At 61.2% G+C, this 57671-nt stretch carries 46 protein-coding genes (2 of these 46 running past the window's edge); 25 read left to right on the top strand and 21 right to left on the bottom strand.

Annotated elements, in window-relative coordinates; all coding sequences use genetic code 11:
* The 5 genes from EI293_RS05615 to EI293_RS05595 form a co-directional block, all read right to left on the bottom strand.
* Positions 1–82, bottom strand: partial view of a RagB/SusD family nutrient uptake outer membrane protein gene (locus EI293_RS05615; protein ID WP_125436134.1) — the 5' portion only. It extends 1451 nt beyond the left edge of the window; only the first 82 of its 1533 coding nucleotides appear in the window; its start codon is at positions 80–82; its stop codon lies off the left edge, out of view.
* Between the two features lie 25 nt (positions 83–107).
* Positions 108–3230 carry a SusC/RagA family TonB-linked outer membrane protein gene (locus EI293_RS05610; RefSeq protein ID WP_125436133.1) on the bottom strand — a complete coding sequence of 1041 codons (3123 nt, stop codon included), beginning with the start codon at positions 3228–3230 and terminating at the stop codon, positions 108–110.
* 756 nt (positions 3231–3986) lie between these two features.
* On the bottom strand, positions 3987–5993 hold the full coding sequence (locus EI293_RS05605) for a 7TM diverse intracellular signaling domain-containing protein (protein WP_125436132.1): 2007 nt from the start codon (positions 5991–5993) through the stop codon (positions 3987–3989).
* Between the two features lie 43 nt (positions 5994–6036).
* The gene (locus EI293_RS05600) at positions 6037–7839 is read right to left on the bottom strand and encodes a cellulase family glycosylhydrolase (protein WP_170170256.1); all 1803 of its coding nucleotides are present in this window, start codon (positions 7837–7839) and stop codon (positions 6037–6039) included.
* A 258-nt stretch (positions 7840–8097) separates the two neighbouring features.
* Entirely contained in the window at positions 8098–12108 is a 4011-nt protein-coding gene (locus tag EI293_RS05595) for a galactose-binding domain-containing protein (protein WP_125436130.1), read from the bottom strand.
* A 484-nt stretch (positions 12109–12592) separates the two neighbouring features.
* Between EI293_RS05595 and crtD the strand changes: the two genes are divergently transcribed.
* The 3 genes from crtD (at position 12593) to EI293_RS05580 (ending at position 15556) form a co-directional block, all read left to right on the top strand.
* Positions 12593–14086, top strand: a complete 1494-nt coding sequence (gene crtD, locus EI293_RS05590) for a 1-hydroxycarotenoid 3,4-desaturase CrtD (protein WP_125436129.1) — start codon at positions 12593–12595, stop codon at positions 14084–14086.
* Positions 14087–14189: 103 nt separating this feature from the next.
* Positions 14190–14873, top strand: a complete 684-nt coding sequence (locus EI293_RS05585) for a carotenoid biosynthesis protein (RefSeq protein WP_125436128.1) — start codon at positions 14190–14192, stop codon at positions 14871–14873.
* Positions 14874–14944: 71 nt separating this feature from the next.
* Positions 14945–15556: a TetR/AcrR family transcriptional regulator gene (locus EI293_RS05580; RefSeq protein ID WP_125436127.1), complete on the top strand. Its 612-nt coding sequence runs from the start codon at positions 14945–14947 to the stop codon at positions 15554–15556.
* 96 nt (positions 15557–15652) lie between these two features.
* Here the strand turns inward: EI293_RS05580 and rpiB are convergent, their stop codons facing one another.
* The 3 genes from rpiB to EI293_RS05565 all read right to left on the bottom strand — a co-directional run bounded on the left by rpiB (position 15653) and on the right by EI293_RS05565 (position 18467).
* Positions 15653–16081 carry a ribose 5-phosphate isomerase B gene (gene rpiB, locus EI293_RS05575; protein ID WP_125436126.1) on the bottom strand — a complete coding sequence of 143 codons (429 nt, stop codon included), beginning with the start codon at positions 16079–16081 and terminating at the stop codon, positions 15653–15655.
* A gap of 102 nt (positions 16082–16183) precedes the next feature.
* Positions 16184–17002, bottom strand: a complete 819-nt coding sequence (gene tatC / locus EI293_RS05570; RefSeq protein ID WP_246010537.1) for a twin-arginine translocase subunit TatC — start codon at positions 17000–17002, stop codon at positions 16184–16186.
* Positions 17003–17177: 175 nt separating this feature from the next.
* A complete protein-coding gene (locus EI293_RS05565) occupies positions 17178–18467 on the bottom strand; it encodes a serine hydroxymethyltransferase (RefSeq protein WP_125436125.1) in 1290 nt (429 codons plus the stop codon).
* Positions 18468–18847: 380 nt separating this feature from the next.
* Between EI293_RS05565 and EI293_RS05560 the strand changes: the two genes are divergently transcribed.
* From EI293_RS05560 to EI293_RS05550, 3 genes are all read left to right on the top strand, one after another.
* The gene (locus tag EI293_RS05560; protein ID WP_125436124.1) at positions 18848–21079 is read left to right on the top strand and encodes a beta-1,3-glucanase family protein; all 2232 of its coding nucleotides are present in this window, start codon (positions 18848–18850) and stop codon (positions 21077–21079) included.
* A 124-nt stretch (positions 21080–21203) separates the two neighbouring features.
* Positions 21204–21716, top strand: coding sequence for a hypothetical protein (locus EI293_RS05555; RefSeq protein ID WP_125436123.1), 513 nt, complete (start codon positions 21204–21206; stop codon positions 21714–21716).
* Between the two features lie 109 nt (positions 21717–21825).
* Positions 21826–22632 carry a hypothetical protein gene (locus EI293_RS05550; protein ID WP_125436122.1) on the top strand — a complete coding sequence of 269 codons (807 nt, stop codon included), beginning with the start codon at positions 21826–21828 and terminating at the stop codon, positions 22630–22632.
* Positions 22633–22714: 82 nt separating this feature from the next.
* Here EI293_RS05550 and EI293_RS05545 read toward each other — a convergent pair whose 3' ends face one another.
* Complete coding sequence (locus tag EI293_RS05545; RefSeq protein ID WP_125436121.1) at positions 22715–23413, bottom strand: metallophosphoesterase family protein; 699 nt, start codon at positions 23411–23413, stop codon at positions 22715–22717.
* 109 nt (positions 23414–23522) lie between these two features.
* Positions 23523–24023 (bottom strand): hypothetical protein, encoded by a 501-nt coding sequence (locus EI293_RS05540; RefSeq protein ID WP_125436120.1) that lies wholly within the window; start codon positions 24021–24023, stop codon positions 23523–23525.
* Positions 24024–24144: 121 nt separating this feature from the next.
* Here EI293_RS05540 and EI293_RS05535 point away from each other — a divergent pair, with 121 nt between their 5' ends.
* From EI293_RS05535 to EI293_RS05500, 8 genes are all read left to right on the top strand, one after another.
* A complete protein-coding gene (locus EI293_RS05535) occupies positions 24145–24702 on the top strand; it encodes an NADAR family protein (RefSeq protein WP_125436119.1) in 558 nt (185 codons plus the stop codon).
* A gap of 32 nt (positions 24703–24734) precedes the next feature.
* Complete coding sequence (locus EI293_RS05530; RefSeq protein WP_125436118.1) at positions 24735–24983, top strand: 4a-hydroxytetrahydrobiopterin dehydratase; 249 nt, start codon at positions 24735–24737, stop codon at positions 24981–24983.
* A 100-nt stretch (positions 24984–25083) separates the two neighbouring features.
* Positions 25084–25824: a 16S rRNA (cytidine(1402)-2'-O)-methyltransferase gene (rsmI, locus tag EI293_RS05525; RefSeq protein ID WP_125436117.1), complete on the top strand. Its 741-nt coding sequence runs from the start codon at positions 25084–25086 to the stop codon at positions 25822–25824.
* The gene (gene lnt / locus EI293_RS05520) at positions 25799–27511 is read left to right on the top strand and encodes an apolipoprotein N-acyltransferase (protein WP_246010536.1); all 1713 of its coding nucleotides are present in this window, start codon (positions 25799–25801) and stop codon (positions 27509–27511) included. The genes rsmI and lnt overlap by 26 nt, the downstream gene beginning before the upstream one ends.
* A 2-nt stretch (positions 27512–27513) precedes the next feature.
* Positions 27514–27858, top strand: a complete 345-nt coding sequence (locus EI293_RS05515; RefSeq protein ID WP_125436116.1) for a hypothetical protein — start codon at positions 27514–27516, stop codon at positions 27856–27858.
* A gap of 45 nt (positions 27859–27903) precedes the next feature.
* Positions 27904–28698, top strand: coding sequence for an inositol monophosphatase family protein (locus EI293_RS05510; RefSeq protein ID WP_125436115.1), 795 nt, complete (start codon positions 27904–27906; stop codon positions 28696–28698).
* Positions 28699–28946: 248 nt separating this feature from the next.
* Positions 28947–29147, top strand: coding sequence for a FeoB-associated Cys-rich membrane protein (locus EI293_RS22235; protein WP_211339472.1), 201 nt, complete (start codon positions 28947–28949; stop codon positions 29145–29147).
* A 132-nt stretch (positions 29148–29279) separates the two neighbouring features.
* Positions 29280–29624, top strand: a complete 345-nt coding sequence (locus EI293_RS05500) for a hypothetical protein (protein WP_125436114.1) — start codon at positions 29280–29282, stop codon at positions 29622–29624.
* Between the two features lie 94 nt (positions 29625–29718).
* On the opposite strand, the gene EI293_RS05495 is transcribed toward EI293_RS05500, so the two are convergent.
* The 5 genes from EI293_RS05495 to radA all read right to left on the bottom strand — a co-directional run bounded on the left by EI293_RS05495 (position 29719) and on the right by radA (position 35913).
* Entirely contained in the window at positions 29719–30693 is a 975-nt protein-coding gene (locus tag EI293_RS05495) for a hypothetical protein (RefSeq protein ID WP_125436113.1), read from the bottom strand.
* Positions 30694–30828: 135 nt separating this feature from the next.
* Complete coding sequence (locus EI293_RS05490) at positions 30829–31443, bottom strand: helix-turn-helix domain-containing protein (protein ID WP_125436112.1); 615 nt, start codon at positions 31441–31443, stop codon at positions 30829–30831.
* A 143-nt stretch (positions 31444–31586) separates the two neighbouring features.
* A complete protein-coding gene (locus tag EI293_RS05485; RefSeq protein WP_125436111.1) occupies positions 31587–32609 on the bottom strand; it encodes an SPASM domain-containing protein in 1023 nt (340 codons plus the stop codon).
* Positions 32610–32779: 170 nt separating this feature from the next.
* A complete protein-coding gene (locus EI293_RS05480; RefSeq protein ID WP_125436110.1) occupies positions 32780–34234 on the bottom strand; it encodes a TlpA family protein disulfide reductase in 1455 nt (484 codons plus the stop codon).
* 290 nt (positions 34235–34524) lie between these two features.
* Entirely contained in the window at positions 34525–35913 is a 1389-nt protein-coding gene (gene radA / locus EI293_RS05475) for a DNA repair protein RadA (protein WP_125436109.1), read from the bottom strand.
* 503 nt (positions 35914–36416) lie between these two features.
* Between radA and EI293_RS05470 the strand changes: the two genes are divergently transcribed.
* The 7 genes from EI293_RS05470 (at position 36417) to EI293_RS05440 (ending at position 45083) form a co-directional block, all read left to right on the top strand.
* On the top strand, positions 36417–38573 hold the full coding sequence (locus EI293_RS05470) for a lectin-like domain-containing protein (protein ID WP_170170255.1): 2157 nt from the start codon (positions 36417–36419) through the stop codon (positions 38571–38573).
* A 138-nt stretch (positions 38574–38711) separates the two neighbouring features.
* A complete protein-coding gene (locus tag EI293_RS05465) occupies positions 38712–40091 on the top strand; it encodes a sensor histidine kinase (RefSeq protein WP_125436107.1) in 1380 nt (459 codons plus the stop codon).
* A gap of 132 nt (positions 40092–40223) precedes the next feature.
* Positions 40224–41879: an FAD-dependent oxidoreductase gene (locus EI293_RS05460; protein ID WP_125436106.1), complete on the top strand. Its 1656-nt coding sequence runs from the start codon at positions 40224–40226 to the stop codon at positions 41877–41879.
* Between the two features lie 251 nt (positions 41880–42130).
* Complete coding sequence (locus EI293_RS05455; RefSeq protein ID WP_125436105.1) at positions 42131–42958, top strand: metallophosphoesterase family protein; 828 nt, start codon at positions 42131–42133, stop codon at positions 42956–42958.
* A 5-nt stretch (positions 42959–42963) separates the two neighbouring features.
* Positions 42964–43620, top strand: a complete 657-nt coding sequence (locus tag EI293_RS05450; protein ID WP_125436104.1) for a hypothetical protein — start codon at positions 42964–42966, stop codon at positions 43618–43620.
* Positions 43621–43723: 103 nt separating this feature from the next.
* The gene (locus EI293_RS05445; protein ID WP_246010535.1) at positions 43724–44506 is read left to right on the top strand and encodes a metallophosphoesterase family protein; all 783 of its coding nucleotides are present in this window, start codon (positions 43724–43726) and stop codon (positions 44504–44506) included.
* 4 nt (positions 44507–44510) lie between these two features.
* Positions 44511–45083, top strand: coding sequence for a hypothetical protein (locus EI293_RS05440; protein WP_170170254.1), 573 nt, complete (start codon positions 44511–44513; stop codon positions 45081–45083).
* A 58-nt stretch (positions 45084–45141) separates the two neighbouring features.
* Here EI293_RS05440 and EI293_RS05435 read toward each other — a convergent pair whose 3' ends face one another.
* Positions 45142–46512 carry a lysophospholipid acyltransferase family protein gene (locus EI293_RS05435; protein WP_170170253.1) on the bottom strand — a complete coding sequence of 457 codons (1371 nt, stop codon included), beginning with the start codon at positions 46510–46512 and terminating at the stop codon, positions 45142–45144.
* 177 nt (positions 46513–46689) lie between these two features.
* Between EI293_RS05435 and EI293_RS05430 the strand changes: the two genes are divergently transcribed.
* Positions 46690–47484 (top strand): tetratricopeptide repeat protein, encoded by a 795-nt coding sequence (locus EI293_RS05430; RefSeq protein WP_170170252.1) that lies wholly within the window; start codon positions 46690–46692, stop codon positions 47482–47484.
* A 251-nt stretch (positions 47485–47735) separates the two neighbouring features.
* Here EI293_RS05430 and EI293_RS05425 read toward each other — a convergent pair whose 3' ends face one another.
* The 4 genes from EI293_RS05425 to EI293_RS05410 all read right to left on the bottom strand — a co-directional run bounded on the left by EI293_RS05425 (position 47736) and on the right by EI293_RS05410 (position 52173).
* Entirely contained in the window at positions 47736–48833 is a 1098-nt protein-coding gene (locus tag EI293_RS05425) for a chorismate mutase (RefSeq protein WP_125436099.1), read from the bottom strand.
* 257 nt (positions 48834–49090) lie between these two features.
* Entirely contained in the window at positions 49091–49936 is an 846-nt protein-coding gene (locus EI293_RS05420) for a prephenate dehydrogenase (protein ID WP_125436098.1), read from the bottom strand.
* Between the two features lie 151 nt (positions 49937–50087).
* Positions 50088–51251 (bottom strand): pyridoxal phosphate-dependent aminotransferase, encoded by a 1164-nt coding sequence (locus tag EI293_RS05415; protein WP_125436097.1) that lies wholly within the window; start codon positions 51249–51251, stop codon positions 50088–50090.
* A gap of 94 nt (positions 51252–51345) precedes the next feature.
* Positions 51346–52173: a prephenate dehydratase gene (locus tag EI293_RS05410; RefSeq protein WP_125436096.1), complete on the bottom strand. Its 828-nt coding sequence runs from the start codon at positions 52171–52173 to the stop codon at positions 51346–51348.
* 721 nt (positions 52174–52894) lie between these two features.
* Between EI293_RS05410 and EI293_RS05405 the strand changes: the two genes are divergently transcribed.
* Positions 52895–53674 carry a porin family protein gene (locus tag EI293_RS05405; RefSeq protein ID WP_125436095.1) on the top strand — a complete coding sequence of 260 codons (780 nt, stop codon included), beginning with the start codon at positions 52895–52897 and terminating at the stop codon, positions 53672–53674.
* 330 nt (positions 53675–54004) lie between these two features.
* On the opposite strand, the gene EI293_RS05400 is transcribed toward EI293_RS05405, so the two are convergent.
* On the bottom strand, positions 54005–55999 hold the full coding sequence (locus tag EI293_RS05400; protein WP_125436094.1) for a vWA domain-containing protein: 1995 nt from the start codon (positions 55997–55999) through the stop codon (positions 54005–54007).
* A gap of 207 nt (positions 56000–56206) precedes the next feature.
* On the opposite strand from EI293_RS05400, the gene EI293_RS05395 reads away from it, so the two are divergent.
* Positions 56207–56824, top strand: a complete 618-nt coding sequence (locus EI293_RS05395; protein WP_125436093.1) for an RNA polymerase sigma factor — start codon at positions 56207–56209, stop codon at positions 56822–56824.
* Positions 56811–57671, top strand: the 5' portion of a protein-coding gene (locus EI293_RS05390; RefSeq protein ID WP_125436092.1) for a TonB family protein. 540 nt of this gene lie beyond the right edge of the window; 861 of the gene's 1401 nt are visible here — the first part of the coding sequence; its start codon is at positions 56811–56813; the stop codon falls past the right edge of the window. The genes EI293_RS05395 and EI293_RS05390 overlap by 14 nt, the downstream gene beginning before the upstream one ends.

Genomic DNA, 57671 nt, shown 5'->3' with positions numbered 1-57671 from the left:
CTTCTAGGAACTTCTCGGTGCAGCCAACCAGCAAGCCTAATGACAGCAGGAAAGCACTGCAGGTGAGTTTTGAAATAGTCATGATGAGGGGGTGGGAAGTAAAAGGATTAGAACCCAATGTTCAGGCCGCCCATGAACACGCGCGCCTGTGGGTAGATACCCAGGTCAACACCGCTGGCACTCACCTCCGGGTCATAGCCGGTGTATTTGGTGAGCGTCGCCAGGTTCTGGGCCGTGAAGTACACGCGTAGCTGCGAGGCCGAAATACGGCTCATAATGCTTTTGGGCAGCGTGTAGCCGAAGGTCAGGTTTTTGAGACGCACATACGAGCCATCCTCAATGAAGTGCGTGGATACCCGCAGGTTGCGGTTGGGGTCGCCATTGATGGCACGCGGCACGTCGTTGCTGGTACCTTCGCCGGTCCAGCGGTTCAGGATGCGGGTCGTGCCATTGGTGGTGCTATACAGCGCGCTTTCCGTGATGTAGCGGTTGAGGTTGTACACATCATTGCCCTGTACGCCCTGAATGAAGAAGCTCAGATCAAAGTTCCTGAAATTCAAAGTATTGGTGATGCCGAACGAGAAGTTGGGGTTCGGATTGCCGATGAACGTGCGGTCGAGGTCGGTAATTACACCGTCGCCGTTGGTGTCCCGGAAGCGAATGTCGCCGGGGGCTGTGCCGGTTTCCTGCTTGGGCGCGGCGTCTACTTCTGCCTGGGTCTGGAACAGGCCATCGGCCTGGAAGCCGTAGAATGAGCCAAACGCCTGGTTTACATCATAGCGCACAATGGTGCCGCTCAGGGAGCCCTGCCCGTTGTAGGGTAAACCGGCACCCAGGTCTTCCAGCTTGGTTTTGAAGGCCGACACGTTCAGGGTAGTACTCCAGTTCAGGTCCTGACCGCTGCCAGTGAAGTTGTGCGAGGTCAGGCTCACGTCGATACCCCGGTTGTAGGCGGAGGCGGCGTTGCCCGGCACCGATTCGTAGGTGCCCGAAACCAAGGAGGGAGGAATGTTGGCAATCAGGTTGGGCGAGTTCCGGTTGTAGAGGTCAATAGTGGCCTCAAAGCGGTTATCCAGCAAGCCCAGGTCGATACCGAAGTTCGCCTGATCGTTGTATTCCCAGCGTAGATTCGGGTTGGCCAGGCGGGTAGGAGCTCCCCCAATGTTGATGGCTCCATCGGGACCGAGCGGGTAGTTGGCTCCGAAGCGGATAGCGTACAGATACGCGAACCGGTCGGCGTTCAGTTCATTGCCCACGCGGCCGTAGCCGGCACGTACCTTCAGGTTGCTGATGAGGCTGTTGCCCTTGAGGAAGTCTTCCTCCGAGATGCGCCAGCCCACCGAAGCGCCGGGGAAAAACCCGAATTTCTCCCCGGTCTGAAAGCGGGAGGAACCGTCGCGGCGGACAGTAGCCTGGAAGATATACTTCCCGGCAAACTCGTAGTTGACGCGGCCGAAGAGGCTGGCCAGTCGCCGGCGGGTATCAATGGTGCCGCCGTTGTTGAGCAGCGTGTTGATTGGGCCCGCGTTAATTGTCTGCAGGTCGTTGCGCAGATAGAGGGAACGGTATGCCTGTACGTTGCTGAAATTGAACTCCTGGGCTGATTGGCCCAGCAGCAGCGTGAACTGGTGCTTATCGGCAAACAGATGGTCGTAGGTAGCCGTGTTTTCAATCAGGTACGTGGGCGCGTAGCTGGAAGTAGCCGATGCGCCGGCCGTGATGTAGCGCTGAGTGTAGCCAGCCAGTTCCGGGCCTTTGGGGGCAAAGCTGTTGAAGTTGTCGAAGATCAGGTCGGCACCCACGTTGGTGCGGAAGCGTAGGCCTTTGATGGGCTCCAGCTCGGCAAAGAAGGTGGTAATGGCCCGGTTACGGGTAAAATTCTGATTCACGCGCTGCGAAGTAGCCAGCGGGTTTTCCTCTGTAAAGTTGTCGTCAACGCTGTTGGGCTGGTACCAGTAGCCATCGGGGCGGTAGGGCTGCACCGTGGGCGGAATGCGCAGCAGCTGCTGCACCGCGCCGTATTCGCCATTGTTGCTCGTTACCTGCCGGTCGCTCAGGTGCGTCAGCGAGATGCTGTTACCCACCTTAAGCATACGGCCTACCTGCACGTCGCCATTGGCCCGCAGCGTAAACCGCTCGAAGTTGGTGCCCAGGATGATACCGTCCTGCTGGAAATACGTGCCCGACAAGGCGTAGCGGGACTTTTCGCTGCCGCCGGTGGCGGAAAGGGAGTAGTTCTGGATTTTGGCCCGGCGGAACAGCAGGTCCTGCCAGTCGGTGCCTTCGCCCAAAGCCGAAGGGTTGCGCAGCTTGTCCAGAGCAATCGGCTTGCCAGCTGCCAGCAACGACTCATTGTTGATGGTGGCGTATTCCTCGGCGTTGAGCAGGTCCAGCTTGCGGGCTACCGTCTGCACGCCCCGGTACACGTCTAGGTTAAAGGTAGACTGCCCGGCCTTACCGCGCTTGGTGGTGATGATAACCACCCCGTTGGCGGCCCGAACCCCGTAAATAGCCGTAGCCGAGGCGTCTTTCAGGATGTCAATCGACTCAATATCATTAGAGCTGATGGCATTGAGCTGGTTGTCGCCGCCATCGGGCAGCGGAAACCCGTCCACTACGTAGAGCGGGTTGTTGTTGCCGGCGGAGGTAATACCACGTACCCGCACGGCGGTACCGGCGGCTCCGCCCGGAGCTCCACCGTTGGAGGTGATGGTTACGCCGGCCACTTTGCCCTGGATTGCCTGCGTCACATCGGGCACCGGCTGGCGCACAATGTCAGCGGCCCCAACAGACGAAATGGCGCCTGTTACGCTGCCGCGCTCCTGGGTGCCGTAGCCCACTACCACCACTTCGCTCAGGGCGCGGGCGTCTTCCGCCAGCGTTACGTTAACGGACGTAGAAGCCCCGGTTACCGGCACCTCACGACGGGTGAAACCAACGTAGCTGATAACCAGCGTGGAGTTTTCCGGTGCGTTCAGGCTAAAGCGGCCGTCCGCATCGGTAGTGGCCCCGATGGTAGTTCCCTTAACAATAACGGTCACGCCCGGTAGCGGGTCCCCGTTGCTCTGAGTCACGCGACCCGAAACAGGAACATCGGCCAGCGTGGCGAAGCGGGTGGCGGCTTCCGGCGCGCCAATGGGAGTGGCTGCCAGCGACGGCAGGGTTGGCAAACCGCAGGCCGCCAGCCACAATGCCCGGCGGAACGCCTGAGTGTAGAGGTGTTGGTTCATTGATGTGTGGGAATTGAGGGAAGTAAAAGCAGGTAAAAAAACCGGTGATAGTGGGCCTGATCCTGGGAAGATGCGGCTACCGGAGAAATCGAAAAAACGGCCGCATCCGCGTCACTGGTTTTGGGCAGTAGACTGGGATTGGCACTCAGAGGAGCAGTATACTCGGGCTGGATACTTACTTAAGGCAGGTGCTGATTGGGTACCGAAAGCAGCCTCTCAGAACCGGAGCAGTCAATGTATTCAGGGCCGCACAGCTGATAACGGCAGGAAGCTGTCCGGTAAATGGGAAGCCATGACCCAAATATATCCGACCTTGTTTTGGAAAAGCAATAGTGAAAAATGCCTATACGCGCTGAAAATGCGGTTTTTGAGCCTAAGTCACAACTGTGTTATACACTTACAACACACGTAAAAGCAACAATTATTGGGCTTGTAAGGCACCGTCGGGCTTTCCGACAGAGCAAATGCAGCACGTAAAAAACAATCAAAAAAACACCGGTTTTCGTCAATTATTTTTGCACTTACATGCACCTAAGTGTCCACTTACATACCAAATGTCACTCACCCCAAAAATGCGGGTCGTAGCGGAATAATGGAAATAAATATGTGGCGAGCACAGCTAGGCTGGCCAGCAACTGAAACAGTCGGTGGCTGGTCGGCTGTGCAACTCGGACAAAGCACATCAGAGGCGAATTTCGAGTTGGTGCTGTTCTTGCCGGGGCTTGCTTCACTGGCTGGTCAGCCAGTGGAGAATACCTATGCCTGTGCCGCTGATTCTTCAGCTACTGCTTCTTCTGCCTCCGTGGTAGTGGCATCCAGCAGTACGTGCGTCCAGCCTTCGTTCTCGTCGAAATCGGGACCGTGGCGACGGCGGCGCATGGCTTCCAATACCTTCTGGCTGAAGCTCCAGCAGGTGCCTTGGCGCAGGTCAAGTACGCGGGAAAGCTCCTGGGATGAGTAGTTTCCCTTGTGGGTATAGATCAGAAAAACCGCGTAGAAGGCCTTGATAATGGAGAACTTACACTTCTGGAGTAGTGTGTAGGCGGTGGCCGATTCCACGTAGCGGCACTTGGTGCAGCGGCGGGAATGAGGTTCGCGCCCGTCGCAGTATTTCTCGTGGCCGCACTTGCGGCAATGGTAGCCCTCGGCCCATTTCAGATTAGCCAGATAAGCCAGGCAGGAATCCTTATCGGGGTAAATCTGGCTGAATTCCCCGAAGTCCACCTCTTTTGAGAGTACCCGAGCTGTTTTCACATCCTGCAGGTCCTGCTGCAACTCAGTATTCAGCTTCTCAATGGCTGCTGATTGCAGGGCCAGCAACCCGTTGGCCTGTACCAACTCCCGGTTCTGAGCGGTAATGGTGTCACTCTGGCGGCGAAGCTCCTCAGTGCGCTGCGCTACCAAGCCTTCCAGCTCTGTATTTAATTGGTCCTTGAGTGTTTGGTTGTGGTGGAGCTGCTCTACCAGCTGCTCCTGCACCTGGTGTTTTTTGCGCAGCTGCTTCACCAATTTGTCCTGAGCCCGGATAGTGGCATCCTTAATGGCCTTGATCTTTTCGCCCAGCGCGTACGACAGTACCACCACCTCAATGACGAAAGCCACGTTCATACTGTACACCGTGGCCGTACTGGTGAAGGTGCTGATACCCAGCTTGCGCAGGATTAGGAAGCCTACGCTGATGGCGACCAGCGCGTGGGCCAGTAGAAAGTAGCGGGCTGGGCGCTGGCCCCGTTGCCATACCCGTACGGCGGCATAGTATATGAGCCCGTAGGGCAGCAGATAAAACCAGAAACCCCAGCCCAAATGCAGCCACACAGCATCAATAACGAGGCCGCCCACGCTCAGCAGTACCACCCCCCGCACCCACTGGTCGAAATGAGGTAGCCGCAGGGGCATATCGAGGAACTGGCGGGCGTAGTAGCTGAACGTAAGCAGTAGTATAATGGGGGAGCCGGCCACAATCAGCTCATTCAGGGCCGGATAATCGGGCCAGAGGTACTGAAATCCCAAGCCATCTTCTGATAGGAACACGAGGCTGCAACTGAGCACGTACAGCACGTAACGCAGGTACGTCTGCTCGCCGATGAAGAGGTAGAGGCACAGATTGTAGACCACCATAATCAGCAAAACCCCGTAAAAAGCCCCCAGCAGCCCGTATTCCGTCTGAAAATGGACGGCCAGGGGCTGCTCGGTGCGCAGGCGGCTGAGGAAGGTGGTTTTGGAGTTGGAGTTCAGCCGCAGGTAGTACGTCTGCGTCTGGTTGGGCTGCAAAGGCAGGCGGAAGAGGAAGTTCTTGTAGGGAAACTTGCGGGTAGAGAGGGGAAAGGCGGAGCCGGTGTAAGTGGGAGCCGCTCCGTCGGCCGGAAAAAAATCCACGCTATTAAGGTGGGAGTCGAACATTTCCAGGTACCAGTGCTGGCTGAGCTTACCCTCGGCCCGGACCACCAGCCGCAGCCAGTACGCCGAGCCCGGGTGCTCCATGGTGGTGGTAGGCAGCAGGTTGCCCGCCTGAAACTGGCGGGCCCGGGCGGGTTCGCGCACCTCCGCCAGCGTGAGCTGACCGGAAGGGTCTTCCAGTACGCTGTAGCAGGTAGGGTCAACGAACAGTTCTTCCAGCACTGGTGTTACCCGCAGGGTATCGGCGGGGCGGGCACTGGCTGACTGAGGGGAGCAGAGAAAAGTCAGCAGCCACAGGCTGCTTAGCGTCAGGAGAGAAAACCAAGTAGCCCGACGCGGTGGGAGGTGGGAGGATACGAGCTTCATGGTGACTTGAAGATACACAAAACCCGGGTACGTACTCACTTACTCACTGACCACCGGCGCTGCCGCTGCTGGCGGCCGGCACAAAGCGCAGCCAACCCAGCTGGCTCACGGGCTGCTCAATCATTAGCCGCAAGGTATGCTGGCCAGCCGGTAATGCCGGGGTAGTAAGGGAAACGGTGGTCCACTCGGTGCCGGGCGTAACGGTGGCGGTGCCCACCGGCAGCTTCCCCAGCTGCAAGGCCAGCTGCCCGGGCGTGCTGCCCGGCTGTACGCGCAGTTCGGCTTTGTAAGAGCCTGGTTTGGAGATTTTTACCGTGTAAGTGAGCCACTCGCCGGCGGCCAGCTTCTGCACGGCAAACCCGTTGGCCATTTCGGGGCAGGCGGTAATATCCACACCGTCGTTGCGGTAGGCACCGCCCTGGTTGTGCGGGGTCAGGTCGCGGTAGTCGGTGCGGGTTGAGTAATCGTCGTGATAAGCCACGCCGTCGCGGCCCAGGTCGTAGTCGGTAGCCGCAATGGTGCCCGGAATCGTAAGTTGGGCAAATGGCGCCCGGAAGTCGGCGGGTTGCGTGAGGGAGGCTACCACGTCGCGGTTGATCTGGCAGTTAGCAAACTGCACGTTGCGCAGCAGGGCCGTGCGACCGGCCGGTGTGAGGAGGCTACCGTAGGGAGCTACCCGCAGCAGGCCCGCTCCGGAATCTACGCGTTTGATGTTCCAGTGGCACCACCCGATGCCCTGCGCGTTCAGCCCCTGCACGGCCGCTGCAAACCACTCATTGGAGTTTTCGCCGGTTTCGCCGACCCATACAGGTACCTGCCACCTGTCGCGGAAAGCCGCCAGATTGGTAAGCAGGTTCACCTGATTGGAATTGGGGTCGGTGGTCTCAGCAGTGTTTGGACACCAGTAGCGGTGGGCATTGTACACCAGGTTGGCGGTGCTTTTTACCTTCAGCTTGTCCGGCGTAAGGTTGGTGTACTCGTTGCCGTAGCCGTTGCCTTCCAGCATCAGCAGGTGCTGGTCGTTGCGGCCCCGCACGGCATCAATAAGCCGGGAATACAGGGTGTTGAGCTCCTGGTTATCGGCTGATAGCCCGTTTGCTGCGTTCAGGTTGTGCGGCTCATTGATGAAGTCATACATGGCAATGGTGGGCTCCTGGCGGTACTGGTCGGCCAGCTTTTCCCAGAGCCGCACGGTCATGTCCTGATAAATCAGGCGGCCCTGGGCATCCTGGCGTTTCCACAAGTCGAGGGGCCGGAAGTTGTCGTTGATGTTATGGTCGGTTCCCTGGCCGCCGGGGGCCGCGTGCAGGTCCAGCACCACATACATGCGGTTGGCGGCGCACCATTTCACCACGTCGTCAATAAATCGGAAGCCATCCAGCTGTTGCGTTTTGGTGAAGAGCTGGCCGGCATCGTACCACTGGCTGAGTTGCTGCACGTAAGCGGTCAGCTTCTGCTCGTTCTGCGGGTCACGGATGACCTCGGTGCGGGCGTGGCGCTGCTCGGGCGTCAGAAACAAATCATAATGCAGCGGGAGCCGGACGCAGTTGAAGCCCTGTTGGGCCAGAAAATCGATATCGGCTTTGGTGATGAACTTCTGACGATACTGGCGGTAGAACTTTTCCATCTGCGCCTCCGGCATGGTCCGGAGCAGGCCCTGTTGGATGCGCCACTGGCTGTTAAGCGAATCGGTGCCTAGAATGTAGCTTTCCTGGAGCAGCCAGCCGCCCACGTTGTAGCCGCGCAATACCACTTCCTGGTCCGCCTCGTTCAGCATTCTGGTTCCGACGGAGTGCAGGAGACTGAGCTTCTGGGCCTCGGCCGGGTTGCCGGCAGTCACCAGCACACTGCTTAGCAGCAGCCCCAGACAGCCGGAAAAAAAAGACGCCTTGCGTTGGCCCGTTACCGGCCTGTTTCGGCAAATCATACTAGCAAAAAATTAAAAAGGGGAAGAAGCGCAGGGAGGGGGGAAAGAGAAAAAAACAGGGCGGAGATACTCCGCCCCGTTTCCGCTTTTTCTCACTCATTGAGGTGCTTTGCTCCAATTGGGCAGGACCAGGGCAACAGCTCCTTGCAGGGAGCCGTTGCTTACTGCACCGCGGAGTTATTCTTTGATGAACTGCTGCACCGTGGCGGCGCCAGTAGCGCCGCGCAGGGTGAGGAAATACAGCCCGGGCCGCAGGCTATGCACGTCAACTACCGAATGGGGCTGGCTGGCGGCCACTTTCTGCGTGTGAACCAGACGGCCCAGCGCATCGGTAATGGAGAGGGTAGTGGCACCGTTGGCAGGAACCGTGAGCTGGGTGCTGGCCGGGTTGGGGTAGAGGCGCGCTTCCGGCGCTACGGCAGTGGCGGAAGCCAGGGCCGTGCGGCTGCCGGTGCAGGTGGTGCCGACCGTGTAGCTGTGCGGAGTGGCGCTGGAGTTACGCTCGGCGGTGGTAGTACCCACGCGGTAGGTGAAGTAGAACGACAGCGCCGCGCCGCTGGCCTGGGCCTGGGCGAAGGTGAAGTTGCTGCCCGCGGCCGTCATGTTATAGCCGGCATAGCCGCCGGTACCCACTTTCACATACAATAGGGCCATGCTGCTGCCCGCAATGGGGCTGAGCGGAACGAACTTCCAGCTCACAGTGCCGTTGCTGGTCGATACCTCATAGCTGTAGTCGCCGTTGGCTACGGTGCCGGTGCAGGCGGTGCTGCCGGTTCCGCCGCCGCTGGCCGCCGCGCCGTACACTTCCAGCTCATACAGGGAGTAGCCGTAGCTGGCCCCGTTGATCACGGCGCGGGCCGTGCCGTACATCCGCACGTAGCGGCCGGTGCCGCTGAGGCCGGTGTGGTCGTTGGTGAGGGTACTGTTGCCGGTTACGGTTTTGAGGGTGGTCCAGTTGGTGGCATCCGAGGATACCTGCACCAGGTAGTCACGGCCGTAGGCGGCTTCCCAGGTCAGCTTCACGCGATTCACGTTGTAGCTGGCCCCCAGGTCCACGTAAATCCACTGCGGATCGGCGAAGGTGCTGGCCCAGCGGGTGCTGGTGGTGTTGCCATCCACGGCAGCCGAGCCGGGCGTGCCGCTGTTTTCGGTGGATGAGGTGAAGGTGGGCTTATTCAGGGCCAGGTTGGTAGCCGTTGGCGGGGGCCCTACGGTTACGCTCACGGCCCCGGAGGTGGTTACGGCCCCGACGTTGTCGGTGGCGCGGGCCGTGAGGCTATAAGTACCGGCCGTCACGCCCGTCCAAGAGTAGCTGTAGGGGCTGCTGGTGTCGGTGCCGAGCAGCGTAGCGCCCTGGTAAAACTCTACTTTGCTGATGTTGCCATCCGCGTCGGCGGCGGTGGCCGTGAGGGTGAGGCTGGCCGGAGCCGTGAAGGTGGCCCCGTTGGTCGGCGAGGTCAGGCTGACGGTGGGCGCGACGTTCGAGGGGGCCGTGCTGGCGGTGAGGCTGCGTAGGTTGTCGAGGTAGAATACCGTGCCGGTGGTCGAGTTCGGAGCAAACAGCAGCACCACATTGTCCACTTCCGAATCGGGCGTGCCGGCGTCGGGCGAGTTGGCGTAGGTGAAGGTGAGCGTATGCCAAGCGTTGCTCTGCTTCACCACGGCCTGGTAGATGCTGTGGCGGCCCGTGGGGTAGTTGTTGGGGTTAGAGGAGGTGCTGCTCTCCAGCTGCCACGATACTACCGTGCCGGCCGGCGCCGAGGTGTACACGTCCAGGGCAAATACCTTCTGGCCCGCCACGTAGGCACTGCCGTCCTTGATCTGGGTGCTGGCCAGCGCCAGGGCATCGTACTGCGAAGCCGCATTACGGGTGTACTGGCCCACTTTCGCCGAAGTATTGATACCCGTAGCCGAAGGGTTATTGGCCGCCGCTACGTACGTGCCGTTGGCGTTCCGCAGCGGCAGGTTGCGCACCGCGTCGTAGTTCTCGAAAGTGGTGCCGGCCGAGTAGGTCGGGGTAGCCTTCTTGGCAATCCGGATGTTGTCGATATAGTACGTTTCGCCGGTGAAGGCGCCGCTGTTGAACAGCACGGCCAGTTGGTCGATGGCCACGTTGGCGGTGCCGGCGTCAGGGGCGGTGTTGAAGGCAAACGTGAGGGTTTCCCACTGGTTCTGTTTGCTGGTATTGGCCAGGTAGGTACTGTTGCGGCCTGCCGGGAATGAGCCCGTAGGCGCCGCCGCCGTTTTGTTCTGCAGCGTGATATTGATGGGCGTGCCCACCGGGGCCGAGGTGTACACATCCACCTGCAGCTGGTAGGTCTGGTTCTTGAACAGGCCCGCGTCCTGAATAACGGTGCCCGGTGCGCCGGCATCGAAAAACAGCACGTCGTACTGCTGAGTAGAGTTGCGCACGTACCGAGCCACGTTGGCCGTGGTGTTCACACCAGCAGCCGAGGGGTTGGCCGTGGGGGCGGTGTACGCGCCGTTGGTGCTGGCCGCGTTGAAGGTGAGCTTAGCCGTGCCGTCGTAGTTCTGGAGCACTTCGGTGGCGACTACCGGGGCTTCGGGCTGCTTCTTGGTCAGCAGGTTATCGAGGTAGAAGGTGGCCCCGGAGTTGGTGGCCGGCTGCAGCAGGAAGGCGACGTTGTCGATGGAGTAGATGTTGGTGCCCGCGTCGAGGCTCTTCTCAAACTCAAATTCCAGCGTTTCCCAGGCGTTCTGGCGGGTGGTGTAGGCGCGGTAGGCACTGTGCCGGCCCGCCGGGAAGTTGATGGCCGTGGTAACCTGGCTGTTCTCAAACTGCATGGTCACCTTGCTGCCTACCGGAGCCGTGGAATACACATCGATGAACACCTTGCGCCGGCCCGCCACGTAGTCGTTGGCGTTGCCGATGCCTAGGTTGCGTACGTACAACACATCATACTGCTCGGAGGCATTGCGCACGTACTGGCCCACTTTGGCGGAGGTGTTGATAACCGCCGAAGGGTTGTTCACGGCCTGTGTGAGCGTCCCTGTAACGGTGCCGTACATAATGACGCGGTTGCTTTCGTAGTCTTCGTACACGCGGTCCAGTTGCAGCGCGGGCGTTACCGTCAGGGCTTTGGAGTAGGTGGCCGTCGCGCAGCCACTCACGGCCACGGAGGCCGTTACGTTGCCGCTGGCCGCTGTGCTGCTGAAGTTTACCCGAATGGCGTTGGTGCCCTGCCCGCTCACGATGGTGGCTCCGCTGGGTACCGACCACGTGTAGGTGCCGCCGGTAATGGCATCCATCCGGAAGGTTTTGTTCTGGTCGCCCTGGTGGACCTGGTCTACGCCCAGCACGGCGTAGTTGTAGGTGCCTTTGTACACTCGTACGTAGTCGACCTGGGTAGTCACCGGGAAGTCGGTGGGGGTGGGCTGCTGGAAGCCGGTGTAGGCCGTGCCGGGGCCGCCTACGGCCGTGTTCAGGATGATGTAGAAGTTGCCATCATTGAAAGGCCAGCCGCCCGCAAAAGTAGTTTTGGGCGAAGCCGTGTGGAACAGGGTGCCATCCACAAACCACTTGATCTGGTCGGGGCCCCACTCCACGGCGTACACGTGAAAATCCTGGGATAAATCTACCGATGAGACGTAGTCGCGCCCGGTGAAGTGCCAGCCGCCCGCGTCGTAGTGAATGGTGCCGCCCACCGACTTGGGGTTCTTGTGTTTGGCCTCCATAATGTCGATTTCCCCGGTGTAGGGCCAGTTGCCGGGGTCGGCCAGCATCCAGAACGCGGGCCAAGCCCCTTGGGCCGAGGGCAGTTTCATGCGAGCCTCAATGCGGCCGTAGCGGAAGGTCTGCAGGCCCCCGGTAGCGGGTACCTTCGACTGGAGCTTGGCGGAGGTGTAATTGTAAGTGCGCCCGCCTTCCACCGAGTTTTCGTAGCGGGTGGCAATGTTCAGGAAGCCGCCCGTAACGGTGGCGTTGGCGGGGCGGTACACCTGCAGCTCGGCATTGCCGAAATTACAGTTGCCCACGTTGCAGCCGTCGCCGTTGTACACCTGCCACTTGGCAAAGTCGCCGGCAGTGTTGAACTCATCGGCCCAGACGAGCTGGTTGCATTGCGCTTCGGCAGCGGTGGGCTGCAGGGCCCAGCCCAGGCCGGCAGCCAGGGCCAGACGCGCCCAGCGCCCGAGCCGTTGGCCCGGGATTGGTAAAGTTGTTTCCATGAACTGTGTGGGTGTTTTGGTAGGTAGGGCAAGGACCGCGCATTTCCTGGGGAGAAATGACACGGCAAACACGAAGGCGCAAAAACCAGGAGCAGCGTATAAATACAGAAGTGCCAAGGCTGTTGCGTCTGACCAAATGTAACGGTGTGTGATTTAGAAAATCAAGTGTTAAACCGTTGCTGCAAAGCTTAAAACGAGGTTTTTGCTTTACGCCACACGTTGCGCTATACGCTTACGGCACACGCGAAATGCCCGCATGGTCTGGTATAGGTACCAGGTAGCACCAGCGGCAGGGGCGGCTAGAAAACACGTTAAAAAAAAGCGCACAGCGACTAAATATTTTTTCTGCCACCCCATGAGGAAACTCATGAGGCAGCTTGGGCAAACATTTCCGGAAGACTGCTTGTGTTAGAGCCCCCGATAGCCCGTTCTTCGTACGGGCACTATCCCATTTGCTCTTCCCCAGAATCATGTTCTTCCGCCAGTGCCGCGTTCCAGTCCTGTAAGCTCCCCTCAGTCCGTTGCCATTATTGGGGCCGGCGTTGCCGGTATTGCCACGGCCGTGCGGCTGGCCGTGCAGGGGCACCGCGTCACGGTGTTTGAGGCCCAGGAATCCTTCGGGGGCAAAATGCACCAACTGGAGTTGCCCGGCGGCTACCGCTTCGATGGCGGCCCGTCGTTGTTTACGCTGCCGCATCTTGTAGATGAGCTGTTCCAGCTGGCCGGCCGCAACCCCCACGACTACTTCCGCTACCACCGCCTCGACCCGATTACCCAATACTTCTTCGCCGACGGTACCCGGCTCACGGCCTGGGCCGACGAGGAGCGGTTTGCCCGGGAAGTAGAGGAAAAGCTGCAGGTACCCGTCGCCGAAGTGCTGGCGTTTCTGCGCCGTAGCGGCCGGGCCTACGAGGCTACCGCCGGCACTTTCCTCCAAAAGTCCCTGCACAAGGCCGGCACCTACCTCAGCCCCGACGTGCTCAAGGCCCTGGCGGCGCTACCGCAGCTGGGCCTTACCAGCACCATGCACCAGCGCCACGCGGCTGCTTTTCAGGATCCGCGCCTCGTGCAGCTCTTCGACCGGTTTGCCACCTACAACGGCTCCGACCCCTATCAGGCCCCGGCCACGCTCAGCATGATTCCGCACCTGGAGCACGGGCTGGGCGCTTACTACCCCGAAGGTGGCATCTATGCCATTGCCCAAAGCCTGGTACGGCTGGCCGAGGAGCTGGGCGTGGAGTTCCGCTACCGCGAGCCGGTGCTGGAAATCCTGACGGCCGGTAAGCGGGTAAGCGGCCTGAAAACCAGCCTCGGGACGTATGACTTCGGGTTGGTAGTCAGTAACATGGATGTGGTGCCCACCTACCGTCGTTTGCTGCCTCATCAGCCGGCCCCGGAGCGTACCTTAAGCCAGCCCCGTTCGTCCTCGGCCCTGATTTTTTACTGGGGCATCGGGCAACGGTTTCCGGAGCTGGGCGTGCATAATATCTTTTTCTCCCAGGATTACCGGCGGGAGTTCGAGGCCATTTTCCGGGAGAAAACCATTGCCGACGACCCCACGGTGTACGTCAACATCACCTCCGGCCACACCCCCACCGATGCCCCACCCGGCCACGAAAACTGGTTCGTAATGGTGAACGTGCCCCACGACCAGGGCCAGGACTGGCCCACATTGATCAAGCGCACCCGCGCCGCCGTGTTGGCCCGCGTAAGCCAGGCCCTGGGCACCGATGTTGCCTCGCTCATCCGGGCGGAGCAGGTATGGGACCCACCGGGAATCGAGGCGCGCACATCCTCGTTTGGGGGGGCGTTGTACGGCAGTTCCAGCAATAACACGCTGGCAGCCTTTCTGCGGCATCCTAATTTCTCGGGGCAACTGCCGGGGCTATACTTTTGCGGGGGCTCGGTGCATCCCGGCGGCGGAATTCCGCTCTGCCTGCTCTCCGCCCGCATTGTCTCTGACTTACTTAAAAATTAAAGATGGAGAGTTGAAAATTGCTCGGATGGCAAATGTTGAAGGCCTCGCAAAAGGCGCGTTCAGTCATTCTCAATTTTCACTTCTCAATTTTTAATTCCCCCCTATGCCTGAACCTACGCAACAACTTTCTCCGCCGGCTACGGCGCTTCCTGAGGCCCAAACGCGGCGGCTACGCTGGGCGCAGGGCGTTTTGTTGCTGTTTCACGTCACCGGTTTCCTGGGGCTGGCTTTTTCACAAGACCCCAGCTTCTTCCTCCGGTTTGTGCCCCTGAATCTGCTGCTCACGCTGGGGCTGCTGCTCGCATTTCAGCCGCGCCGCACCCCGGCTTTCTGGAGCTTCTGCGTGATGGTAATGGTCGTGGGGTTTCTGGTGGAGGTCGTGGGCATCCGCACCGGCCTACTATTTGGGCAGTATGCGTACGGCCCTACGCTGGGGCCCAAATGGCTGGAAGTGCCGCTCCTGATTGGGGTGAACTGGCTGATTTTGACCTACTGCACCGGTATGCTGGCGCGATACCTCCCCATTCCGGGCTTCCTGCGGGCCGTGGTAGCGGCGCTGCTGATGGTTGGGCTTGATATTTGTATAGAGCCGGTAGCCATTCAGTACGACTTCTGGCGCTGGCAGTACAATGTGATTCCCCTGCTGAACTTCAAAGGGTGGTTTGCGGTCAGCCTGATTCTACAGGTATACTTCAACCGTGTGGAGTTCGACAAGCGTAACCCGTTGGCTTCCTTTGTATACCTGGTGCAGCTGCTGTTTTTCTTTGGGCTGGGTATGCTACTCTGAGCCGTTTCGGCGTTAGGGGGGGCGCCGGGCCGTGCGGATAGGAATTCTTTATTATTTTTTTGTCCTTCCCCATGGAGGAACTTGTACTCCAGCAACTGCTTGACCGCGCCAATACTCTGTTTCGGCAGCTAGGTGTAGGCTTTATCCACGAAGAGCAACTCGCCGCCGCCCTCGACCTGACTCCCGCCACCTTCCGGGAACAGTTTGGCTCCAAAGCCGAACTGCTACTGGCCGTTACGCAGCGCAACCTGATGCGCCAGCGCCAGGAGCACGAGCAGCTGTTCGCCAACCTCGCCACGCCGGCCGAGTGCCTGCTGGCTCTGCTGCACCACAGCCTGCACGAGCTGCGCCGCTCTCCTCACCACGACTACCACGTCATGCGGGCGCGGTTTCCGGAATCGTGGCAGCATATCCAGGAGTACCTGGTCAACTACTCCCAGCCGCTGCTGGTGCGGCTGTTGCAGGAAGGTATTCAGGAGGGCCAGTTCCGCGCTGATGTGGATGCCCGAGCCATTGCGCACGTTATTCTGGCGCAGTTCAGCTTGGTGCTGAACGAGCTGTTCTTCCCACCCGACCAGGTAAACCTAGCGGATGTGTACCGGAATATCTTTGCTCCCTATGTGCGCGGCCTCTGTACCACCGCCGGCCTGCGTTTGGTAGGCCCGCTGTTCGAGCGGATGTAAGCGGACAAGGGTGAAATTGTGAAAGGTGAAGTTGTGAGAAACCATTTGGAATGGGACCTCTCACAACTTCACCTTTCACGATTTCACAAATTGCCGCTAACAGCTGATCTTATCCACCCGCGTCTGGTGGCGGCCACCTTCGAAGGCAGTGTTGAGAAACTGGCTGATGATGGCACGGGCGGTTTCCTCGTCCACGAATCGGGCCGGGACGCATACCACGTTGGCGTCGTTGTGCTGGCGGATGAGAGAAGCTACCTCCGGCTCCCAGGCCAAGCCCGCCCGGATGCCCTGGTGCTTGTTGGCCGTGATGCACACCCCGTTGGCCGAGCCGCACAGCAGAATCCCGCGCGCAAACTCCCCACGCTCCACGGCCAGCGCCAGCGGATGCACATAGTCGGGGTAATCTACAGAGTCGGCAGAGTGGGTGCCGAAATCCTGCACTTCATAGCCGTTGTCGCGCAGCCACTGGAGCAGCATCTGTTTCTGGTCGAAGCCGGCGTGGTCGGAGCCGATGGCAAGTTTCATGGCAGTAGGAAAAATGTGGTGGAATATAACGGGTATGAAAAATGTGGCGAAGTGCAGCCTTGTGCCACATTTCGCCACATTTTTACTTGCTCTACAACATCTCTAGGCAATTCCCTGGTTTTCGGCCAGCTGGGCGTTAAGCGAGGCGGTGCGGTTGCGGGTTACCACGCGGGCAATGCTGATGCTCAGCTCGTAGAGCAGGATGATGGGAATGGTCACGATAATCTGCGAGGTTACCTCGGGTGGCGTGATGATGGCCGCGATGATGAGCACCACCACAATGGCGTGCTTGCGGTATACCTGCATGATTTCGGGCGTAATCAGGCCGGCTTTGGCTAGGAAGAACACAATCATCGGCAGCTCAAACACCAAAGCGCAGGAAAGCGACATGGTAGTAAGCGTGCTGATGTAGCTCTGCATATCAATCTGGTTTTCGATGGTGGGGTCCACCACGTAGCCGGCCAGAAACTGGATGCTCATGGGCGCGGCAATGTAGTAGCCGAACAGCAGACCCAACATAAACAGCACCGATACGAAGAACACCGCGCCTTGGGAGTTCTGTTGCTCGTGCGGGTAGAGGCCGGGCTTGATGAAGCGCCAGATTTCCCAGAACAGGTACGGAAAGCCCAGCACCAGCCCTACAATGAACGACGTGCTGATGTGCATAGTCAGCTGGCCGCTCATCTCACGGTTCTGAATCACGAACCCGATTTTATCAATGCACAAACTGGGCGCGTTCATCAGCGCGGCAGCCTTGCAAGAGAGCTGGTAGGTCCAGAAATCGGGCCGGGAAGGGCCCAGAATCAGGTCATGAAACAGAAAGTCCTTGGCGAAAAAGGCTCCGGTGGCAAATACCACCACCGCAATGGCCGCCCGGATGATGTGCCAGCGCAAGGCTTCCAGGTGGTCTATAAAAGACATTTCGTGCTGTTCGCCCAGCACGGGTTGAGTAGGATCCAAGAGGTGAGTACGTGAATGAGTGAAGGAGTGGAGTGCAAGTGGTAGTGAGGAACAAACGCAATTTGGCGGCAACAGGATGTTAGGCCGGCTGCTTTACCGTTCACTCAGTCGCTCAGCCACTCACTCACCCATTGAGTTAAGAGAAAAGCGGATACTGCTGCATCCACTCGTTAATCTCGCCCCGGACGCGGCTGATGCGGGCGTCGTCGGCGTTGTGGGTCAGCACCTCGTCGATGAAGTCCACGATGCGCACCATGTCGGTTTCCTTGAGGCCGCGCGTGGTGACGGCCGCCGAGCCAATGCGCATGCCGCTGGTCACGAAGGGCGACTTGTCATCGAAGGGCACCATATTCTTGTTGATGGTGATATCGGCCTTGATGAGGGTGTTTTCGGCCAGCTTGCCGGTTAGGCCCTTGCTGCGTAGGTCAATCAGCATCAGGTGGTTATCGGTGCCGCCGGAAATGATCTGGTAGCCGCGCTCCACGAAGCCGTTGGCCAAGGCCTGAGCGTTGCGGATAACTTGGTGGGTGTAGTCAGTGTACGCGTCCGAAAGGCACTCCCCGAAGGCCACGGCCTTGGCCCCGATAACGTGCTCCAGCGGTCCGCCCTGGGTGCCCGGGAACACGCCCGAGTCGAGTAGCGCCGACATCATCCGGATTTCACCTTTGGGGGTTTTCAGCCCGAAGGGGTTTTCGAAGTCCTTGCCCATCATAATCAGGCCACCCCGGGGGCCGCGCAGGGTTTTGTGGGTAGTGGTGGTTACGATGTGGCAGTGGTCGAACGGGTTGTTCAGCAAGCCCTTGGCAATGAGGCCGGAAGGGTGCGAAATATCGGCCAGCAGCAGCGCGCCTACCTCATCGGCGGCTTCGCGCAGGGCTTTATAGTCCCAGTCGCGGGAGTAGGCCGAGGCGCCACAGATGATGAGCTTGGGCTGCTCGCGGCGGGCCGTTTCCTTTACTTTCTCCCAGTCGATGAGGCCGGTTTCGCGCTCCACGCCATAGAAGCTGGGCTGGTAGAGCTTGCCCGAGAAGTTGACGGGCGAGCCGTGGGTGAGGTGGCCGCCGTGGCTGAGGTCGAAGCCCAGAATTTTGTCGCCGGGGTTGAGAATAGCCAGCATCACGGCCGCGTTGGCCTGGGCGCCGGAGTGCGGCTGCACGTTCACCCACTCCACCCCGAATAGCTCTTTGGCCCGGTCGATGGCCAGCTGCTCAATCTGATCCACTATTTCGCAGCCACCATAGTAACGTTTGCCGGGCAGGCCCTCGGCGTACTTGTTGGTCAGGATGGAGCCCTGGGCCCGCATTACCTGCTCCGACACGTAATTTTCGGAGGCAATGAGTTCAATACCGTGAGTTTGGCGCTCTTTCTCCTTCTGAATCAGGTCGAAGACGGCGGTGTCGAGGGCGAGGGTGGCTTGCGTTTCCATGAGGCCAAAGGTAAGCGGAAATGATGATGGGCAAATGAGGTAGCGCCGGAGAAGTGCGGCACCAGCAGGCAAGCAAAACGGCCGGCCCTCGTCGGTGAAAAAAGGTCGTGCAAAATTCCGGCATCGGGCCGGCAGGTAGCCGTTGCAGGTGTGTGTGGTAAGTGCAAAAGCTACGGGCGGCAGACCGGGAAACCGCAGTGGTATAATGGGCCGCCGTGTGTGGTAAAAGAAGCCGGGATGTGGCTTAGCCGTAGCGACGCAAATGCTGGTTTAGTAGTGCTGTTTTTCAGAAAGTTGCTGCAAGGTACTTTGCCGGGCCATCACGCTGCGGCGGGGTGGATTTGCTCTTCATTTCTCTTTCCACAACCAACTTCCTACCCATGAAAAAGCCTACTCTCCTTACTTGGTGCCTACTGGTACTAGGGGCTCTGCTGCCGCTGCTGGGCCGCGCCCAGGGCAGTATTCCGTTCACCATTGCCAACAACTCGCCCTTCCCCGATTCCGACCTGTACGTGGCCATTGTGGGCCTCGACCTGAACGGCCGGCATGTGTGGGTGGACGCGCGCACCAGCCAGATTCTGCCCATGGACCGCAGCTACAACACGGCCCTCGGCCCCACCTACGACGGCAACACCGGACCGGGGCAGAACTCGCGCTACGCGGCCTGCTTTACCCGACTCAGCAACGTGCCCAATAAAACCTTCACGCTGCCCCAGATCCAGGGCTGCCGGGTATTCATCAGCCGGGGCCAGCAGCTGTATCTGTACTTTTTTGGCGCTACGGGCGCGCCTTCCGGCTACGCTGCGCCCAACCCGCAAAGTCCCACCGACCCCAACCGGGGGATTCTGTACGAGTTCATTGAGCTGACCAACAATCAGTTCGGATTCTTTGGCAACACCACCCGCGTGGATGCCTTCCGCTACCCGATGGGCCTGGAACTGTTCGGTAACGGCTACCAGAAACGCACCGGAGAGCTGAAAAATGCCGCCGACATCGTGGCCGCCTACAAGGCCAACGTGCCCACCGAGTTTCAGGGCACGGTAAACAACACGACCGGCGAAATCATCTTCCCCTCTAAAACGCCCGCCTTCCAGGACGGCACCAACGGCACCACGCCCGGCCCCTACGGCAACTACTTCAAGAGCTACATCGATGCCATCTGGAACAAGTACAAAACCACGGACCTGATTTTCTTTGCCGGCAACGCGGGCGTGTTCAAGGGCCGGGTTGATGCCAACGACCGGCTGGTGGTGGTGGGCCAGTCGGGGGCCTTTGCGGGCCGCACGGGCATCATCAACGGCCGGCCTACCACCCAGATGGTATTTGAGGGCAAGGGCCTGCTGGATAACCGGGTAAGTGACGGCGACTGTGACCTGGTGGTGCAGGCCCAGCTGACGGCCGCCATCAACCGCCACGTGGTGAATACTATCGCCGCCAACCCCGGCCAGCAAAACTGGTACGATGCCAGCCAGTACTACCAGACGCCCCCGTTCAATTACTACGCCCGCTTCTGGCACCTGCCCGGCATCAGCGTGGATAACCTGAGCTACGGCTTTGCTTACGACGATGTGAACGACCAGTCGGCCACGCTCCAGACGCCCCAGCCCACCCGCGTGGTGGCCACTTTCGGGGGCTACGCCGGTACCACGCCGCCCGTAACCGGCGTGAGCACCGTGTACAAGGACTGCAACTACACCGGCACGGCCGTAAACCTGCCCGTGGGCGACTACAACTTAGCCGCGCTGCAAAGCCGGGGTGTGTTGAACGACGACGTCTCCTCGCTGCGGGTAACCAGCGGCTACGAGGTGGTGCTGTATGAAAACGACAACTTCGCGGGGGCCTCGCTCACGGTGGGCAGCGCCGGCAACAGCTGCCTGGTTGGCAATGCCCTGGGCACCGGCAACTGGAACGACAAAGCCACGTCCCTGCGGGTCCGCGCGGCCACTACCAGCACCTTCAGCCTGACGTTGCAGGCCGAGGCCGCTAACGTCAACAACGGCATGACCGTGGAAACCTGCACCGACGCGGGCGGCGGCCAGAACATGGGCTTCGTGGACGCCGGCGACTACTTGGTCTGGAACAACATCAGCTTCCCCACCACCGGCCAGTACACCATTGAGTACCGGGTGGCCAGCGGAGCCGCCGGGGGCACCATCTCTTCGGATCTGAATGCGGGCACTACGCAGCTGGGCAGTACCACCATTCCCGGTACCGGCGGCTGGCAGACCTGGACCACCGTATCCCGAACCGTCACCCTCAACGCCGGCACCTACAACTTCGGCATCTACGCGCAGTCGGGGGGCTGGAACCTCAACTTCGTGCGCATCACCCGGGCCGGCGCGGCGCGTACCGCCTCGGTGGCGGCGACGCCGGACGCTGAAGCCGCCCTGCTGCAACTCTACCCGAACCCGGTGGTGGATCAGTTGGAGCTGACGTCGGCCACGAGCCTAACTGGCAGTACGTACCGCATCGTGAACGAGTACGGCCGGCCGGTAGGCACCGGCACGCTGGGTCGGGGCACGCTGGACGTGGCTAAATTGCCGGCCGGCGTCTACACCCTGCTGGTCACGCAGCCCGATGGCCAAACCACCGTGCGCCGGTTTGTGAAGTAGCGGCTGCGGCCGGAGCTGCTTTATATGTTGAGCGGAGGCCGCCCGGGAGGGCGGCCTCTTTGCGTGGCGGCCCGGCGGGCGGGGCATTGTCACCTACTGCCGTCAATCCCGTATCTTGCCTGGTATGAACACGCCCCATCAGCTCGCCGAAGTCCTAACCAGCCTCCGCATCGGCAACCAGTCGTTCCTGATTACCTTTTATGAAGAGAATCGGGACCTGTTTGCTCGCTGGGCACGCCGTCAGCACCAATTGGCGGCCCCGTCCTCGCATGAGCTGCTCCGAACCGTGCTGGTCGAGTTCTACGACCAGGTAGCGGATGGCCGCCTGACCAAGCTGCCGCCCGATCTGCGGGCGTACGTGTATGGGATGGCCGATGAGCAGGTGCGGGCCGCCCGTACCACGGAGGTATTGCCGGTGGTGGAAGCCGGCCGTCGGCAGCGGCTGCTGATGCTGTTTCGCCAGCAGGGCCTCGATTGCCAGAAAATCCTGATGTATTTCTACTTTCGGGGCTATAACTTCGAGAAGGTGGCCGGCAAGATGGGCTTTGCCAACGCCAACGTGGCCCGCATCCAAAAATCGGGGTGCCTGCGCAAACTCTACGAGTTGCGCCTGCGTACCGAAGCCGCAGTCGGCTAGCGCCTGTGCCGGCTTCTGCGTAGCTTAGCCCCGAGTTCCCTTTTCTCCTATCGTTCCGATGCTGCGCCAGCCTCCGGGTTGCACGCCTCACTGGTCAGTACCCTGCTCCATGACCCTGCCTGCCTCCGATTTGCGCCCCTATCTCGAAGAGTTAGAACGCTTTGCCGATGGCCAGATGTCTGCCCCAGAGCAGGAGGCATTTGAAGTGCGGTTGGAGCAGGATGCGGAATTATACCAGGCGTATCAGGCGTACGAGCAGTTGTCGGCCGATTTGCGCTGGGTAGCCGGCCACGAAACGCTCTATCAGCGCCTGCTGGCCCTGGACCGTCGCCTCGACCAACGGCAGGAGGCTCTTTCGCGCATTAAGCGGCGGCAGCGGAAGGTGCAGCGGCAGTGGGGAGTGGTGGCCGCCGTAGGGGTGGCAGTACTGCTGGCGGCCTGGTGGTTCCTGTTGCGACCTGCTGCCCCCAACACCGAAGCCGCCTGGACGCGCTATTACGTGCCGGAAGTAGGTCTGACCGACGAAGTAGTGCGGGAAAGCCGCCGCCCGTTGCTGGCCGAAGCGATGCAACAGTACCGCGCCGGACACTATACGCCGGCGCTATACACATTGCGCCGCATTCCCAACAGCACTATCGGGCAGGACACCATCACCTACTACAACGGCATCTTCCTGCTCAGCCAGAATGACCCCGAGCAGATTAAGGCGGCCCAGCCGTTTCTGCGGCGCGTAGCTATGCAATCCGGTTCCCGGCTGGCCGGGCGGGCGCGCTACCATCTGGGCATGGCCTACTGGCGCAACCAGCAGATTACGGCCGCCCGCAACACCCTGCGCTCCGTAGCCAACGACGCCCGCAACCCCTACCAGGAAGCCGCCCGCCAGGTTCTGAGCTCCGAAGCACTGCCGCAGGAGTAAGGCGTTGAAAGTCAGCGTAGAAAGAGCGAAAAGCCAACGTGCTGACGTAGATCTGTAAAGGATTGCGTCAGCACGTTGGCTTTCAACGGACTCCAATCGGGTAGTCGGCCTCGATGTTGGGTTGCAGAATCAGCTCCTCCGTATCCAGGTTGAAGGCGGCCAAGTGACGTAGTTCCGGGTTATGGCGGTACACGCAGCCGGTATCCAGCCCGATGGCGCCGGCGTGGTTGGCCACGCGCTTCTGCACCTCTACTACGGCCGTCGGAACGTGGCCGTGGACCAGCCGCCGCCCGCCCAGCCGGGAGGCATCGAATACGAACTGCTTGGTGTTGAGCATTGTGTGCCAGTCCTGGCGCATTTCGGGGGGCGGCAACCGGAAGTCGAAGCCGGCGTGAACCAGCACCCAGCCGGGCACTTCCAGCTGATAAGGTAACTCGTGCAGCCACCGCAGGTAGGCAGTGGGAATGTCTTCCGGCTTCTCTACCCCAAAACTGTTGAGCGTGAGCTGCCGGTCGGCGGCGGAGGCCCAGCTGAGGTGGGCGCGGCACTGGGCCGCATCCAGCAGCTCCTGGTCGTGGTTGCCGCGCAGGCAATGCACGCGGTAGCCGCGCTGCGGCAACTGCATCAGGTAGTCGAGGATGCCCCGGCTGTCGGGTCCTTTGTTCACGTAGTCGCCCAACACGTACAGCTCATCCTGGGGGCGCAGCTTCAGCCGGTGCTCAACCAAGTGCTGAAACGTCAGCCGGCAGCCGTGCAGATCGGTGGTAACGTAGCGAGCCATAACGCAGAGTGGGGAAGGTGGAAGATGCAAAAAAGCACCTTTTCGGGCGGAAAAGGTGCTTTTCGGAGCGGTTTTCTACTAGTTCGTAGCGCGAACTACGCAGTTTGTGCTACTGCACAATGGCCGTATCGGTGGCGTCGGGGTCGGTGAGGTCGGCGTTGGTGCCCTGGCGGGCGAGGTCGGCGTTGGTGCCGGTAGGCTTTTCCATCTGGCCCATGCCCACGCGGGAATCGGGGTCCTCCATTTCGTCGCGGCCGGTGCGCTCGTCGTCCAGGTCCAGTTCATCTACCGGACGGCGGGTAGTTGAGGTGGTGTCGTCGTCGGCGGGCAGGTCCTGGTTCGGGCGGTCGGGGCGGCCTTCGTCGCTGGTACGCATGTTGTCGGCGGGGTGCTGGGTTTTGTCGGCGTCCTCGTTCACTGACACGGCCGAAATGCCCGCGCCGCTGTCGGTGCCGTAACCTTCCTTGCCTTCCCGGTTGCCGAAGCCACCCCGGGCCGCCTCATTCTTAGGTGGGTCGCCGCCGGGCGTGATGTGGCCGGCCGCCATTTCCTGTTCAGTTGTATCGTCGTTGATGACGCGCACGGGACGGTCGTTGGGGTCAATAGCCATGAGAAATCAGTCGTTAAGGTGGGGAGTCGGTATAGCTAAGGTGTACTGCCGTTCCCGGATTTGGGTTTAGCTTTGACCGGCTTCCGGGCCTACAATATTCCCGCATTTCCTGCTACGTGCTATGACTACTGCCGAGCTTCTTGCCATTCGTTCCGTCGAAACGCTGCTGCACCACCTGGCTGCCGGGGCTGCCCCGAAGTACCTGTATTTCTGGGGCCACACCAGCCGGGGCGAGCTGGGCAAAGAGGTGTTCAGCCAATGGTATCCGGCAGCTTTTGAACTGGATGGCGACACCTACGCCACCGCTGAGCACTACATGATGGCCGAAAAAGCCCGCCTGTTCTACGATGAGGCCACCCGCCAGGCCATCTTGCAGGCCCCGCACCCCGACGTGGCCAAGCGCCTGGGCCGCCAGATCCAGCACTTCGACGAGGCCGTGTGGAATGCCGAGCGGTTCGCGGTAGTGGTGCGGGGCAACGCGGCCAAGTTTGGCCAGCATCCGGCCCTGCGCGACTATCTGCGCGCCACCGGCAGCCGGGTACTGGTGGAAGCCAGCCCGGTGGATACCATCTGGGGAATCGGGCTGGCCCAGGACCATCCGCAGGCCGCCGACCCTGCCACCTGGCGCGGCCTCAACCTGTTGGGCTTCGCGCTGATGGAAGTTCGGGATACGCTTTAATTTCTGCTACACCTGTCAACCCCTTGCCGCTCATGTGGACCGAAACCGATAACGCCCTCACCCGCACCTTCCGCTTCCAGGATTTCAAAATGGCCTTTAGCTTTATGAGCGACGTGGCCGAAGAAGCTGAGTACCAGGAGCACCACCCGTGGTGGAGCAACGAGTACAACGTGGTGAGCTTTCGCCTGCGCACCCACGACGCCGGCAACACCGTCACCGACAAGGACCACACGCTGGCCGCCGCCATCGATAAGCTGGCCGCCGAGTACGGCGGGAGTTGAGTTGTTGGTTGACAGGTGTTCGTTGTCGGTTGCGGGAACTTAGACCCGACAACCGCCAACGAATAACCCAACAACTGGCAACTCAGCTACCTTTGTGGCTATGGCTGATGCCCCCAAAACTCTGTTGTACCTCGTGCCTACGCCCATCGGCAACCTGGAGGACATTACTCTGCGCGCCATTCGGGTGCTGGGCGAGGTTGATATTGTGCTGGCCGAGGACACCCGCACCAGCGGCCGGCTGCTGCAACACCTGGGCCTGAAGAAATCCATGCTTAGCTACCACCTCCACAACGAGCATCAGCAGGTGCAGCGGCTGCTGGAGCGGCTGGCCGCCGGCGAAACTATGGCTCTAGTCTCCGACGCGGGCACGCCCGGCATCTCCGACCCCGGTTTTCTGCTGGTGCGCGAGTGCCTGGCCCGGGGCCTGCGGGTAGAGTGTTTGCCCGGGGCCACGGCCTTTGTGCCGGCGCTGCTCAAGTCGGGCTTTGGGGCTGAGCGGTTCACGTTCGAAGGGTTTCTGCCGGTGAAGAAGGGCCGCCAGACGCGCCTGCAGGAGCTCGTACACGAGCACCGTACCATGATTTTCTACGAGTCGCCGCACCGCATTGTGAAAACCCTGGAGCAGCTAGCTGCCGTGCTGGGCCCCGAGCGGCCCGCCTCGGTGAGCCGGGAGCTGACCAAGCTGTTCGAAGAAACCGTAACGGCCCCGCTGGCCGAGCTGGCTGCCAACTTTGCCGCCCGCGCCGCCATCAAGGGCGAGATTGTGCTGGTGGTGCAGGGCCGCGAAAAAGAAGAACGCATCAAGCAAAACCGGTATGCCGACTCCGACGATGACGAATAACCCCGTATCCGCTCCGGCCACTGCTACCGGGCGGGCCGGCTGGCTGCCTTTGCTACTGGCGGTGCTGGGTGGGGTGCTGCTCTGGCTGGGCTGGCCGGTGCATCCGGCCGCGCTGGCGGCGGTGCTGCTGGTGGCCTGGGTGCCCTACCTCTACCTGGAGCACCACCTTACCCGGCATGGGGCCGGCAACGGCAAGGTGTGGGCCTACTCCTACCTGCTGCTGCTGCTCTGGAACGCGTTTACCACCTACTGGGTGAGCTATAGCACCCTGGCCGGCGGCATCACGGCCGTTATTGCCAACGCTTTGCTTATGAGCCTCCCGCTCACGGCCTTCCGCCTTACCAAGCGGCACTTCGGCCCGAAGCTGGGGTATTGGTCGCTGCCCGTCTACTGGATTGCTTTCGAGCAGCTGCACCTGCACTGGTTCCTCACCTGGCCCTGGCTCACGCTGGGCAACGGTTTCGCGCAGGCCAACCAGTGGGTGCAGTGGTACGAGTACACCGGCTTCCTGGGTGGCTCCGTCTGGATGTGGGTGGTGAATCTGCTAGCGTTTTTTTCAATTAAAAACGATGAATTAAAAATTGAAAATTCAGGTCAGCCGGGCATCACGCGGCAACCACTTTTAGTTTTTAATTCTTCATTTTTAATTCCTCTGCTGCTTGCCGTCGGCTTGCCCATTGGCCTGTCGTACTTCATCTGGAACCGATATCAGGAGAAGGGGCCGGCGGTAGAGGTGTTGGCGGTGCAGCCCAACGTCGACCCGTTCGAGGAGAAGTTCGAGGGTGGCTCCCGCTTCATTCCGCACGACGAGCAGCTCACGCGCTTACTCACCCTCACCGAGCAGCACCTCACGCCCCAGACCAAGCTCGTGCTCTGGCCCGAAACCTCGCTCGATGAAACCTACTTCGAGGCCGGCTTCGAGGGCTACCCCAAGGTGCAGCGGCTGCGCCAGTGGCTGGCCCGGTACCCGGGTGTTGAGCTGATAACCGGCCTCACCACCGTGCAGCAGTACGGCTCCGATAAAGCCAACGCCAGCCCCACCGCCCGCTTCCGCCAGGACCTGGGCTACTACGACGTGTTCAACGCGGCCATACACTTGCCCGGCACGCCCGGGCGGCCGCAGTTCTACCACAAAAGTCGGCTGGTGCCGGGCGTGGAGGGCGTGCCGCCGTGGCTCTCTATGTTCGTAATTGATTTGGGCGGCGAGGCCGGCGGCCTGGGCTCCCAGGCGGAGCGCACGGTGTACCAAACGGCCACGCCCGGGTTGCAGGTGGCCCCCGTTATCTGCTATGAGTCGGTGTACGGCGACTTCGTGAACCAGTACGTGCAGCGCGGGGCCACGCTCATCGGCATCATCACCAACGACGGCTGGTGGTCCGATTCGCCGGGGCATTTGCAGCATTTGCAGTACGCCACCCTGCGCGCCATTGAAACCCGCCGCGACGTAGCCCGTTCAGCCAACACCGGCATTTCGGGCTTCATCAACCAAAAGGGTGAAATCACACAGCAAACCGGCTGGTGGGTGCCCGCCGTAAGCCTGGCCACCGTGCATCTGAACACGGAGCTGACGTTTTACGTGCAGCACGGCGAGCTGATCGGGCCTGCCTGCCAGATACTAGCAGTACTGTTGCTGGTGCTCACGCTGGTCCGTTTGGCGTTGAACCGGCGCTCGGCCGTAACGACCTAAATATGCGCAAATCGGCCATTCTTCCGGTCCCGCACCCTGATCTGAAACGTCTCATGCTGTATGAAGATGAACACGGCGTTTATCTGTTCGGGTACAACACGCTAACAGACGCGGGTGGCCTGTGGGATTCCTGGTTTGAGACAATGGCTGACGCCGAGGAAGCCGCGCTGGAAAACTACGGCGTTGCGTCTGCTGACTGGCAATGTATTGCCGATCCGCTGCCGGACTGCCAGCACGACTGGATTGCGCCGGTTCGCGTAATAGGTCGGGCGGATGGGCAACCCTGGTGGGGACATTTGGAAAAATTGACCGATGGGCAGTGGCAACCCTTTCATCCAATTTCATAAGAGCAACATTAGCGCCGGTTCGTGAAGGCCGGCTGTTTTCAACTCATGGATTACAATCAACTCAGCTTTCAGCTCGCGGCCGTAACGCGCCACGCGGGCCAGTTCATCCGCCAGGAGGCGGCCACGTTCAACCGCAGCCACATCGAAATGAAGGGCGTCCACGACTTGGTGTCGTACGTGGATAAGGAAACCGAGAAGCTGCTGGTGGCCGGCCTGCGCGAGGTGCTGCCTGAGGCCGGCTTCATCACGGAGGAAGGTACCGAGGGCGCCGACCGCGCCGAGGAGTTCAACTGGATTATCGACCCGCTCGATGGCACCACCAACTTCGTGCACGGCCTGCCGGTGTACTGCGTGAGCGTGGGCCTCATTCGGGGGCAGGAGCTGGTGGCCGGCGTGGTGTACGAGGTAGTGCGCGACGAGTGCTTCCGGGCCGCCAAAGGGGCCGGGGCGTTCTGCAACGAGGTGCCCATCCACGTATCCGACGTGCCTGACCTCAACAGCTCCCTCATTGCCACCGGCTTCCCCTACACCGATTTCGGGTTGATGGATGATTACCTGCAGGTGTTGGGCTCGTTCATGCGCCGCTCGCACGGGGTGCGCCGCGTGGGTTCCGCCGCCGCCGACCTGGCTTACGTGGCTGCCGGCCGCTTCGAGGGCTTCTTCGAGTTTAACCTCAACTCCTACGACGTAGCCGCCGGTATCCTGCTGGTGCGCGAAGCCGGGGGGCGCGTCACGGAGTTTCTGCAGGACGGCGACCCGCTGTTCGGCCGCGAAGTGGTAGCCAGCAACGGCCTGGTGCACCAGGAAATGCAGGATACCATCCGCGAAGTCTGGAAGTAAGGCTTTCCCGGACGTCATGCTGAACAAGAGTAGACCGTCATGCTGAGCGCAGCCGGAGGTGAAGTCGAAGCATCTCTACCGCTTCGTTTGAATAGTCTGGCAACAAAGCGGTAGAGATGCTTCGGCTGCGCTCCGCTGCGCTCCGCTGCGCTCCGCTGCGCTCAGCATGACGTTCTGTGATGTCCAAAAACCCGTAAAAACCAGCCCGGCGCAAACCAAAACCCGTTCGTCGTAGTTTTGTGACCATCATGTGGATACAGTATCTCATCATTGTCCTGCTCTTTGCCGGGGCCGCGTTCTACGTGGGGCGGATTTTCTGGCGGGCCTTTTTTGATAAGAGTGCGGCCGGCTGCGCCAAAGGCTGCGGCAGCGCGTGCTCGGTCATTGATGTGGACCGGCTGCAGCGAACCATTGAGCTGGCCGCCGCCCGGGAAACAAAAGCGTCGTAGCGGGGCAATATTCTTACCCCTGGATATAACCTGCCCCCGTGCCGGCTACGTATAGCCGGCACGGGGGCTTTGCGTTGGCAGGCCCGCCGCTGATCCGAATCCCTTCCTATTCCCTCCTAAACGCCCCTCGTCATGCAAGACAAAGAAGAAGAACGCTCGCTCGTGAATGTAGAACGCCAGCTCAATAAGGATGGCTTCACGGCCGACTTCCGCGTTACCGATGGCCGTTTGCACACCATCGACAACGACCGGAGCAAGGGCTATACCCCCAACGAAGTGACTATCGTGGATTTCTACCGCTTCGAGGGCGAAAGCAACCCCGATGACATGTCGATTCTCTACGCCATTGAAACCGCCGACGGCGTGAAAGGCACCATCTCCTCCGCCTACGGCACCTACGCTGATGCCGACGTGGACGAATTCCTGAAAACGGTAGAGGACCTGGGTAAAAACCTGACCAAGCCGAAGCATAAGTAACCACCTTTTGCAGGTGACAAGAAAAAAAGGCGCGCCGCAACGGAAGTTGCGGCGCGCCTTTTTTGTGGGTACTAATCCGGCCCCGGCGTTAGTGCTACCGTACCAGTCCGAACCGCTGATGGCTTACATCCACCACAATGGTATGCTGGTTGAAGGGCCGGTTGCCCAGCATGCCGCCCATGCCGGAAAAGCGCATCAATAGACTTTCCATCAGGTTGGTACCTTCGATGTAGGTAACTGTTTGCAGGGGCAACGCTACTGTGCCCAACTGCAAAGCCGCCGCCGTAGCCACGGTATGCGCGGTGAGCGTGCGGCCCATCGAGTTGACGGCGGCGGTATGGGCCGGGGCCTGGGGCCGGGCCATTTGCTGCCACGTAGCCTGGCTGGTAAGGAGAGCAAAGGCACTACTGCCCGAGTCGAACAGCAGCGGCCTGGTTTCCCCGGCCACCCCGGCCCTCAGCATAATTCGGCGGCTTTCGAAGGCCAGGGGCACGAATTCCGTACGGCGGCGCAGGCTATCCGAAAGCTGGGTTTCGAGGCGGAACTGTCGGCCGGGATAGTCGAGTACGAGGACCCGGCCCTCCAGCGCATCGGCCCCGAGGGTACCGATGATGAACGGGGTGGTGCTGTCGGCGGGCAGTTGGTGGGCGCCGTAGGCCAGCACGCGCAGCCGGCGGACCTGCACCTGGCTTTGGCCCAGCGCGAAGCGGAAGTTGCGGAGCGTATCGGCCTGGGGCAGCAGATATGGGCGGGTGCCGGGGTAGCGGGCCCGCAAAGCGGCCAGCGGATGGGCGTAGAGCAGGGAGGTAGGTGCGCCGGTGTCAAACTGCAGGTAACAGGTGCGGGCGCAGCCGGGCAACGATACGGGCAGCAGCAGGGCCGCCTGGGCCACCACGGGCCGGGCCGAGCTATCGGCCTGCCACACGAAGGTGCAGGCGGCCGGCAGCCCCGTAACGGCCAGCTGGTTGGGGGCCGGCTCAAACTTTTTTCGCATGTAAAAGTAGCCGCCCACGCCACCAAGCAGTAGCAGGGTAAGCACAACGAGCAGAAGGTTGCGAAGGAGTTTCATGGCGCACTAAGTAGAGGAGTGGAGTACACCGTAAACATCCGGGGTTTACCCTGCTGCCCCGTGCGCCATTTCCCCGCCATTTGCCCGTCATTTGATAAAAGTGATTGACAGTAAGGTGTTTATGAATATAATGTATTATAGCCGAAACCGATAGATAGCCAGGCGGCCCCGGCGCAATTGCCAGCCATAGTAGAGTACGACTCCCAGGTTAAGCAGATAAGAACCGATGAAAATACCCACGTACAGCCCCGGCAAGGTAACCTGATAAGTGTGCGCCACCACCTGTACCAACCCGGCCAGCAGGTACGCCAGAAAGCAGCCCACCTGCCACAGAATTTGAAAGCCCAGCACGCGCCGCCCTACCTCGGCGGCGTGCTCTACCTCGTGGCGGTGCTTTCGCCAGAGCAGCCACGGTACCACCAGATTCAGCAGCGGCAATACCAGAAAGCTCAGCGCGCTCAGATTCAGCAGCTGTAGAAACTGCGGGTCGGAGTGCGTGTTAGGGGTGGCCGAGGTAGGCAACGGGGCCGCTGGCTCAGCAACCGGAGCGGCGGCGGGCTCCGGGCGGAAGGCTTCCAGGGGCACCTCAAGTGCGGCGGCCAGGGCCTGCAGCGTGTAGCCGCGCGGGACCGTGTCGCCCTGCTCCACCCGCTGAATAGTACGCAGACTCACGCCCGACTGTTCGGCCAGAACTTCCTGGGAAAGACCTTTGCTTTTGCGGATAGCCAGAATACGGGCAGCTGAAAACATAACGTGGCGGGCAAGGTGAGGTCGGAGGAGGTGAAATTGGGAATATTTCCTCAGTCGTCCCTGCTGGCCGGAAATCAGCTTGCCCGGCCATGATGGTGTAGTTTCCGCCGGACCGGGATACTCACCACTTCACAGGTTCACCGTTAACCCCACACTTTGGTGCCCTCGGTGCAGTTGCGGCACATGTCAATCTGGTCGCGGCCCTTAAGCAGGGAGGCGCGGAAGTTGCGGTACTTGGTGCCGTGCCAGAGCTGACGGAAGGTCTGGGTTTTGAGGTCCCCGAGGCGGTATTCGGCATCCTTATCGAAGCAGCAGGGCACCACCAGGCCGTCCCAGGTGATGACGCAGGAGTGCCACATCTTCCAGCAGTGGTTGAGCAGGCGGTTCTTAATGTTCCAGGTGCCGTCGCCCTGGTTCTCGTAGCGCGAGTAGTAGTCGATGGTGGGGATGAGCGGGCTGCCGTTGTGGTAATCGTAGATCTGGGCGGTTTTAAACCACACGTCGTCCACGCCCAGGTCCCGGGCCAACTCCTTCGCTGCCTCAAGCTGGTGTTCGTTGGGCCGTACCACCAGAAACTGGAATACCACCCGCGGCGTCTGGCTTTTCAGCTCCCGCCGCCACTTAATCAGGTTGCGGGTGCCTTCCAGCACCTTGTCCAGCTTGCCGCCCACACGGTACTGCTGGTACACTTCCTGGGTGGTACCATCGAGGGAAATAATGAGCCGGTCCAGCCCGCTTTCCACGGTGCGGCGGGCGTTGTGGTCGTTGAGGTAGTGGGCGTTGGTGCTGGTGGCGGTGTAAATGCCTTTGTCGGCGGCGTACTTCACCAGGTCCAGGAAGTTGGGGTGCAGGTACGGCTCGCCCTGGAAGTAGAAAATCAGGTACCAGAGCCGGGAGGCCACCTCGTCGATGGTTTTGCGGAACAGCTCGTCGGGTAGCATGCCGGTGGGGCGCGTGAAGGAGCGCAGGCCGCTGGGGCACTCGGGGCAGCGCAGGTTGCAGCTGGTGGTGGGCTCGAAGCTCAGGGCTACGGGCAGGCCCCAGTGGCGCGCTTTACCCGTGAGCTTGCTCAGGGCGTAGCCGCCCACCACCTGCGCCCCGTTCCAGAGGCGGCCGGGCGTAGCTTTCGAGAGAAAATTGAGTGCGTCGGTGAGGAGGGAGGCCATGTGGGGCTAAAGGTACAATGCTGACGCTGGGCCGGATTATATAGGAAAAACCCAACGGCCAACCGGCCGGGCAGCTTTCAATGAAAATCGACTGATGGCTTGTAAACAATGCAAAATGCCTTTCGCCGCAGGGCGAAAGGCATTTTGAAAGCACAGGTTTGAATACTAATCTACCGGCCCGTCGGCATGGAGCTGCTGTATGTATTGGCTTTGCCGAATGATTCCTTGATTTCGTCCACGGCGGCGCGGCTGCTCAGGCGCTTGGGCTTGGTGTTGAGAAAGGTCCCGTCTTCGGCCAGCAGAAAGTAGCTGGGCACGTCCTGCACGGCGTAGGCCCGGGCCACCGCCGAGCGGAGCCCACCGCCCGACCGGACGTGCACGCCCGGTAGCTTCTTGCTGATAACCAGCTGCTTCCAGGCCCCCTCGTTGTCATCAAGCGCAACGTTTAGGAATACGATGTTCTTGCCTTCAAACTTCTTGGCCAGCTCCGCCTCGTAGGGCAGGTCGCGCAGGGCCAGGCCGCTGGTGGTGCGCCAGAAGTTCAGGTACACCAGCTTCCCGGCAAAGTTCTTCAGACTCAGCGTGTCGCCCTTGGAGGAAACCAGCCGGAAATCGGGGGCCGGCGAGCCGATGGCGAAGGCCTTATGGGTTTCGAAATCCTGCTTCAGCAGCGGGTAGTACTGGTTTTTGGCATCCACCGCGCGGAAATCCTCCAGCATAGCCGCCGACTGCTTCACGTGCCCGAACCGGAACGATTCTTTCAGTACCCGCCCCATTACAATAGGTTTGGCCGGGCCGGTGAGCTGGTTTTTGGCCATGTCGTAGCACACCTGGTAAAAATCAGGGTCCGAGCGCAGCTTGCCGCTGCTGGTGGCCAGATAGTGAATATAGTTGAGCAGAAACTCCTGGTACTGCTCACTCTGCACCGCCGCCGGATTGTTAATCAGGGTTTTATCGTTGAGGAACTCGTAGTATGAAGGCGTCATTTTCAGGCGGCCTTCGGTGGCTACTACCTGTTCGCGCAAATCCTGAAACGTCAGCCGGTCGTTGGCATAGCCATAGGCAATTTCGGCCTTCACATACTCTTTAAAAGGGGCGGTAAGGCCCTCGGAGTTTTCTTCCAGAAAATTCACTTCCTCCTTGCGACGGTAATCCAGAAAGGACAGAAACGGAGCTTCATAGAACGTGATGTTGTCGGGAAGAACCTGAAAACCATCGTTTTCCACAAACTTATCGTCCATTTCCGTCAGGAAGGTATTGGCCTCCGCGCCTTTGCCTTTGTAGCGCACGGAGCTGGCCAGATCAGAGCCTTTGAAGCGGACTTCCATCTGGTTGCCGGGCTCCAGAAACAGGTCGGTCACGTCGTCGCCATATACCAGATCGGCGCGGGTGGGGCCGTTGACAGTGAGGGCCAGCCGAAATTCGCCCTTGCTGTCGAGGCGGGCGTACGTAATCTGCTCTTTCACGTCGAGCGGATTCTCGCGCACCGAAACGGCCACGGTATCGGCCGTCCGGCCGCTGACTTTGCCGGTCAGCACGACGGTGCCCTGAGCCTGGCCCAGCAGCGGGGCAGCCAGCAGCCCAGCCCAGAGCAGGGCGGCAAGAAGGGTAGATCTATAGGCCATTGGGAAAGGAGCTTAGCAGGTTAGAAATCAGACTCCGCGCACCTCCGGGGGCGGATTTTACGCTACCGTGTCAGTTGATTCGCGGTAAAAGTCAATTCCTTCTCCGAAGATACGTGGTAATGATGAAGAAAGTCCAATCCGGCAGGTTACTTTTTTCGTAACCCGCCGGCCGATACCAAAGTTTTGAACACTTCCCGTCGAGCTGCTGTATCACTCAGGTAAAAAATAGGGCTTTACCAGGATGCGCTGCCCCTCGCCCTGGTTTCAGCAGACGCAGGGCCACTGTGGCCTTAGCCAAACAAGCCCGTCAGAACCTCATCCAAACGGCCCGCCGGGTGTACCCGAATGCCGTAGCGGGCCAGGTCCAGTCCTTTGGCGTTGAACTGCGAAATGTACATTTCCGCAAAACCCAGCTTTTCCGCCTCGCTCAGCCGCTGGTCCAGCCGGCTCACGGCCCTGATTTCGCCGCTCAAGCCTACTTCCGCCGCCAGGCAGATTTCGCCCCGGATGGGCACATCATTGAGGGAGCTGACCACGGCGGCGCACACGGCCAGGTCCAGGGCCGGGTCTTCGAGGCGCAGGCCGCCGGCAATGTTCAGGAACACGTCGTGCTGGCCCAGGCGCAGGCCGCTGCGCTTTTCCAGCACCGCCAGCAGCATCTGCAGCCGTTTGCCATCAAAACCGGTGGAGGAGCGCTGGGGCGTGCCGTAAGTGGCGGGCGTTACCAGGGCCTGCACTTCCACCAGCAACGGGCGGTTGCCTTCCAGCGTGGCCCCGATGGCCAGACCACTGAGCACCTCGGTGCGCTGGCTGAGCAGAATTTCGGACGGGTTGCTCACCTGCCGCAGGCCCGCGCCCTGCATCTCGTAAATGCCTAGCTCAGAAGTAGAACCAAAGCGGTTTTTGATGGTGCGCAGGATGCGGTAGGTCAGGTGCCGGTCGCCCTCAAACTGGAGTACGGTGTCCACCATGTGCTCCAGAATCTTGGGGCCGGCGATGGAGCCGTCCTTGGTGATGTGGCCGATGAGCAGCACCGGCACGCCGGTATCCTTGGCATATTTGAGCAGCTCGGTGGTGCACTCGCGCACCTGGCTCACGGAGCCGGCCCCGCTTTCCACCAGAGTGCTGTGCAGCGTCTGGATAGAATCGACCACCACCACGTTGGGCTGGAGCTGGTCGATTTGGCGGAAGATGTTCTGGGTGTTGGTTTCGGTGAGGATGTAAAGGCCCGGATGCTGGCGGCCCAGGCGCTCGGCCCGCATCTTGATCTGCTGCTCGCTTTCCTCTCCGCTCACGTACAGAATGCGCAACCCGTTGAGCTGCATGGCAATCTGGAGCATGAGCGTGCTCTTGCCGATGCCCGGCTCACCCCCGATGAGTACCAGCGAGCCGGGCACGAGGCCACCACCCAGCACCCGGTTCAACTCGTCGTCGTGGGTATTCAGGCGCGACTCCTCCTCGTACAGGATGTCGCCCAGCGGCTTGGGCTTGGCGGCTTTGGAGGTGGTGCCTACTGAGGAAGACGCCTTCCAAGCATTGGCGGCCGTAGCCGTATCGGCCTTTTCCACCACTTCCTCCACGTAGGTATTCCACTCGCCGCAGCTGGGGCAGCGGCCAATCCATTTTACCGATTGAGCGCCGCAGTTCTGGCAGAAATAAAGGGTTTTGACTTTCGCCATACCGGTAAGGTCAGATACTAAAGAGGGAAAACTAAAGAATGCAGCACGCGGCCAAAAAGTTTGGCAAGAAACGGATTTATGCGCGGCTGGGCCACCCGCTGGTCCCGGGCCGGCAGCTATTTCAGCCCGGCAGTATAACCGCCGGCTGGACCGCTTTACTGCCGGGCTGAAACAGCCGCCGCAATAGGTTATATTATATTGATATAATGATGCTAATATATAAGTTGTTGCAAAATCATCTGATTCAACCTTCGTGCCCACAACGAACCGGATTTAGTGGATCAAATGGGTTGCCGGACGGCCCAAACTCATGATTTGACTGAAAAAAGCGACCAAAACGGCCCGATTAATTAGTAAAACCAGCTGTTGGTAGTAGTGAACTGAGTGTTAGCTTAATTGCATTTATTGGTTATATGTGTTGTTACATGTGTTTGACTGGTAGTTTTGTGCATACTGCTGAATGTCAATTGTATCTGGTTCCGCCGGGTACGCTTCCTGCTATTATGCGCCCTTCCTCCGAACACACCTCTGCCTGTTCCCCAGCCCGGCTACTGCCGACAGCAGCCTTTTCCTGGTCCCGCCGTTTGCTGCTGCTGAGCAGCCTGACTACGGCCTTCGCGGCAGCCCAGCCCCACACTGCAAGTGCTCAGGCGCTGTATAAAACCAACGGCGACGCTGTTGCCAGCACTACCTGCGCGGGAGGCTTCACGCTTACTCCCGAGACGGGTAACAAATCGGGCTCTGTGTGGCGGCTGCAGCAGATTACGCTGGCTAAGTCGTTTGTATTCAACTTCTCCGTCTACCTCGGCACCCGGGACGGGAACGGGGGCGACGGGATGGTGTTTGCCCTGCAACGGAGCAACGTGGGGACCAACGCACTGGGCGGCGGCGGGCAGAATATGGGTATGGCCGCTATTTCGCCATCCGTGGTTGTGGAGTTTGATACCTACGACAACGGTACTGGTATCAATGACATAGCCGCCGACCATATCGGCCTCGTGAAGAATGGGGACTTCGGTAATCCGCTTACGTTTACGAATTCAGCTGGCGCGGCCGTACGGGCCACCCCGGCGGCCGTTGATGCCGGGGGCACAGCGCTTAACATCGAAAACGGTGCGTACTACCCGGTTAAAGTAGCCTGGAACGTAAAGACCAAAACACTGCAGGTATACTTTAATGATGTTCTGCGAGCCACGTACTCCGAGAACTTTGTTGCCACCATATTTGCCAATAACCCACTGGTTTACTGGGGTTTTACGGCTTCTACCGGCGGGGCTCTTAACAGGATGGAAGCCTGCAACCTGGCTTTCGACTACGACCAGGATACGGATGGCCTGACCGACAGACAGGATGCCGACGACGACAACGATGGTATTGCCGATACGGCCGAAGCAAATAATGTAGATGCCACCGGCGACGCGGACGATGACGGGGTGCTGAACTACCAGGATGCGGATTTCGGGGCGCTCAATGCCAAAGGCGTAGTCAGCACGCTGGATGCGGATGGCGACGGTATCATAAACCAGTTTGATCTGGACGCCGATGCCGATGGTATTCCGGACGTGGTGGAAGGCACCGATGGCCGGATGAGCAGTGGCTTCCGGGCCGTGTACAGTGCTGCCGATGCGCAATATACCCAGGCTGTGGATGCTGTGGGACGGCCTCAGAATACGGCGGCCTACACCACGCTGCCGGATACCGATGGCGACGGTAAGCCGGACTACCTCGATACCAACGCCGATAATGATGCAGTGCCGGACTGGATGGAGGCTTTTGATGACAACAACAGTGGCTACTCCTCTGATGATCTGGTGGTGCGGGCCGCCGCTTTTGTAACGGCCGGGGGCAACAGTACCTATTACCCCGCCACCGACGCCAACACCAACGGTACCCGTGACTGGCTTGATGATGCTAATGCCAACGGAATTCCCAATTTCCTGGATATTACCAGCCCATTCTACCGCGACACGGATGGCGACGGATTGGTTGATCTGCTGGATGCCTCCAGCCTGGGCAAAGGCTACGCCGATGTAACCAGCTACCCCGACCGTAACGGCAACTCCGTGCCGGACTACCGGGACGCCGCTGTGGTAACCCCACTGCCAGTAGAGCTGGTGTCCTTCACGGCGCGGGCTGCCGGCCAGCAGGCGCACCTCGTCTGGGCCACGGCCTCCGAGGTGAATAACGCTTACTTCGTAGTAGAAATCAGCACTGACGGACAGACGTTTACTGCACTTGCCGAAATTATCGGCAATGGTACTACCACCCAACGACATGAGTACCGCTACACTGATGCCAACCTGGCCCGTTATGCAGTGGCAGTCGTGTATTACCGTCTGCGGCAGGTTGATACGAACGGGGCGGCACAGTTTTCGGCGGTGCAGGCCGTGGTTGCCGGCAGCCTACGGAGCACAATGGTAGCTCTGCCGACGCCCTTTACCACCGAGCTTACGCTGTACCTGCCACAAACCAGTGCTGGGACGGCGACGCTGGAAGTGCTGGATGCCACCGGCCGCCCCCAGTTGGTGCAGGCTGTGATGCTGCAGGCCGGTACTAGCACACTGGTGGTACCGCAGGCCGCAACCTGGCCAGCGGGCTTGTACTTCGTGCGCATCACCCAAGGCCACCAGCAGTATAGCGTAAAAGCCATCCGTCAGTAAGAGCCGTTTACGATAACAGCACAACAGCCAGCCTTTTTACAAGGCTGGCTGTTGTGCTGTTACGCAGTTTGTGAAGGCAGTAAAAAGTACATTGGCTCATTAACCGACTGCACCGGTACGCTTGTTTACCTTTCCGCCATGTTGCCTGCTCCACCTCTTACCCGCATTACGGCCTTCGCCGGTCTGCCCCCCGAAACATTAGCTTGGCTACAGGAACACGGGGAAATCCGCCGTTACATGCCCAATGAAGTCATTACCCGAGCCGGGGATGAGGCCGAGTTCCTGATGGCCGTGCTGACGGGCGGATTGCAGTTCTACGGGGCGCACAACGGTAATCGGGAACCTATCTTTCGGGTGGAGGCGGGCAGTATCAGTGGGGTGCTGCCGTATTCCCGGCTGCGCGTAATTCGGGGCGAAGGCGTGGCCGTGGGCGAAACCACGCTGTTTCTGCTGCACCGCGACAAGTTTCCGGCGCTGGAGCAGGCCAGCCCCGAGCTGGTGCAGCGGTTGGTGAGCCTGATGAGCGACCGGGCCCGTATGGAAGCCCGCGCCCAGGAACGCGACGACAAGCTGCGGGCGTTGGGCAAGCTCTCGGCCGGCCTGGCCCACGAGCTCAACAACCCTGCCGCCGCCATTATGCGGGCCGCCGAGGTGCTGGCCACCAACTTACGGGCCCGGCCGGCACTGTTGCAGCAGCTGGTGCAGCACTGCCCTAGCCCCGAGGCCCTGACCCAGCTCACGGCGCTGGCTACCACCGTTCATCCGCCGTCCACGCTCTCGGCCCTGGACCGCTCCGACGCGGAGGATGCGCTGGCCGACTGGCTGGAAACCCAGGGCGTGCCCGATGGGTTTCAGCTGGCAGCGGGGCTACTGGATGCCGGCCTCCCGCTGACTACTCTGCAACCGGTGCTGGCCGATTGGGCTCCGGCGGCGCGGCCGGCGGCCCTGGCCTGGCTGGAAGGCCAGGTAACGGGGCTGCGGCTGGTGCAGGAGGTGCAGGAAGCCGGTACCCGCATCACCACGCTGGTCACCAACGTGAAGACGTACAGCCACATGGACCGGGGCCAGGATTTCGCTCCGCTCGATGTGCACAGCGGCCTGGACAGTACCCTGAATATGCTGGGCTTCGCGCTGCGCGGAAAAAATCTGCACATCACAAAAGACTACGCGCCCGCGCTGCCGCCGGTGCAGGGCCAGGTCAGCAGCCTCAACCAGGTCTGGACCAACCTGCTCGATAACGCCCTCGACGCGTTGCCACCCGGGGGCGAAATCACCATCCGGACCCGGCTGGAAAACGACTTTGTGCGCGTGTTCATCATCGACAACGGCCCCGGGATTCCGCCCGAGGTGCTGCCGCGCATCCTGGAGCCCTTCTTCACCACCAAGCCCGCCGGCGAAGGCACCGGCCTGGGCCTCGACATTGCCCTGCGCATTGTGGAGCAGCACGGCGGCCAACTGGAAGTACAATCGGAGCCCGGCCACACGGAATTCGGCGTCTGGCTGCCAAAGAGTAACTGAGGAGTTGTTCTACCGGCGCAACAGGCCTTATACGGCCGGTAACCGGTTACTTTGCCGCTTGATTCTACTCCGGTACGCTGTCCAACCGCCGTGCTGCTCCGCTACTGCTTCTACTCAGTTACTCTCTCTTCCATGAAAAAGCCCGTTTTACTGTGTGTGGATGATGATCCGCAGGTGCTGAGCGCCATCGACCGGGACCTGCGCCAGGAGTTTCGGCGCGACTACCGGGTAGTGCGGGCCGGCTCGGGGCGGGAGGCCCTGGCCATTGTGAAGGAGCTGCACGAGCGGGAAGAACCTTTGGCCCTCATTCTGGCCGACCAGCGCATGCCCGATCTGGAAGGCGTGGAGGTGCTGACCCAGGCCCGGGAGCTGTTTCCGGACGCCAAGCGTGTGCTGCTCACGGCCTACGCCGATACCGAAGCCGCTATCCGCGCCATCAACTCCGCCCGCCTCGACCATTATCTGATGAAGCCCTGGGACCCGCCCCAGCAGCTGCTCTACCCCACCCTGCACGATTTGCTGGCGGCTTGGCAGCAGGCGTACAAGCCGGTCTTCGGGGGCGTGCGCCTGATCGGGTTTCAATGGTCTCCGAAGTCGCACGCCCTCAAGGACTTTCTGGCGGGCTACATGGTGGGCTACCAGTGGCTTGATTTTGAGACGGATGCCGAGGCTCAGGTCCTGCTTGCCCGCAAAAACCTCACCGCCCATGACCTGCCGGTGGTAGTACTGGAAGATGGGACTGCTCTGGCCGGCCCCACGCCCACCGAAGTAGCCACCCGCATCGGCCTCACGGTGCAGGCCTCGCAGGAGCTGTATGATGTGGTGGTCATCGGGGGCGGGCCGGCCGGGCTGGCGGCCGGCGTGTACGGCGCTTCCGAAGGCCTGAAAACCCTGGTGATTGAGCGCCAGACGCCCGGCGGCCAGGCCGGAACCAGTTCCCGCATCGAGAACTACCTGGGCTTCCCGACGGGCCTGAGCGGCAGCGAGCTGGCCCACCGCGCCTGGACGCAGGCCGTGCGCCTGGGGGCCGAAATTCTGGCTCCCCAGGAAGTAACCGGCCTCTGCGTGCAGGATGGCTACAAAGTGCTGACCCTCACGGATGGCAGCGAGGTGAAAACCCGGGCCGTGATTCTGACCACCGGCGTGAGCTACCGCACCCTGGAGGTGCCCGGCATGGACCGCCTCAGCGGCGCGGGCGTGTATTATGGAGCCGCCCGCACCGAGGCCCGCTCCTGCCAGGAGCAGGACGTGTACATTGTGGGCGGCGGCAACTCGGCGGGGCAGGCCGCCATGTACCTGGCCGCGTATGCCCGCCGGGTCTTCATCCTGATCCGGGGCGAAAGCCTGGCCGCCAGCATGTCGGCTTACCTGATTGAGCAGATTGGGAAGACGGAAAATATTGAGCTGCTGTCGTTTGCCGAAATAGCCGAAGTGTGCGGTACCGACCACCTGGAGGAAGTGGTGGTGCGGCGGCAGGGGCAGCTGGAGCGGCGGCCGGCCCGGGCGCTGTTCGTGTTCATCGGGGCTAAACCCAGCACCGAGTGGGTGTGCGACACGATTGTGTGCGACGGCAAAGGCTTCGTGCTCACGGGCCGCGACCTGGTGACGGACCCGCGCTACACCACCGCCTGGCAGCACCCGCGCCGGGAGCCCTACCTGCTCGAAACCTGCGTTCCCGGCATCTTCGCCGCCGGCGACAGTCGGGCCGGGGCTATGGCCCGGGTGGCTTCGGCCGTGGGTGAAGGCAGCATGGCCATCAAATTCGTGCATCAGTATCTGGACGAATAGGGCCTCGGCCGGAGGCGGCACGTAAGATTTTTTTCGGAAACGCCGGGTTTTCTTTAGAATGGTTCCAGACTGTGTTTTAGCCACTGGCGGCCTGTAAAACGCCATGCGCCCGGAAACGCCTGCTCCGGAATACGCCTCTCAATGGTCTGAAGGGAGATTTCAGGCAAACTATCCGTCCTCTTCCCCGGTATATAGCGCCGGACCTATCCCGCCGGATGGGTCCGTTCCTGTTGCTTTTCGTGCCGAGGTGTATGCGCTCATTTTTTCAAAATCTACCAGTCCGGGCGTTGCTGCCTGCGGCCGCTGCCTTCCTGTTCAGCAGCTGCGACCTGCTCGAATTCAGCCCCAACGACCACCGCGCCCCCGAGTCGGAGCGTGACCTGACGGAGAAGAACCTCACGCGCCTGCTACAAAACCCGCTGCCCGCCGGCGATACGCTCCGGTTCGTGTTTACCGGCGACTCGCAGCGGTTTTACGATGACGCCGAGGACCTGGTGAAAAGCGTGAATCAGCAGCCTGGCATCCAGTTTATGCTGGTGTCCGGCGATATTTCCGATTTCGGCTTTGCCCGCGAAATGCGCTGGGTCAACGATGATTTACGCAAGCTGAAAGTGCCTTACCTGACCGTAGTAGGCAACCATGACCTGGTAGGCAACGGCCGCAAGGCCTACGAGGCCATCTTCGGCCCCCGCAACTATTCCTTCGTGTACGGCGACACCAAGTTCATCTTCACCGATACCAACGGCCGCGAGTACAACTTCGACCGCACGGCTCCCGATATGACGTGGGTGAATAAGGAGTTGGCCGACCGCACGGCCCGTCGCCACGTCATCATCAGCCACGTGCCGCCCCAGGATGAAGACTTCGACCCGGCGCTGCGGGATGAATACGCCGGTGCCCTGCGCGAGGACACGCGCCTGCTGTTCGAGTTGAACGGCCACCGCCACGCGTTCGGCATTAGCCAGCCCTTCGAGGACGGCGTGACCTACATCAATTCGTCGTCGTTCGAGTCGCGCCAGTACGTGATTCTGACGGTGTGGGGCGATAAAGAATTCCGCCTCAAACAAGTAACGTTCTAAGTCCGATGCTTCAGCATTTTCTTTCGGTGGCCTTAGTAGCGGCTCCGCTAGTCGCGTCGGCTGGCACTGTTTCTTCTGTTTTCGCGCCCGATACGATGGGCGTGGTGTCCCCTGCCCCGGTTTCGCGGGTAGACCCCGGCAACAGGCGGCCCTGGTACCGGCCCAGCCACGTAGTGCTGCAAACGGGTGGCGGCCTGGGTATGGTGGCTGGTGGAGCCGGTTTCACGCTCAAGGACCGGCTGGAGCTGGATGTGCTAGTGGGCTACGTGCCCGAAAAGCACGCCGGCTCGGCTTTGTCCCTGGCTTCGGCCAAGCTGCTGTACTCGCCCTGGACGCTGCCTATCAAGGACAAGTGGTCGGTAAAGCCCCTCACCGTGGGTGGCTACATCAGCTACACCCACGGCACCATCAACGATGAAAAGCCCAACCAATATCCCAAAGGCTACTACTGGTTTTCCACCGATACGCGCATTGGGCCGGTGCTGGGCAGCCGTCTGAGCTACGCACTTCCGCCCACTGCCTCGGGCTACGCCCGTAATTTATCGGCCTACTATGAACTGGGCACCAATGACTTGTATATAGTGAGCTACGCTCAGAACCGGAAGAGTCTTTCGCCGGCGGATATTCTGGTATTGAGCCTGGGGCTGAAACTGGATATCTAGGCCCGGCGGGCTGATGATAAGCGGCTGGCAGGCAGTGGCTGAACCATCTTTTGCAACTTGACCTGCGCGAATCATGCGGCTTCGGGGCTCTGGAGGAATCTTATTGCTGTTACTGGCTGGGTGCCAGCTGGTGGAGTTCAGCCCTAACCAGGCCTACGTGCCCACCCGGGAGCGGAGCCTCACGGCCCAGAACCTGCGCCGTCTGGAGGTTCAGCCGGCCGATGACACGCTACGCTTCGTGTTCGTGGGCGATACGCAGCGGTTTTACGACGAAACGGAGGCCTTCGTCGCCAGCGTAAACCGGCAGCGGGCCGTTGATTTCGTGCTGGTAGGCGGGGATATTTCCGACTTTGGCCTCACGCGGGAGTTTCGGTGGGTAAACCAGCGACTGGCCGCCTTGCGGGTTCCCTACCTGACCGTTATCGGCAACCACGACCTGGTTGGCAATGGCAGCGCCGTGTACCAGCACATATACGGCCCGCTGAATTATACCTTCCAGTACCAGCAGACCCGGTTTATCTGCCTCGACAATAACGGCCGGGAGTACGGCTTCGGTCGTCAGGTGCCCGATGTAAGCTGGCTCCGGCAGCAGCTGGCCGACACGGCCGGCACCCGGCGTACCATTGTGGTGGGCCATATGCCGCCTACCGATGAGGATTTCGACCCGCAGTTGGTGCCGGCCTACACGGCGGCGTTGCGTGGCTGCCCACAGCTGGTGTTCCATCTGGCGGCGCACGTGCACCGCTTCACGGCCGGGCAGCCCTTCCACGATAGAGTAACGTATCTGACCACTTATAGCCTCCAGAAGAAACGCTACCACATTCTCACGGTGTGGGGCCAGCGGGAATTTCGCCTTGAAACCGTTACGTATGGCGCAGGCAATTAACCTTATGGTTGCAGGGATGTTGGCGGTGGTTTTGCTGCCGACAGCTTCGGCGCGGGCCCAACACGCTGCCGGGCCATATTTTCTGACGCTGCACGTAGCCGGTGGTACGGGGCTGGTGGCGCTGGGCGGCGGCTACCGGCTGGCCCACGAGCGGCTGGAACCAGAGCTGCTGGTGGGCTACGTGCCGCGCCGCCTGAGTGGGGGTAAGGCACTGGCCATCTTTACCCTGAAAACCACCTGGCTGCCCTGGAAAGTAGGTTTGGGTGCTGCCCGATGGCAAACCCAGCCGGTTACGCTTGGTGCTATGGTAAACTATACTACGGGGCAGCAATTTTTTCTGACCAACAACACCGCCGGCCGCTACCGGCCCGGCTACTACTGGTGGTCTTCGGCGGTGCGGCTGGGGCTGCTGGCGGGCACCCGCCTGAGCTACGGACGTCCCGGCTCGGCCCGCACTGCTGCCTACGCCGAGTTGAGTACTAACGACCTGCATCTGGTTAGTGCCCTCACCAACCACAGCCTCCGCTTACCCGATATTCTTACGCTGGGTGGCGGTCTGAAGCAAACATTAAAGTGATACAACCTGTAGGACAGGCGGTTATGATGGGAGGATGCCTCTCACATAGCCCCAATCCTTATTGTTTTGCCAGGTAGGCGGTGCGGGCGTCGCGCAGGAGGCGGATAAGCTCGGTGCGCTGGCGCAGCAGGTTTTCCATTACGGGCCGCTCCTGGCGGAACAGGCGCAGTGCCCGCAGGCGGCGCAGCCGCTCGGCCAGGTTGCCGGCGTAGCTCAGGGCGTAAAAGCCCGTGAGCGGCAGGCTCAGGAAGTATAGCCCGGCCCAGAGCCAGCTGCCGGTGAAGTGGTGCACCAGCGCCGTCTGGCCCAGGTAAAACAGCGTGAACGTAAGCATCCCCGTCACCAGCAGAATGGGGGCCACGAACTCCACATCCTTGGTGGCGCGCCGGGCAATAACCGACGGTATCTTGTAGGGAATGTAACTGTTAATGAGGCCGTATAGATACACCGGAGCGCCCAGAGCCAGGCGCAGGCCGGCTTCCAGGGCACGGTTGCGACGGGTCCCGGCCGGCCCCCGGGTTTCGAGGGCATCGTCGGTGAGGCGCAGGCGGCTGAGCTCCTGGTGGTAGGCGTGCAGCCGTTCCCGCACGTCGCCCAGGCGGCCGGCATCGTGCTGCTCGAAGTAGCGCACGGCCCGCAACAGGGTGCGGCTCAGCTGGAAGTTGTCGTAGAGCGTTTCCTCGTCGTCCTGGATCAGGTGCTGGCCGAAGGTGCGCTCCACCTGCGTTACCAACTCGTCCTCCTCGTCGGTGCGCGTAATCACGAGGCGCTGCTCCATGCGGCGGCGGATTTCCTCGGTTAGCGCATCGGCGGCGGCTTCGGGGTCCTGGCGGTACTGGTCGGCGTAGTCGGCCACTGCAATGGGCTCGGCCATGTTCACGAACACCTCGGAGCGGAAGCGTTGCGGATCGAAGTAATTGATGCCCATGGGCAGAATCCGCAGGCCCAGGCGAAAGTCGTGGCGGGCTTCGGCCCCCAGAGCAATGCGGGCCGCGCCGGTTTTCAGGGGCCGCAGCCGCCGCTCCGACACGCTGGTGCCCTCGGGAAAAATCATGATGGTGCCGCCCCGGTCGAAGTAGTCGTAGCAGCGGCCGAAGGCTTTTTCGTTCTGGGCTTCGAGCTGGGCCGGGGTCAGGGTTTCGGCCCCGGTATCGAGGTCCTGGCGGCGGTAGATGGGAATGGAATTGCCCGACTCCATGATGGCCCGGGAAATCGGATTTTTGAAGAAGGTGCTTTTGGCCAGAAACGCCACCGACTGCCGCCGGCTGGCCGCCGCAATCAGCGGGTCCATGAGCGTGTTGGGATGGTTGCTGCAGATGAGCAGCGGCCCCGGCAGCTGGAGCCGCTCGCGGTGGCGGATTTCGAGCTTGCGGAAGAAAACGCGCAGGGCCACCTGCACCAGGGGCTTCATAACCGTGTAAAAAAGCATAGGCGCAAGAAAGGGAATTGGGTGGGGTTTATACTCGGCTGCCGGGACAGAGTTGCCGGGGCCGGTCGGGGCTGCAACCTTCGGGCTTTCCGGCGGCCCGGCCAAACCACAAGCCGCCGCATTCCGACTTTTCAGCCGGCCCCGCAACCAGGCAAAATCCCGCATCTTTGGCCCGTGATGACGCGTCTGCTCCTGCTGTTTCTGACGGGTACCGTGCTGCTGGCAAGGCCGGCCCCGGCCCAGACCTCCCGCGCTACCCGGATGGCGGCCGAGGCTACGGCCCTGCGCCAAGCGCGGCAGCTGGTGCTGGAGCGCCGCTACGAAAGTGCCTGGCAGCTGCTCGCCCTCACCGACCCCACCAACGCCGACCCGGCCGTAGTGCTGCAGAAGGTCGATCTGGCCCTTAACTATTACACCGCTACCGATGAGCTGCGCCGCTTCGCCTTCCGTAACCTGAAGCTCCTAGACCTCAGCCCCGACAGCCTCCGCCAGTTGGGTCAGGACTCGGTACGCTACGCCTTTGCGGTGCGCTCGGTGCTGGAGCAGCTGCAGCAGCGCTTTCCCGACAACTACAAGCTCAGCCGTGCCCTCGGCGACTATTACTTCACGGTGCAGCAGTGTGACTGTGCCGAACAGGAATTAGGTGAAGACGAAGTATTCCGGCGCACCATTGCCCAATACCAACAGGCCCACAGCCACGGTCAGGGCGACTACCTCTCGTACTTTGCCCTGGGCTACGCCTACCAGCGGCTGGGCCGGTTTCAGGAGAGCCTCGCGCCCTTCGAGCGGGCATTGCAGCTGCGCCCCACCTACGCCACCGCCCACCTCAACCTGGCCTTCGTGCTGCTAGAGCTCAAGGAGTTCGAAAAGGCCCGCAAGCACGCCCGCCGCGCCGTGGAGCTCTTCTCCGACGCCCCGCACCGCGAAGACGCCGGCTTCCTGCTCAGCCAGATTGAGGAGCGGATGAAGTGAATGGTTGAATGGGTGGATTGTTGAACTGTCATTGCGAGGCCGGAGGCCAAAGTACCCGAAGGACAGCGCAGATAATCCGTCCTTTTCCTGGCTCCTATCTTTCTACTCAAAAGCCCCTGACGTCAGAACCAGACGTCAGGGGCTTTCTGCTTTTCAGGGCTTTGAGAATTGGAAAGGACGGATTGCTTCGACACTGGCTTGATGCGCCACATACTCGCAATGACAAGTCACCCATTCAACCATCCAGCCATCTACTTCTGGTTCATCACGCGGTTCTGGCGGTTGATGGATTCCAGGTGAACGGCGTCGAAGTACTTGAGGATGAAATCTTCCGTCAGGCCCAGGCGCTGGCCCTGCTGGATGCCGTGCTCCAGGATTTCGTTCCAGCGGCTGGCCTGCAGAATGGTGATGTTGTTTTCCTTCTTGTAGCTGCCGATGCTTTCGGCCACCTGCATGCGGCGGCCCAGCAGGTGCAGAATCTCGTCGTCGAGCTGGTTGATCTGGGCGCGGAGCTGGCTGAGCTTGTTGAGGAATTCCTGCTGGTCGGTGGTTTCGTGGCGCCAGGTCAGGCCGTCGAGTAGCTCGGCCAAGCGCTGGGGCGTCACCTGCTGCTTGGCGTCGCTCCAGGCGTTATCGGGGTCAATGTGCGACTCCAGCATCAGGCCGTCGAAGTCCAGGTCGATGCTTTTCTGGGCCACGGCGGCCAGGCCGGTGCGGTTGCCGCAGATGTGGCTCGGGTCGCAGATGATGGGCAGCTCGGGCAGACGGCGCTTCATCTCAATGGGCAGGTGCCACATGGGCGCGTTGCGGAACTCGGTGTTGCCGTAGCTGGCGAAGCCTCGGTGGATCAGCCCGATTTTCTGGTTGCCGGTTTTTTGCAGCCGCTCCACCGCGCCCATCCACAGCTCCAGGTCGGGGTGCACGGGATTTTTGATGAACACCGGAATATTCACGCCCCGCAGCGCATCGGCCAGGGCCTGCACCGAGAAGGGGTTCACCGTGGTGCGGGCGCCAATCCAGAGCACGTCCACGTCGAAGGCTAGGGCATCCTCTACGTGTTTGGGCGTAGCCACCTCCACAGTGGTGGGCAGACCGGTAAGCTGCTTGGCTTTCTGCAGCCACGGCAGCCCCTTAGTCCCGATACCCTCGAACAAACCCGGCTTGGTGCGCGGCTTCCAGATGCCGGCCCGCAGCATATCTACCTTGCCGGTGGCGGCCAGTTGGGTGCAGGTGGCAATGAGCTGTTCCTCGGTTTCAGCCGAGCACGGCCCGGAAATAATCAGGGGCTTTTTCTTGAGGAATTTGGGGTTTTCGGCCGCGTCAGCGGGAGAAGTCAGGAGCTGTTCCATGAGTATGTTACGCGTTATGTGTCGAAGGGAAAAAGAACGCCATGCCGGTGCTTTATGGACTGACGTTTGGATGTAGAGACGCGACACTTCGCGTCTCGGCGCGAGCTGACGTTGAGTTTATCCAGCCCGTCATGCTGAGCTTGTCGAAGCATCTCTACCGCAATGGTAACTCCGATGCTTGGCGGAGTGGGCAACGAAGCGGTAGAGATGCTTCGGCAAGCTCAGCATGACGTTTTGTAGGGTTGGTTGTCGGGGCGTTATTTCAGAATTTTCCTGATCAGGTTGGCCTGCTGAATCTGCTGGTACACGGCGGGGTAGTTTTCCTGGTGCAGCAGCTCGCGCAGGTGCTGGAGCTGGTGAATGTGCTCATCCAATACATCCAGCACGTTCTCGCGGTTCTGGCGGAAGATGGGCACCCACATATCGGGCGAGCTTTTGGCCAGGCGCACCGTCGATTCGAAACCGCCGCTGGCGAGGGCAAAAATCTGCTCATCTTCCTTTTCCTTTTCCAGCACCGTGAGGGCGAGGGCGAAGGAGGTGATGTGGGAAATGTGCGAAATGTAGGCCGTGTGCAGGTCGTGGGCGGTGGCATCCATGTACACCAGGCGCATGGCCAGCCGCCCGAACACGGCCTCCACCCGGGCCACCGCGTCGGGGGCGCTGCTCGGCGCATCACAAATGACCAGCGTCTTATCCCGAAACAGCCCCGGCAGCGCCGCCGAGGGGCCGGAGTACTCGGTACCCGCCATCGGGTGTACCGCCACGAAACGGGGCCGCTGCGGGTGCCCGGCCACGGCCTGCAACAGTAGCGCCTTGGTGGAGCCCACGTCGATAACTGTTTGCCGCTCGGTAGCCGCATCCAGCACCTGGGGCAGCACCGTGAGCATGGCGTCCATGGGCACGGCCACCACCACCAGGTCGGCGCGCTGCACGGCCTCGGTGAGGTCCTGGGCCGGCTCGTCAATCAGGCCCAAAGCCACGGCCTGCCGCTGGTTGTCGGGGTTGCGGTCCACCCCGATGATGTGGTGGGCCAGGCCGGTTTCCTTCAGGCTCAGGGCCAGCGACCCGCCAATCAGGCCAATTCCGATGATGGTAACTACCATGAGGATAGGAAGGGGTGAGGGTAAGAGGGTAGGAGGGTGTCATTGTACCGTCATTCCGAGCTTGCCGAGGAATCTCGCGTGCTGAGGTTGCACTGGTAACTCAGGCGTCAGCACGCGAGATTCCTCGGCAAGCTCGGAAGGACGTTTTGTTTTACTGGCCGGTAGCCGCCCGCACCCGCCGCAAGGCTTCATGCAATACCTCCACCGGCTGACACAGGCTGAGACGGATGTAACCGTTGCCGTTGCTGCCGAAGATGCCGCCCGGCGTCAGGAACACTCGGGCCGCCCGCAGCACCTCGTCGCTGAGGGCGTAGGCGTCGGGGTACTGCGGCGGTACTTTAGCCCACACAAACAGGCCGACCTGATCGGAGGTAAAGGTGCAGCCCAGCAAGTGCAGTAGCTCAAATACCAGCTCCCGACGGGCGCGGTAGTGGGCGTTCAGCTCGGCGTACCAGCTCTCATCGAGGTTCAGGGCTTCCACGGCGGCCAGCTGCACCGGCAGAAACATGCCCGAATCGAGGTTGCTCTTGAAGCGCAGCACGTCCTGGAGCACATCGGCCCGGCCGGCCAGCAGGCCCACCCGCCAGCCCGCCATGTTGTGCGACTTGCTCAGGGAATTCAGCTCCAGGGCCACCGCCCGCGCCCCCGGTACCGCCAGCAGACTTTGCGCCGGCTCGGTGTTCAGGATGAAGCTGTACGGGTTGTCGTGGACCAGCAGGATATCGTGGGCGGCGGCGAAAGCCACCAGCCGCTCGAAGAAGCCGGCCGGCGGGGGCGTGCCGGTGGGCATGTGCGGGTAGTTCACCCACATGAGCTTCACCCGGCTCAGGTCGCGGGCGGCCAGGGCGTCCAGGTCGGGCAGCCAGTGGTTCTCTTCGGTCAGGTCGTAGTCGAGGGGCGTGGCCCCGCTCAGGTGGGCGGCGGCGCGGTAGGCCGGGTAGCCGGGGTTCGGCAGTAGTACCTCATCGCCGGCCTCCAGCAGCGTCATGCTGATGTGGATGATGCCTTCCTTGGAACCCAGCAGCGGCAGAATTTCCGTGTCGGCATCCAGCGTCACGCCATACTGGCGCTGGTACCAGCCGGCCATGGCCTGGCGCAGGGCCGGTACGCCCTTGTAGCCCTGGTAGGCGTGGGTATTGGGCTGCTGAGCGGCGGCCGTCAGGGCCGCAATAACGTTCGGGTGCGGCGGCATATCGGGGCTGCCGATGCCGAGGTTGATGATCTGGGCACCCGCTTTGTTCAGGCCTTCAATCTCGCGCAGCTTCTGGGAGAAGTAATATTCCTGAATGTGCTGAAGGCGGCTGGCAACGTGCATAGATGTTGAATTTTGAGTGCTGAATGATGAGAGTTGAGGTATAAGAGAGGCTGGTGCGGGTAGAATAGGGGTTATAACCTGTTCAATTCAGCATTCATCTCTCATAATTCAACTCTCCTTTGTACGCGCCCAGCAGCTGCAAACCTTCCGTGAGCGGGGCCAGAGCGTCCAGCGTGTCGGTGAGCTGCGCCGGCTCGTCAAACTCCAGGTCGGCGTGGAAGAAGTAGTGCCACGTACGGCCCGGCTGCGGGCACGACTGCAACTTGCTCAGATTAACGCCCTGCGCGGCCACGGCCGTCAGGATGCGGGCCAGGCTGCCGGCGGCGTGCGGGGCCTCGAAATAGAGGGAGGCTTTAGTCGGCTGCGCCTCGGCCGGAGCATCCCCGGGCCGCATCACCACCAGAAAGCGGGTGTAGTTGTGCGGCTCGGCGTGGATATCGGCCGCCACCAGCTCCAGCCCGAACAGCTCGGCGGCCAGCTGGCCCGCCACGGCGGCCACGCCCGGCCGCTGCTGCTCCCAGATGCGCTGGGCGCTCAGGGCGGTATCTTCGGTTTCCACCAGCTTCCAGTGCGGGTACTGCCCCAGGTAGTCGGCGCACTGTAGCAGGGCCATGGGGTGAGAATGCACCTCCCGGATGTCCTCGGGCCGCTGCCCCGGCAGGGCCAGCAGGTGCTGCCGGATGTGCAGGTACACCTCGCCCACCACCCGCAGGCCGGCCTTGCGCAGCAGCGTGTAGTTGGGCAGAATACTGCCGGCAATGGAGTTTTCGATGGCCATGACGGCGGCCCGGGCGCGGCCCTGGGCCACGGCCTGTACCAGCCCGGCAAAGGTGGCGCAGGGCAGTACCGCCACCTCCGCGCCGAAGTGCTGGCGGGCGGCTATCTGGTGGAAACTTCCTTCGAAACCCTGAATGGCAACCATGCGGTGAGGTGGTGAATTTGTGAAATGGTGAGTTTGACTGGCGGGCAAGAAAAAAGGGCCTCCGGTGTGGGGCCCTGGGGTTTGCGGGGTAGCTGCGCGGTGGTCAGCTTCGGCAAATCGGGCCCATCCTCTTCCCAAAGAAGAAGAAGCGGTAATAGCCGTAATAGCAGAAGCGGTGCGCAGACATAGGAGCCAGTTGAACGTAAAAAAAGCGCCTCCCGAGAGTATCGAGAGGCGCTGCGAGTTTCGGGGGAGAAATGCTACAGGAAGGCCGCTCGACTACGTGGTGGCGTAGTAGAAGTAGTAGCTAAAAAAGAAGCGGGCCGTGGGCTGAAGCATGGGGTAAGTGCTGGAATGCAGCGGCAAGGTGGGCCACACCGGGCAGGATTCCAAACGAAACTTTCTAAAAAATATCCTAACAAACGTTCGGTCGGGTTTTAATCAGCTCTATAAGTGTGATAGTAATGTTTATATCAAATTGATGCTATTTGCATTGAATATCAAGTGTTTATGAGTTTGATTATAGTCTGCGCGCTCGAAGATATTAGCCATTGAACGAGAAACAGCAGCAACAGATTTTTATAGGTAGTACAAAGTGTCTGCGAGGCTGGCGACTCAGCAATGCGAAAAACTGGCACGGTTTTGAAATACTACCTGTCATCCGGCGGCCCACCCTGCGCAAACGCGGCGGCCGGTTTCCTCCTTCCAAAACTTCCTGACCATGAATACGAAGCGACTTTTCGGCCGCCTGGCTGCGGCTAGCCTTTTGATTTCCTCGTTCAGCCTCGCCGCCGAGGCCCAGGTAACCACCCACCGCGTACCCAAATACACCGGTCCGGCCCAGGCCCGCCCCGTGCGCTCCACGCCTTCCTATTCGTCGTCATCGGCTACCGATGGCGTAAAATTCGGGGTGCGCGCCGGCGTGAACGTGGCCGATGTATCGGGCGACGCGGTAAATACCTTCAACGACCTGGCCGACTATACTAAAGGCGCCGTGACCCAGGAAATGAAGCCCGGTTTTTACGCCGGCCTCTACGCCACGCTGCCGCTGGGCCCGCGCTTCGCCATTGAGCCCGGCCTCGGCTACTCCGAGAAGGGCACGGTGCTGACCGGCCGGATTCCGCTGGAGCAGTTCGATTTCCTGAACGCCAAAGTAACCGCCACCGGCCGCCTCGCCTACCTCGATATTCCGGTACTGGCTAAGGCTTACCTCACCGACGGGCTGTACGTGTACGCCGGTCCGCAGGCCTCGGTGCTGCTTTCGGGTAAGGCCCGCGTGCAGGCCGGTGCGCTGGGCTTCAATGCCATCAATACCGATTTCGACGTGAAAAACCAGCTGCGTACCGTTGATTTTGGGGTGGTAGGCGGTCTGGGCTACCAGTTCCAGAACGGCCTGGGCCTGAGCGCTGGCTACGACTACGGCCTCTCGTCGCTCGATAAAAACAACAACTTCGACGCCCAGAACCGCGTCATCAAAGCCGCCATCAACTACTCGTTCTAGAGGCCTTTAAGCTCCTGATAACTAACACAAACGGCCCCGCTGCTAACCAGCGGGGCCGTTTGTGTTATCCGTAAAAGAGAAGCGGAATATCTCCGCATCAGCATAATAAACCGAAGGCGGCCCGGCGGCGTGGGCCGGCGGCAAAGTCTGCAACCTTCACCGCCTACCGCATTGTGAGTGAAGGTGGACCGCCTTCGGGGATGTTTCCGGGGCCAGAACGCCCCGCCGGGCTGGCTAGTGTGCTGCCCCGCCTTCGGGAAGAGCAGTAAAGGCCAGCGGATAGTTGCATAGCATTGGTATTCTGGAAGTTAATTTTAATAAAACGGGCGGCTAACGAGCTCCATAGGCCTCGGGGCGCAGGCCTTCGGCCAGCTTTGCCAGCCGCACCAGCTCGGCGCGGTAGCCGTCGGGGTCGAAGCGGCGGGCTCCATCGGCGAGCCGGATGGTGCTTTCCCAGGTGGCTGCGCCCCGGTGCTCACTCTGGCGCAGCAGCATGCCAAACTGGGCCACGGCGGCGGCAAAGCGCAGGTTTTCACTGGCCTCGGCAAGGGGCCGCGCCGGGCCGGCCAGCGGCACCGCCAGCAGGCGGCTGGTGAGACCCTGGGGCTCCTTATAGCGCAGTTTCACAGTGAGCAGCTCCGCCGAGGCCGGGGCCGGTGCGGCCGTGGGGGCCGACTGGTACTTGAGCGGATCAACCGCGCCGGGGGCGCCTACGGGCACTATTTCGTAGAGGGCCGTAACGGTGTGGCCCGCGCCCAGCTCGCCGGCGTCTTTGCGGTCATTGTTGAAGTCCTCGGCGGCCAGCACGCGGTTTTCGTAGCCTACCAGGCGGTACTCGCGCACCCGCTGGGGATTGAACTCCACCTGCAGCTTCACATCCTTGGCCAGGGTGAACAGTGTGCCGCCGAACTGCTGCACCAGCACCCGCCGGGCCTCGTCGAGGTTGTCGAGGTAGGCGTAGTTGCCGTTGCCTTTATCGGCCAGCAGTTCCATCTTCTTGTCCTGGTAATTGCCTTGGCCTACGCCCAGTACCGTCAGGAACACGCCGCTTTCCCGCTCCTGCGTGATGAGGTGCTCCATGGCGTCGTCGCTTTGCTCGCCCACGTTGAAGTCGCCATCAGTGCAGAGAATCACGCGGTTGTTCCCCTCCTTATTGAAGTGCTGGCGGGCCACCTGGTAAGCCAGGCGCAGGCCCGCACCGCCCGCCGTGGAACCGCCCGCTGCCAGGTTATCAATGGCCTGCAGAATAGTGGCCCGCTCGGAGCCGGCCGTGGGCGGCAGCACCGTACCGGCGGCTCCGGCGTACACCACCAGCGCCACTTTATCCTGGGGCCGCAGTTCTTTGGTGAGCAGGCGCAGGCTCTGCTGCACCAGTCCCAGCCGGTCCTCGCCCTGCATGGAGCCCGATACATCGACCAGAAATACCAGGTTGGCGGGCGGCAGCTTCTCGGTGGCCACTTTGCGGGCCTGCAATGCCACCTGCACCAGCTGGTGCGCGGGATTCCAGGGGCACTGGGCCTGCTCGGTGAGGATGCGAAACGGCTCGGGGGCTGAGGTGGCGGGCTGGGGGTAGTCGTACTGGAAGTAGTTGAGCATTTCCTCCACCCGCACGGCATCGGCGGGGGGCAGTTGGCCCTGCTGCAAAAAGCGCCGCACGTTGCTGTAGCTGGCCGCGTCCACATCAATGCTGAAGGTGCTGAGCGGCTCCTTGGCTACCCGCTGAAACCCGTTTTCTGCTACGTGGGCGTAGGTTTCGCCGGCGCCGGGCGTGGGCTGCGGATACAGGTAGCCGGGGCTGATGGCCACGCCGGCCACCTGGCCCTTCAATGCCTCCTGAACCGGGGGGCTACCCATGCTCATACTGGGTTCGAGGCCGGCCAGGTCGGCATTCTGCGCTACCCGGGTGCGCACCCGCACCGGCGAGGCTGGTGTACGTCGGGCTTTGGTCTTGCCTCCGGTTACCACTACTTCGCTAAGCTTCTTCTGGTCGGCGGCCAGGGTTGCGTTGATGACCGTTTGGCCAGTGAGTTTCACTTCCTGCGTAACAAAGCCGATGGAGCTGAATATGAGCGTGGTGGCTCCGGCAGGTAGCTGGAGCGAATACGCCCCGGTATAGTCGGTGCTGGCACCTATGGTGGTGCCCTTCACCAGTACCGTGACGCCCGGCAGACCCTGGCCGGTGCGTTTGTCCGTCACGCGGCCCGTGAGGGTACCTTTGGTCTGGGCGGGGTTGGCTACCTGATATAGGGCGTTGGCCTGTTGAGCCAGTGCTGCGGGTGCGGCCAGCAAAGCGGCGGCCAGCGTACAATACAGGAGAGTTTTCATCAGCAGAAAGAATAGCGGTGAGAAGACGGGAACCGGCCGGGTTCTGCTGGGTAGATGCGGCCCCGCTCCAAATTCCACACGGCGGCCGAAAAAAAATCTGAACAGCTCTGCGCCCTCTGCGCAACCACCGCGCCTTCTGCGGGCTAAACACGTCTGCCCACTAACATTAACCGAACGAACCCGCAAATCCCGTAGCTTGCGCCACGCATGTTTTTCCGCCGCTCCACCCGCCCCACGCCCGCCGCCGAGCTGTCCGATGAGGACCTGTTGCGCCGCTACCACGCCCAGGGCGAGGTGGCCGACCTGGGCGTGCTCTACGAGCGGCACATGAGCGGCGTACTGGCCATTACCCGCCGCTACCTCCGCGACGAGGACGACGCCCAGGACGCGGTAATGCAGCTATTTGAGCAGCTGGTACCCAAGCTGCGCCAGCACGAGGTGGAAAACTTCCCGCCCTGGCTGCACGCCACCGCCCGCAACTACTGCCTCATGGCGCTGCGGGCCCGGCAGCGCGCCGGCCCGGCCTTAGTGCATTTTTCCGACGAGGCCGGTATGGAATCCGTCGCCGCCCGGCATCTAACCGCCGACGACCCCGCCGAAGCTGAGCTGCACGAGCAGCATCTGCAACAGTTGGAACACACCCTCGCCGAACTGCCCCCCGGTCAGCGCCAGTGCCTGGAGCTGTTTTATCTGGAAAAGAAAAGCTACCGCGAGGTAGCTGCCCTCACCGGATTCGACCTGAACGCCGTAAAAAGTCACCTTCAAAACGGGAAGCGCAACCTGCGCCGCCTGCTGCAAGCCTCCGCCTCCGATGCCTCGCCCTGACCTGACGTCCGCACCCTCTGCCCCGGCCGGCGCCCACCTGCCGGTGGAGCTGCTGCGCCGGTACGTGGCCGGACAGCTACCGCCCGTCGAGGAGCACCAGGTAGAAACCCACACCCTGGATTGCGCCGTGTGCGCCGACATCCTCGAAGGCCTGGAGCTGCAGCCCGCCGCCATGCACCAGGCCAGTGTGGACGCACTACGCCAACGCCTGCACGCTCGCGTAGCCGAACTGGTTACTGAAACGCCCCCTGAAACTACCGTAATTCCGCTGTGGGCCTGGCGGCCATTGGCGGCGGCGGCCGTGCTGCTGCTGTCGTTGAGCGTGGTAGGCTGGCTGACGGTGAGCCGATTGAATAACGCGCCGGAACTGGCCACCCGTACCAGTCCGCAAATCCCCCGCGAGAAAAACGCCCCGGCAACGGTCCGCCCGGCCGAGCCAGCCACTATAGCCGCCGCGCCCGAAGTAGCGGCCGTGCTACCGCCGCAACCGGCCTCACCGTTGCGGCAGCCGGTAGTGGCCTCCCGGTCGCGCCGCCCGGTGTTGAGGGCCGACGCGCAAATAGCGCCGGAGCCGCCGGCCGATCTGGCGGGGCTGGAAGCTGCTGGCAATGGCTCCGCGTCTTTAGGTGCCCCGGCAGATGCTGCCGCGCCGGTTACCGAGCCCGCCGCCGTGGCAATGATGGAAACAGCCGTTGAAAGTAGGAAAGAGGTCGCCGCGCCAGAGCCGGTAGCAGCTAAAGCCAGAATGGCCCGTGTGGCCGGCGTTTCGGTGGCGGCTGCCCCGGTAGCTCCGGCAGCAACGCGCACCATTCAGGGCCGCGTGACGGATGCGGTTGGAGTGCCGCTG

This window comes from Hymenobacter perfusus, from assembly GCF_003944765.1.
GTDB lineage: Bacteria > Bacteroidota > Bacteroidia > Cytophagales > Hymenobacteraceae > Hymenobacter > Hymenobacter perfusus.
The sequence above is the reverse complement of the archived record's forward strand: the minus strand, read 5'-3'. Positions and strand labels throughout refer to the sequence as shown.

What these genes read in the sequence shown, in the direction of transcription:
- EI293_RS05610 (WP_125436133.1), bottom strand. Translation starts at nt 3,230, where the DNA reads ATGAACCAACACCTCTACACTCAGGCGTTCCGCCGGGCATTGTGGCTG.
- EI293_RS05605 (WP_125436132.1), bottom strand. Translation starts at nt 5,993, where the DNA reads ATGAAGCTCGTATCCTCCCACCTCCCACCGCGTCGGGCTACTTGGTTT.
- EI293_RS05595 (WP_125436130.1), bottom strand. Translation starts at nt 12,108, where the DNA reads ATGGAAACAACTTTACCAATCCCGGGCCAACGGCTCGGGCGCTGGGCG.
- EI293_RS05585 (WP_125436128.1), top strand. Translation starts at nt 14,190, where the DNA reads ATGCCTGAACCTACGCAACAACTTTCTCCGCCGGCTACGGCGCTTCCT.
- EI293_RS05580 (WP_125436127.1), top strand. Translation starts at nt 14,945, where the DNA reads ATGGAGGAACTTGTACTCCAGCAACTGCTTGACCGCGCCAATACTCTG.
- rpiB (WP_125436126.1), bottom strand. Translation starts at nt 16,081, where the DNA reads ATGAAACTTGCCATCGGCTCCGACCACGCCGGCTTCGACCAGAAACAG.
- tatC (WP_246010537.1), bottom strand. Translation starts at nt 17,002, where the DNA reads ATGTCTTTTATAGACCACCTGGAAGCCTTGCGCTGGCACATCATCCGG.
- EI293_RS05565 (WP_125436125.1), bottom strand. Translation starts at nt 18,467, where the DNA reads ATGGAAACGCAAGCCACCCTCGCCCTCGACACCGCCGTCTTCGACCTG.
- EI293_RS05560 (WP_125436124.1), top strand. Translation starts at nt 18,848, where the DNA reads ATGAAAAAGCCTACTCTCCTTACTTGGTGCCTACTGGTACTAGGGGCT.
- EI293_RS05555 (WP_125436123.1), top strand. Translation starts at nt 21,204, where the DNA reads ATGAACACGCCCCATCAGCTCGCCGAAGTCCTAACCAGCCTCCGCATC.
- EI293_RS05550 (WP_125436122.1), top strand. Translation starts at nt 21,826, where the DNA reads ATGACCCTGCCTGCCTCCGATTTGCGCCCCTATCTCGAAGAGTTAGAA.
- EI293_RS05545 (WP_125436121.1), bottom strand. Translation starts at nt 23,413, where the DNA reads ATGGCTCGCTACGTTACCACCGATCTGCACGGCTGCCGGCTGACGTTT.
- EI293_RS05540 (WP_125436120.1), bottom strand. Translation starts at nt 24,023, where the DNA reads ATGGCTATTGACCCCAACGACCGTCCCGTGCGCGTCATCAACGACGAT.
- EI293_RS05535 (WP_125436119.1), top strand. Translation starts at nt 24,145, where the DNA reads ATGACTACTGCCGAGCTTCTTGCCATTCGTTCCGTCGAAACGCTGCTG.
- EI293_RS05530 (WP_125436118.1), top strand. Translation starts at nt 24,735, where the DNA reads ATGTGGACCGAAACCGATAACGCCCTCACCCGCACCTTCCGCTTCCAG.
- rsmI (WP_125436117.1), top strand. Translation starts at nt 25,084, where the DNA reads ATGGCTGATGCCCCCAAAACTCTGTTGTACCTCGTGCCTACGCCCATC.
- lnt (WP_246010536.1), top strand. Translation starts at nt 25,799, where the DNA reads ATGCCGACTCCGACGATGACGAATAACCCCGTATCCGCTCCGGCCACT.
- EI293_RS05515 (WP_125436116.1), top strand. Translation starts at nt 27,514, where the DNA reads ATGCGCAAATCGGCCATTCTTCCGGTCCCGCACCCTGATCTGAAACGT.
- EI293_RS05510 (WP_125436115.1), top strand. Translation starts at nt 27,904, where the DNA reads ATGGATTACAATCAACTCAGCTTTCAGCTCGCGGCCGTAACGCGCCAC.
- EI293_RS22235 (WP_211339472.1), top strand. Translation starts at nt 28,947, where the DNA reads ATGTGGATACAGTATCTCATCATTGTCCTGCTCTTTGCCGGGGCCGCG.
- EI293_RS05500 (WP_125436114.1), top strand. Translation starts at nt 29,280, where the DNA reads ATGCAAGACAAAGAAGAAGAACGCTCGCTCGTGAATGTAGAACGCCAG.
- EI293_RS05495 (WP_125436113.1), bottom strand. Translation starts at nt 30,693, where the DNA reads ATGAAACTCCTTCGCAACCTTCTGCTCGTTGTGCTTACCCTGCTACTG.
- EI293_RS05490 (WP_125436112.1), bottom strand. Translation starts at nt 31,443, where the DNA reads ATGTTTTCAGCTGCCCGTATTCTGGCTATCCGCAAAAGCAAAGGTCTT.
- EI293_RS05485 (WP_125436111.1), bottom strand. Translation starts at nt 32,609, where the DNA reads ATGGCCTCCCTCCTCACCGACGCACTCAATTTTCTCTCGAAAGCTACG.
- EI293_RS05480 (WP_125436110.1), bottom strand. Translation starts at nt 34,234, where the DNA reads ATGGCCTATAGATCTACCCTTCTTGCCGCCCTGCTCTGGGCTGGGCTG.
- radA (WP_125436109.1), bottom strand. Translation starts at nt 35,913, where the DNA reads ATGGCGAAAGTCAAAACCCTTTATTTCTGCCAGAACTGCGGCGCTCAA.
- EI293_RS05470 (WP_170170255.1), top strand. Translation starts at nt 36,417, where the DNA reads ATGCGCCCTTCCTCCGAACACACCTCTGCCTGTTCCCCAGCCCGGCTA.
- EI293_RS05465 (WP_125436107.1), top strand. Translation starts at nt 38,712, where the DNA reads ATGTTGCCTGCTCCACCTCTTACCCGCATTACGGCCTTCGCCGGTCTG.
- EI293_RS05460 (WP_125436106.1), top strand. Translation starts at nt 40,224, where the DNA reads ATGAAAAAGCCCGTTTTACTGTGTGTGGATGATGATCCGCAGGTGCTG.
- EI293_RS05455 (WP_125436105.1), top strand. Translation starts at nt 42,131, where the DNA reads ATGCGCTCATTTTTTCAAAATCTACCAGTCCGGGCGTTGCTGCCTGCG.
- EI293_RS05450 (WP_125436104.1), top strand. Translation starts at nt 42,964, where the DNA reads ATGCTTCAGCATTTTCTTTCGGTGGCCTTAGTAGCGGCTCCGCTAGTC.
- EI293_RS05440 (WP_170170254.1), top strand. Translation starts at nt 44,511, where the DNA reads ATGGTTGCAGGGATGTTGGCGGTGGTTTTGCTGCCGACAGCTTCGGCG.
- EI293_RS05435 (WP_170170253.1), bottom strand. Translation starts at nt 46,512, where the DNA reads ATGCTTTTTTACACGGTTATGAAGCCCCTGGTGCAGGTGGCCCTGCGC.
- EI293_RS05430 (WP_170170252.1), top strand. Translation starts at nt 46,690, where the DNA reads ATGACGCGTCTGCTCCTGCTGTTTCTGACGGGTACCGTGCTGCTGGCA.
- EI293_RS05425 (WP_125436099.1), bottom strand. Translation starts at nt 48,833, where the DNA reads ATGGAACAGCTCCTGACTTCTCCCGCTGACGCGGCCGAAAACCCCAAA.
- EI293_RS05420 (WP_125436098.1), bottom strand. Translation starts at nt 49,936, where the DNA reads ATGGTAGTTACCATCATCGGAATTGGCCTGATTGGCGGGTCGCTGGCC.
- EI293_RS05415 (WP_125436097.1), bottom strand. Translation starts at nt 51,251, where the DNA reads ATGCACGTTGCCAGCCGCCTTCAGCACATTCAGGAATATTACTTCTCC.
- EI293_RS05410 (WP_125436096.1), bottom strand. Translation starts at nt 52,173, where the DNA reads ATGGTTGCCATTCAGGGTTTCGAAGGAAGTTTCCACCAGATAGCCGCC.
- EI293_RS05405 (WP_125436095.1), top strand. Translation starts at nt 52,895, where the DNA reads ATGAATACGAAGCGACTTTTCGGCCGCCTGGCTGCGGCTAGCCTTTTG.
- EI293_RS05400 (WP_125436094.1), bottom strand. Translation starts at nt 55,999, where the DNA reads ATGAAAACTCTCCTGTATTGTACGCTGGCCGCCGCTTTGCTGGCCGCA.
- EI293_RS05395 (WP_125436093.1), top strand. Translation starts at nt 56,207, where the DNA reads ATGTTTTTCCGCCGCTCCACCCGCCCCACGCCCGCCGCCGAGCTGTCC.